At 40.3% G+C, this 57,258-nt stretch carries 61 protein-coding genes and 1 other annotated feature (2 of these 62 cut by a window edge); of the genes, 17 read left to right on the top strand and 44 right to left on the bottom strand.

Annotated elements, in window-relative coordinates; translation table 11 throughout:
• Window positions 1-303 carry the start of a TAXI family TRAP transporter solute-binding subunit gene (locus tag ACQCT8_RS12420; protein ID WP_426871551.1) on the bottom strand. It extends 678 nt beyond the left edge of the window, so 303 of the gene's 981 nt are visible here — the first part of the coding sequence; it begins with the start codon at window positions 301-303; the stop codon falls past the left edge of the window.
• Window positions 304-526: 223 nt separating this feature from the next.
• Window positions 527-1,072 carry a phosphatidylglycerophosphatase A family protein gene (locus ACQCT8_RS12415; protein ID WP_426871549.1) on the bottom strand — a complete coding sequence of 182 codons (546 nt, stop codon included), beginning with the start codon at window positions 1,070-1,072 and terminating at the stop codon, window positions 527-529.
• Between the two features lie 127 nt (window positions 1,073-1,199).
• Between ACQCT8_RS12415 and ACQCT8_RS12410 the strand changes: the two genes are divergently transcribed.
• The 3 genes from ACQCT8_RS12410 to ACQCT8_RS12400 all read left to right on the top strand — a co-directional run bounded on the left by ACQCT8_RS12410 (window position 1,200) and on the right by ACQCT8_RS12400 (window position 2,962).
• A complete protein-coding gene (locus tag ACQCT8_RS12410; RefSeq protein WP_426871547.1) occupies window positions 1,200-1,925 on the top strand; it encodes an alpha/beta hydrolase in 726 nt (241 codons plus the stop codon).
• An 82-nt stretch (window positions 1,926-2,007) separates the two neighbouring features.
• Window positions 2,008-2,526, top strand: a complete 519-nt coding sequence (locus ACQCT8_RS12405) for a YjcG family protein (protein WP_426871545.1) — start codon at window positions 2,008-2,010, stop codon at window positions 2,524-2,526.
• A gap of 1 nt (window position 2,527) precedes the next feature.
• Window positions 2,528-2,962 (top strand): GNAT family N-acetyltransferase, encoded by a 435-nt coding sequence (locus ACQCT8_RS12400; protein ID WP_426871543.1) that lies wholly within the window; start codon window positions 2,528-2,530, stop codon window positions 2,960-2,962.
• 25 nt (window positions 2,963-2,987) lie between these two features.
• Here ACQCT8_RS12400 and ACQCT8_RS12395 read toward each other — a convergent pair whose 3' ends face one another.
• From ACQCT8_RS12395 to ACQCT8_RS12365, 7 genes are all read right to left on the bottom strand, one after another.
• The gene (locus ACQCT8_RS12395; protein WP_426871541.1) at window positions 2,988-3,278 is read right to left on the bottom strand and encodes a hypothetical protein; all 291 of its coding nucleotides are present in this window, start codon (window positions 3,276-3,278) and stop codon (window positions 2,988-2,990) included.
• A 91-nt stretch (window positions 3,279-3,369) separates the two neighbouring features.
• Window positions 3,370-3,633: a stage VI sporulation protein F gene (locus tag ACQCT8_RS12390; protein ID WP_426871539.1), complete on the bottom strand. Its 264-nt coding sequence runs from the start codon at window positions 3,631-3,633 to the stop codon at window positions 3,370-3,372.
• 164 nt (window positions 3,634-3,797) lie between these two features.
• Window positions 3,798-3,929, bottom strand: a complete 132-nt coding sequence (locus ACQCT8_RS12385) for a YjcZ family sporulation protein (RefSeq protein ID WP_278241707.1) — start codon at window positions 3,927-3,929, stop codon at window positions 3,798-3,800.
• Window positions 3,930-3,998: 69 nt separating this feature from the next.
• Window positions 3,999-4,355 carry a stage V sporulation protein AE gene (gene spoVAE / locus ACQCT8_RS12380; RefSeq protein WP_426871536.1) on the bottom strand — a complete coding sequence of 119 codons (357 nt, stop codon included), beginning with the start codon at window positions 4,353-4,355 and terminating at the stop codon, window positions 3,999-4,001.
• A 15-nt stretch (window positions 4,356-4,370) separates the two neighbouring features.
• Window positions 4,371-5,399, bottom strand: coding sequence for a stage V sporulation protein AD (gene spoVAD, locus ACQCT8_RS12375; protein WP_426871534.1), 1,029 nt, complete (start codon window positions 5,397-5,399; stop codon window positions 4,371-4,373).
• The gene (spoVAC, locus tag ACQCT8_RS12370; protein ID WP_426871532.1) at window positions 5,399-5,866 is read right to left on the bottom strand and encodes a stage V sporulation protein AC; all 468 of its coding nucleotides are present in this window, start codon (window positions 5,864-5,866) and stop codon (window positions 5,399-5,401) included. Before spoVAC ends, spoVAD begins: the two co-directional genes overlap by 1 nt.
• Window positions 5,867-5,881: 15 nt before the next feature.
• Window positions 5,882-6,307, bottom strand: coding sequence for a sporulation protein (locus ACQCT8_RS12365; RefSeq protein WP_426871531.1), 426 nt, complete (start codon window positions 6,305-6,307; stop codon window positions 5,882-5,884).
• 158 nt (window positions 6,308-6,465) lie between these two features.
• Here ACQCT8_RS12365 and ACQCT8_RS12360 point away from each other — a divergent pair, with 158 nt between their 5' ends.
• Complete coding sequence (locus ACQCT8_RS12360; RefSeq protein ID WP_426871529.1) at window positions 6,466-6,978, top strand: CotY/CotZ family spore coat protein; 513 nt, start codon at window positions 6,466-6,468, stop codon at window positions 6,976-6,978.
• Window positions 6,979-7,214: 236 nt separating this feature from the next.
• Here the strand turns inward: ACQCT8_RS12360 and ACQCT8_RS12355 are convergent, their stop codons facing one another.
• The 3 genes from ACQCT8_RS12355 to mgtE form a co-directional block, all read right to left on the bottom strand.
• Window positions 7,215-7,739 (bottom strand): CotO family spore coat protein, encoded by a 525-nt coding sequence (locus ACQCT8_RS12355; RefSeq protein ID WP_426871527.1) that lies wholly within the window; start codon window positions 7,737-7,739, stop codon window positions 7,215-7,217.
• 162 nt (window positions 7,740-7,901) lie between these two features.
• A complete protein-coding gene (gene fabI, locus ACQCT8_RS12350) occupies window positions 7,902-8,675 on the bottom strand; it encodes an enoyl-ACP reductase FabI (RefSeq protein WP_426871525.1) in 774 nt (257 codons plus the stop codon).
• Window positions 8,676-8,795: 120 nt separating this feature from the next.
• Entirely contained in the window at window positions 8,796-10,172 is a 1,377-nt protein-coding gene (mgtE, locus tag ACQCT8_RS12345) for a magnesium transporter (RefSeq protein ID WP_426871523.1), read from the bottom strand.
• 114 nt (window positions 10,173-10,286) lie between these two features.
• Between mgtE and prpE the strand changes: the two genes are divergently transcribed.
• Window positions 10,287-11,030 carry a bis(5'-nucleosyl)-tetraphosphatase PrpE gene (gene prpE, locus ACQCT8_RS12340; RefSeq protein ID WP_426871521.1) on the top strand — a complete coding sequence of 248 codons (744 nt, stop codon included), beginning with the start codon at window positions 10,287-10,289 and terminating at the stop codon, window positions 11,028-11,030.
• A gap of 212 nt (window positions 11,031-11,242) precedes the next feature.
• Here prpE and ACQCT8_RS12335 read toward each other — a convergent pair whose 3' ends face one another.
• The 4 genes from ACQCT8_RS12335 to ACQCT8_RS12320 are packed head-to-tail and all read right to left on the bottom strand — an operon-like array spanning window position 11,243 to window position 14,099.
• Window positions 11,243-12,166: an RluA family pseudouridine synthase gene (locus tag ACQCT8_RS12335; protein ID WP_426871519.1), complete on the bottom strand. Its 924-nt coding sequence runs from the start codon at window positions 12,164-12,166 to the stop codon at window positions 11,243-11,245.
• Between the two features lie 14 nt (window positions 12,167-12,180).
• Window positions 12,181-12,975: an NAD kinase gene (locus ACQCT8_RS12330; RefSeq protein WP_041056941.1), complete on the bottom strand. Its 795-nt coding sequence runs from the start codon at window positions 12,973-12,975 to the stop codon at window positions 12,181-12,183.
• A 16-nt stretch (window positions 12,976-12,991) separates the two neighbouring features.
• A complete protein-coding gene (locus ACQCT8_RS12325) occupies window positions 12,992-13,672 on the bottom strand; it encodes a GTP pyrophosphokinase (protein WP_426871517.1) in 681 nt (226 codons plus the stop codon).
• Window positions 13,673-13,721: 49 nt separating this feature from the next.
• Window positions 13,722-14,099, bottom strand: a complete 378-nt coding sequence (locus ACQCT8_RS12320; protein ID WP_426871515.1) for a hypothetical protein — start codon at window positions 14,097-14,099, stop codon at window positions 13,722-13,724.
• Between the two features lie 132 nt (window positions 14,100-14,231).
• On the opposite strand from ACQCT8_RS12320, the gene ACQCT8_RS12315 reads away from it, so the two are divergent.
• From ACQCT8_RS12315 to ACQCT8_RS12295, 5 genes are all read left to right on the top strand, one after another.
• Complete coding sequence (locus tag ACQCT8_RS12315; protein WP_426871513.1) at window positions 14,232-14,819, top strand: CYTH domain-containing protein; 588 nt, start codon at window positions 14,232-14,234, stop codon at window positions 14,817-14,819.
• A gap of 67 nt (window positions 14,820-14,886) precedes the next feature.
• Window positions 14,887-15,546 (top strand): lytic transglycosylase domain-containing protein, encoded by a 660-nt coding sequence (locus ACQCT8_RS12310; protein WP_426871511.1) that lies wholly within the window; start codon window positions 14,887-14,889, stop codon window positions 15,544-15,546.
• Between the two features lie 427 nt (window positions 15,547-15,973).
• Window positions 15,974-16,375: a globin gene (locus ACQCT8_RS12305; RefSeq protein ID WP_426871509.1), complete on the top strand. Its 402-nt coding sequence runs from the start codon at window positions 15,974-15,976 to the stop codon at window positions 16,373-16,375.
• A complete protein-coding gene (locus ACQCT8_RS12300; protein ID WP_426871507.1) occupies window positions 16,372-17,229 on the top strand; it encodes a ClpXP adapter SpxH family protein in 858 nt (285 codons plus the stop codon). The genes ACQCT8_RS12305 and ACQCT8_RS12300 overlap by 4 nt, the downstream gene beginning before the upstream one ends.
• Window positions 17,230-17,442: 213 nt before the next feature.
• Window positions 17,443-17,649, top strand: a complete 207-nt coding sequence (locus tag ACQCT8_RS12295; RefSeq protein ID WP_426871505.1) for a hypothetical protein — start codon at window positions 17,443-17,445, stop codon at window positions 17,647-17,649.
• Between the two features lie 190 nt (window positions 17,650-17,839).
• Here ACQCT8_RS12295 and pepF read toward each other — a convergent pair whose 3' ends face one another.
• From pepF to ACQCT8_RS12265, 6 genes are all read right to left on the bottom strand, one after another.
• Window positions 17,840-19,663: an oligoendopeptidase F gene (gene pepF / locus ACQCT8_RS12290; RefSeq protein WP_426871503.1), complete on the bottom strand. Its 1,824-nt coding sequence runs from the start codon at window positions 19,661-19,663 to the stop codon at window positions 17,840-17,842.
• A 74-nt stretch (window positions 19,664-19,737) separates the two neighbouring features.
• Complete coding sequence (locus tag ACQCT8_RS12285; protein WP_426871638.1) at window positions 19,738-20,949, bottom strand: competence protein CoiA; 1,212 nt, start codon at window positions 20,947-20,949, stop codon at window positions 19,738-19,740.
• An 84-nt stretch (window positions 20,950-21,033) separates the two neighbouring features.
• A complete protein-coding gene (gene mecA, locus ACQCT8_RS12280) occupies window positions 21,034-21,687 on the bottom strand; it encodes an adaptor protein MecA (protein WP_426871636.1) in 654 nt (217 codons plus the stop codon).
• 365 nt (window positions 21,688-22,052) lie between these two features.
• Window positions 22,053-22,448 carry a transcriptional regulator SpxA gene (spxA, locus tag ACQCT8_RS12275; RefSeq protein ID WP_041056911.1) on the bottom strand — a complete coding sequence of 132 codons (396 nt, stop codon included), beginning with the start codon at window positions 22,446-22,448 and terminating at the stop codon, window positions 22,053-22,055.
• 280 nt (window positions 22,449-22,728) lie between these two features.
• Window positions 22,729-23,301 (bottom strand): GNAT family N-acetyltransferase, encoded by a 573-nt coding sequence (locus tag ACQCT8_RS12270; RefSeq protein ID WP_426871500.1) that lies wholly within the window; start codon window positions 23,299-23,301, stop codon window positions 22,729-22,731.
• Between the two features lie 458 nt (window positions 23,302-23,759).
• Window positions 23,760-24,962 carry a putative glycoside hydrolase gene (locus ACQCT8_RS12265; RefSeq protein WP_426871498.1) on the bottom strand — a complete coding sequence of 401 codons (1,203 nt, stop codon included), beginning with the start codon at window positions 24,960-24,962 and terminating at the stop codon, window positions 23,760-23,762.
• 205 nt (window positions 24,963-25,167) lie between these two features.
• Window positions 25,168-25,406: a binding site (T-box leader), on the top strand.
• Between the two features lie 57 nt (window positions 25,407-25,463).
• On the opposite strand from ACQCT8_RS12265, the gene trpS reads away from it, so the two are divergent.
• On the top strand, window positions 25,464-26,450 hold the full coding sequence (gene trpS, locus ACQCT8_RS12260; protein WP_426871496.1) for a tryptophan--tRNA ligase: 987 nt from the start codon (window positions 25,464-25,466) through the stop codon (window positions 26,448-26,450).
• A gap of 59 nt (window positions 26,451-26,509) precedes the next feature.
• On the opposite strand, the gene ACQCT8_RS12255 is transcribed toward trpS, so the two are convergent.
• The 6 genes from ACQCT8_RS12255 to ACQCT8_RS12230 form a co-directional block, all read right to left on the bottom strand.
• A complete protein-coding gene (locus tag ACQCT8_RS12255) occupies window positions 26,510-26,716 on the bottom strand; it encodes a hypothetical protein (RefSeq protein ID WP_426871494.1) in 207 nt (68 codons plus the stop codon).
• Between the two features lie 297 nt (window positions 26,717-27,013).
• Complete coding sequence (locus ACQCT8_RS12250; RefSeq protein WP_426871492.1) at window positions 27,014-27,961, bottom strand: ABC transporter ATP-binding protein; 948 nt, start codon at window positions 27,959-27,961, stop codon at window positions 27,014-27,016.
• Window positions 27,958-29,019 (bottom strand): ABC transporter ATP-binding protein, encoded by a 1,062-nt coding sequence (locus tag ACQCT8_RS12245; RefSeq protein ID WP_426871490.1) that lies wholly within the window; start codon window positions 29,017-29,019, stop codon window positions 27,958-27,960. The genes ACQCT8_RS12250 and ACQCT8_RS12245 overlap by 4 nt, the downstream gene beginning before the upstream one ends.
• Window positions 29,020-29,035: 16 nt before the next feature.
• Window positions 29,036-30,064, bottom strand: coding sequence for an oligopeptide ABC transporter permease (opp3C, locus tag ACQCT8_RS12240; protein ID WP_426871488.1), 1,029 nt, complete (start codon window positions 30,062-30,064; stop codon window positions 29,036-29,038).
• Complete coding sequence (gene opp3b / locus ACQCT8_RS12235) at window positions 30,064-30,993, bottom strand: oligopeptide ABC transporter permease (protein WP_426871486.1); 930 nt, start codon at window positions 30,991-30,993, stop codon at window positions 30,064-30,066. The genes opp3C and opp3b overlap by 1 nt, the downstream gene beginning before the upstream one ends.
• A 135-nt stretch (window positions 30,994-31,128) precedes the next feature.
• Window positions 31,129-32,820, bottom strand: a complete 1,692-nt coding sequence (locus tag ACQCT8_RS12230) for a peptide ABC transporter substrate-binding protein (protein WP_426871484.1) — start codon at window positions 32,818-32,820, stop codon at window positions 31,129-31,131.
• A 270-nt stretch (window positions 32,821-33,090) separates the two neighbouring features.
• On the opposite strand from ACQCT8_RS12230, the gene ACQCT8_RS12225 reads away from it, so the two are divergent.
• Complete coding sequence (locus ACQCT8_RS12225) at window positions 33,091-33,447, top strand: DUF3899 domain-containing protein (RefSeq protein WP_426871482.1); 357 nt, start codon at window positions 33,091-33,093, stop codon at window positions 33,445-33,447.
• A gap of 267 nt (window positions 33,448-33,714) precedes the next feature.
• Here ACQCT8_RS12225 and opp4C read toward each other — a convergent pair whose 3' ends face one another.
• The 8 genes from opp4C to ACQCT8_RS12185 all read right to left on the bottom strand — a co-directional run bounded on the left by opp4C (window position 33,715) and on the right by ACQCT8_RS12185 (window position 42,820).
• A complete protein-coding gene (opp4C, locus tag ACQCT8_RS12220; RefSeq protein ID WP_426871480.1) occupies window positions 33,715-34,620 on the bottom strand; it encodes an oligopeptide ABC transporter permease in 906 nt (301 codons plus the stop codon).
• Window positions 34,621-34,636: 16 nt separating this feature from the next.
• Window positions 34,637-35,602, bottom strand: a complete 966-nt coding sequence (opp4B, locus tag ACQCT8_RS12215; protein WP_426871478.1) for an oligopeptide ABC transporter permease — start codon at window positions 35,600-35,602, stop codon at window positions 34,637-34,639.
• Window positions 35,603-35,635: 33 nt separating this feature from the next.
• Entirely contained in the window at window positions 35,636-37,363 is a 1,728-nt protein-coding gene (gene opp4A, locus ACQCT8_RS12210) for an oligopeptide ABC transporter substrate-binding protein (RefSeq protein WP_426871476.1), read from the bottom strand.
• A gap of 27 nt (window positions 37,364-37,390) precedes the next feature.
• Window positions 37,391-38,404 carry an ABC transporter ATP-binding protein gene (locus ACQCT8_RS12205; protein WP_426871474.1) on the bottom strand — a complete coding sequence of 338 codons (1,014 nt, stop codon included), beginning with the start codon at window positions 38,402-38,404 and terminating at the stop codon, window positions 37,391-37,393.
• Complete coding sequence (locus ACQCT8_RS12200; protein WP_426871472.1) at window positions 38,401-39,429, bottom strand: ABC transporter ATP-binding protein; 1,029 nt, start codon at window positions 39,427-39,429, stop codon at window positions 38,401-38,403. Before ACQCT8_RS12200 ends, ACQCT8_RS12205 begins: the two co-directional genes overlap by 4 nt.
• Window positions 39,430-40,179: 750 nt before the next feature.
• Complete coding sequence (gene fabF / locus ACQCT8_RS12195; protein ID WP_426871470.1) at window positions 40,180-41,418, bottom strand: beta-ketoacyl-ACP synthase II; 1,239 nt, start codon at window positions 41,416-41,418, stop codon at window positions 40,180-40,182.
• 50 nt (window positions 41,419-41,468) lie between these two features.
• A complete protein-coding gene (locus ACQCT8_RS12190) occupies window positions 41,469-42,404 on the bottom strand; it encodes a beta-ketoacyl-ACP synthase III (RefSeq protein ID WP_426871468.1) in 936 nt (311 codons plus the stop codon).
• A gap of 227 nt (window positions 42,405-42,631) precedes the next feature.
• Window positions 42,632-42,820, bottom strand: a complete 189-nt coding sequence (locus ACQCT8_RS12185) for a ComZ family protein (protein ID WP_426871466.1) — start codon at window positions 42,818-42,820, stop codon at window positions 42,632-42,634.
• Between the two features lie 206 nt (window positions 42,821-43,026).
• On the opposite strand from ACQCT8_RS12185, the gene ACQCT8_RS12180 reads away from it, so the two are divergent.
• Complete coding sequence (locus ACQCT8_RS12180) at window positions 43,027-43,209, top strand: YjzD family protein (RefSeq protein WP_426871464.1); 183 nt, start codon at window positions 43,027-43,029, stop codon at window positions 43,207-43,209.
• Between the two features lie 172 nt (window positions 43,210-43,381).
• Here the strand turns inward: ACQCT8_RS12180 and clpB are convergent, their stop codons facing one another.
• Window positions 43,382-45,967 (bottom strand): ATP-dependent chaperone ClpB, encoded by a 2,586-nt coding sequence (gene clpB, locus ACQCT8_RS12175; protein WP_426871462.1) that lies wholly within the window; start codon window positions 45,965-45,967, stop codon window positions 43,382-43,384.
• A gap of 149 nt (window positions 45,968-46,116) precedes the next feature.
• On the opposite strand from clpB, the gene ACQCT8_RS12170 reads away from it, so the two are divergent.
• A complete protein-coding gene (locus ACQCT8_RS12170; RefSeq protein WP_426871460.1) occupies window positions 46,117-46,953 on the top strand; it encodes an undecaprenyl-diphosphate phosphatase in 837 nt (278 codons plus the stop codon).
• A gap of 50 nt (window positions 46,954-47,003) precedes the next feature.
• On the opposite strand, the gene ACQCT8_RS12165 is transcribed toward ACQCT8_RS12170, so the two are convergent.
• Window positions 47,004-47,312, bottom strand: a complete 309-nt coding sequence (locus tag ACQCT8_RS12165; RefSeq protein WP_426871459.1) for a metal-sulfur cluster assembly factor — start codon at window positions 47,310-47,312, stop codon at window positions 47,004-47,006.
• Between the two features lie 72 nt (window positions 47,313-47,384).
• Window positions 47,385-48,152, bottom strand: coding sequence for an alpha/beta fold hydrolase (locus tag ACQCT8_RS12160; RefSeq protein ID WP_426871457.1), 768 nt, complete (start codon window positions 48,150-48,152; stop codon window positions 47,385-47,387).
• Between the two features lie 179 nt (window positions 48,153-48,331).
• Between ACQCT8_RS12160 and ACQCT8_RS12155 the strand changes: the two genes are divergently transcribed.
• On the top strand, window positions 48,332-49,141 hold the full coding sequence (locus ACQCT8_RS12155; protein ID WP_426871455.1) for a Cof-type HAD-IIB family hydrolase: 810 nt from the start codon (window positions 48,332-48,334) through the stop codon (window positions 49,139-49,141).
• Between the two features lie 370 nt (window positions 49,142-49,511).
• On the opposite strand, the gene ACQCT8_RS12150 is transcribed toward ACQCT8_RS12155, so the two are convergent.
• Complete coding sequence (locus tag ACQCT8_RS12150; RefSeq protein WP_426871453.1) at window positions 49,512-50,405, bottom strand: YitT family protein; 894 nt, start codon at window positions 50,403-50,405, stop codon at window positions 49,512-49,514.
• A 125-nt stretch (window positions 50,406-50,530) separates the two neighbouring features.
• On the opposite strand from ACQCT8_RS12150, the gene ACQCT8_RS12145 reads away from it, so the two are divergent.
• Complete coding sequence (locus ACQCT8_RS12145; protein WP_426871451.1) at window positions 50,531-51,406, top strand: DegV family protein; 876 nt, start codon at window positions 50,531-50,533, stop codon at window positions 51,404-51,406.
• 11 nt (window positions 51,407-51,417) lie between these two features.
• On the top strand, window positions 51,418-52,785 hold the full coding sequence (locus tag ACQCT8_RS12140; RefSeq protein WP_426871449.1) for a CoA-disulfide reductase: 1,368 nt from the start codon (window positions 51,418-51,420) through the stop codon (window positions 52,783-52,785).
• 140 nt (window positions 52,786-52,925) lie between these two features.
• Here the strand turns inward: ACQCT8_RS12140 and ACQCT8_RS12135 are convergent, their stop codons facing one another.
• The 4 genes from ACQCT8_RS12135 to ACQCT8_RS12120 all read right to left on the bottom strand — a co-directional run.
• A complete protein-coding gene (locus ACQCT8_RS12135; RefSeq protein WP_426871447.1) occupies window positions 52,926-53,963 on the bottom strand; it encodes a LacI family DNA-binding transcriptional regulator in 1,038 nt (345 codons plus the stop codon).
• Between the two features lie 85 nt (window positions 53,964-54,048).
• Complete coding sequence (locus tag ACQCT8_RS12130; RefSeq protein ID WP_426871446.1) at window positions 54,049-55,593, bottom strand: alpha-amylase family glycosyl hydrolase; 1,545 nt, start codon at window positions 55,591-55,593, stop codon at window positions 54,049-54,051.
• Window positions 55,594-55,721: 128 nt separating this feature from the next.
• The gene (locus ACQCT8_RS12125) at window positions 55,722-56,564 is read right to left on the bottom strand and encodes a sugar ABC transporter permease (RefSeq protein ID WP_426871444.1); all 843 of its coding nucleotides are present in this window, start codon (window positions 56,562-56,564) and stop codon (window positions 55,722-55,724) included.
• Window positions 56,564-57,258: the 3' portion of an ABC transporter permease subunit gene (locus ACQCT8_RS12120; protein WP_426871442.1), read on the bottom strand. It continues 616 nt past the right edge of the window; only the last 695 of its 1,311 coding nucleotides appear in the window; its start codon lies off the right edge, out of view; it ends in the stop codon at window positions 56,564-56,566. Before ACQCT8_RS12120 ends, ACQCT8_RS12125 begins: the two co-directional genes overlap by 1 nt.

Here is a 57,258-nt window from a genome sequence, read left to right as displayed (position 1 = left end):
AGCAATATCCGTCTGCACAAACGCAATCTCGGCTTGATCATTGTCAATCATAGCCATGTTCTCAGCAGACGCGTTTGACGTTACAGCATCAGTATCAATGCCCGTTTCTTCATTAATCAGGTTTGCAAAAGTTCCGCCAAGCGGATAATATGTACCGCCAGTTCCGCCCGTAGCCAGTCCAAGGAAATCGGGTTCTTCACTCTCTCCTCCGCCGTCGCCGCTGTCATCTCCGCCGCAAGCAGCCAAAATCATGGATACTGCAAGCAGCATGACCATAAACAAATAATATTTACTTTTTTTCAAAATGGTGCCCCCCTTATAAAATTACATTACTACGTATACTATTTTATCATGAAATGTTACATTCTTGTCAAATTGATTAAAGGGCGACCTCCAGGATCCCCCTTTAAACGTAATAATATCAGGCTTTTTACTGCATGAAGGCTGAACGTAATATAATTAACATTGCTGGAATCGGGATTAAGCTGCAGCGGTTGTCTGCATAGAATGTGCATGACAGTTTGTTTTATTCGTCCTCAATCACTCTCCGCTCCTCCGGCGGAAGGTTTTCTTCCATATCCCTTAATCGATGAGCTAGCCGTGAAGATGCATTTGCTGCTATGCTGGCAATCATGTCGTCGAGAAACGTATGCACACCCCCGCCTACTTTTGTATCAAGTTTGGCGATTATGCCGATTTTATTTTTATCTAAGTGGCCAAATGTAGTGACAGCTATACTCCCATAGCCTAGTGAAGCGCCTAGGGCAATCGTTTCGTCCACTCCAAATAACCCTTCATCTGCTTCTACTATAGATTGAAGAGGCTCTGATAGTTTTTTTTGTTCAGCGAGCTTATCCAATTCGACCCCAACCAGCAACGCATGCTGGATCTCTCTTTTTAAGAGGACTTTTTCTACACTGTCTACACATTCTTCAATTGTCAATTTACTATTATATGGTCCCTGCATCTGCATGACAATTTCAGCAATATCAGAAATCGTGACGCCGCGCTCTGTTAAGCAGTTTTTTGCAGCCTCTGTTACCACGTGGGAATGAACTCTTTCAACTGACATCGGTCTTCCTCCTTAAACTTTTATCAAACTAGGTTAAAGTATTTCACAATTAAAAATGCAAAATGATATGATACAATTTATCTGCAAACGCTTCAAAACTTACTGATCTTGAAACGGAGGAACAAACATGGGATCTATAAATGAGCATACACTCTACAGTGAAGCTCTTAAAGAAGAGATGACACTGCTGGTTTATTTACCTTCAAACTATTCTCCCCTTTATAAGTATACGGTATTAATTGCACAAGATGGCAAGGATTATTTTCAGCTGGGAAGACTCCCCAGACTCACTGATGCATTATTGGAACAGGGAGAAATTGAGAACCTTATTATCGTGGGGGTGCCATACAAAGATGTACAGGATCGGTCAAGGAAGTACCACCCCGGCGGAGACCAGCATGAAGCTTATATTCGCTTTTTAGCCAGAGAGCTTGTGCCGTATCTGGATAGCGAATTTCCAACCTACCAAATGGGAATGGGGAGAGCTCTTATTGGGGATTCTCTCGCTGGAACTGTATCATTTAAGGCTGCATTACAGTATCCTCATACCTTCGGACGGGTAATTATGCAGTCTCCTCTCGTCAATCAACAGGTGTTGAAAGCTGCTAAGTCATTTGAAGATGTGCATTTATTAAATGTTTATCATACTATAGGCAAGGAAGAGACCATTGTAAAAACGACACGCGGTTCAGAGGAAGATTTTTTAACCCCGAACAGAGAGCTTCATTCGGAGATGGAAAAACAGGGATTTACGGTTTTCTATGATGAATTTGATGGAGGTCACACGTGGAAATTTTGGCAGCCAGACTTAAACCGGGTCCTGACAACAATGTTTAAGAAGACTGCTTATTAATTTATAGGCTTCTTTTACATCTTTTTGATATAATTAAATTGTATACATGTATCAGCAGAATAGATCAGAGGAGGCATGAGTGATGACGAAATTTGGTATCGCAATTTTCCCATCAAAAAAACTGCAGGATTTAGCGAATTCGTATCGAAAAAGATATGATCCGCACTATTCATTAATTCCACCGCATATTACAATTAAAAATGCGTTCGAAGCAACAGATGAAGAAATCGCAGCTATATCCGCAAAGCTGATTGAAGTCGGGCAAAATACAAAACCCTTTACACTTCGCGCATACAAAATCAGCTCTTTCCAGCCTGTCAATAATGTCATCTACATGAAAGTGGATAGCACACCCGAACTCCTTGCACTTCATGAAGCTCTTCATACAGAAGACCTTGGAGGAGCTCCGGAATTTTCATTTGTGCCTCATATTACAGTTGCGCAAAAGCTGTCCGATGATGAACATTCTGATGTCTACGGTTCTCTGCGCATGGCAGGAATAAACTTTGAAGAGACGGTGGACCGCTTCCATCTTTTATATCAGCTCGAAAATGGCTCCTGGACAGTATATGAAACGTTTCGCCTCGGGAGTGAAAAATAATATGCTTCAAATCGTTCATGTGTCCACTGAAAAAGAGAAGGAAGATGCAATGTCTGTTAGAAAGCAGGTCTTTGTAACAGAGCAGCAGGTTCCTGTTGAAGAGGAAATAGACCAATATGACCCTTCGAGCGATCATTTTGTATTATATGACCAAAGCAGCCCTATAGGTGCCGGTAGATTCAGAATGATTGAAGAGGCAGGCAAGATTGAGAGAATCTGTGTCCTTGCCAGTCATCGCGGAACTGGTGCAGGAGCATTGATCATGCAAGGAATCGAAGCCTTCGCTGAAAAAAAAGGAATAGGCAAGCTAAAACTGAATGCGCAAAGCCATGCATTGTTATTTTATGAAAAGCTCGGTTACCATATAACCTCTGACGAATTTTTAGATGCAGGAATTCCTCACAAATCCATGGAAAAAACCATAAAAGAAACCTGACATTTCTGTCAGGTTTCTTTTATGGTTAAACAGAGGCGTTAAACAGTCTGCCTTTGCCTGTATATTTCGGAATCACATGCATGGATAAGAACTTTTTGTCTGACGCGCTGAAGGTTTCTCCTCCAGTTTTATTTAAGGTCCTGTTTTCGTGCAGTTCCTTATCTTTTGTTTGCGGGCTTTCTGATTCCTCGGCTGATGACCGGTATGGACTGACTCTTTGTACGGGGGTTAAATAAAATGGGTCATAGTCTTTTATTACATCTCGTTCAGCGTATTGCTGGTACTGGTAGTTGTTTACAGGAGCTATATATCCCATAGCGTTTTCCCCCTTTAGAATTTATCATTTTTACTTTATACCCAGATTTTCAAAATGATAAACGCTGCAGTACTCTCTCCTTAATCAGCTCTTATTTTCCATCCTTTTTATTCATCATGTCTGAAATTGTATTAAAATCAATTGACTTTCCTTTAGCAGTAATGGTTTCCACGATTTTGTCCTCAAGATCTTTTGTAATTGGTTTATTGGCTACCGAAGACACTTGCTTAATTAAGTTTCGAACGGTTTTTTCATCTTTAAAATCTGCACTTTGAAAAGATTGGGCCAATGAAAAGACGTTATCCATACTGACACCTGTCTTTTGTTCGATACGTTTAAAAAATGCATCGTTCAATGTATTCCCCTCCTCTATCATCTTTAACATCATATGTAGAGTGAACCAAAATGGTTCGTGAGTTCAACATGAAACAAACAAAAAAAGAACTGAAAGAAATCAGGTTTAACCTGATGCTCTTACAGCTCTTTTGATCCATTCTCAATGATAAACTAATTTATCATTTAGCAAAAACTTGCACCAACAATAATTAACAGGATGAAGAGGACTACAATTAAAACGAATGTAGAGTAGCCGCCTCCGTGACCATATCCACAGCCACCGTAGCCACCGCCATAACCGCCGTAACCAAACATGAACTTCACCTCCCCTTTTCCTTCTTTCATATACTATGAAAAAAAATCCTTCAGGGAGTGGGCACTCGATTATCCTTTCGGTTTAAATAATAATGCTCCAATAAATCCAAATATAATTGCGGCAGAAATCCCGGCTGAAGTTACCTGAAACATCCCCGTCAAAACTCCGACAATTCCATGTTTTTCTGCTTCCTGCATCGCACCATGCATGAGCGCGTTTCCAAACGATGTGATGGGAATGGTTGCACCGGCACCGGCAAAATCGATCAATGGCTCATATAATCCAAACGCATCCAATACAGCACCGCTCACAACCAGTGTACTTAACGTATGAGCTGGGGTAAGCTTGCCTACGTCCATTAGCAGCTGTCCAATGACGCAGATTGAACCGCCAACCACAAAAGCCCAAAAAAAGAATGGCCACATTATATTTTCTCTCCTTTAGTTAACGTGATAAGTACCTGGACTCCTTAACTCAACCGCATGAGCGATACACGGAATAGACTCTCCCTGTTGAAACGTAAGTGGTGACAGAAGAGCACCTGTTGCTACTGCCAGCATTTTTTTTATCGATCCTTTTTGAAGTTCATTTAAAAAATGGCTGTAAAGAAGCATTGCTGAGCAAGCCGGTCCGCTTGCTCCCGCTTGAACCCCCGGATTTTCCACATAAAAAAGTTTTCCGCAATCCAAAAATTGCCCCTCTTTAAACGTCCATCCTTTTTCTTTTAATAAATCTTCTGTGATGGAGTGGCCAATCCATGCCAGATCTCCCGTCACGATGAGATCAAAGTCTTCAGGCGTTTGATTGGTCTGGGTCAGATGGCGATGAATCACATCTGCTGCAGCTGGAGCCATTGCAGCACCCATATTGAAAGGGTCTTTAATTCCTTCATCCACCACTTTTCCTATTGTCGCTTTATCGATGAAGGCATATGGTGAGGATTGAGTTGAATACTTTTCTATTAGTGCAACGCCTGCTCCTGTGACAGTCCATTGAGCGGTTGGCGGTTTTTGACCTCCATATTCTGTCGGATAGCGAAATTGTTTTTCAACAGCTGCGTTATGGCTCGATGCCCCTGTGACAATCTTGCTGCTGTAGCCACCATCAACCAGAACAGCCGAAAGGGCCAGCCCCTCCATTGACGTAGCACAGGCACTGAATAATCCAAGGTACGGTACTGATAGAGTTCTTGCAGCAAGATTGGTTGGTGTTAGTTGATTAATTAAATCTCCCATCAAAAGCGCATCGATCTCCGAATGGTCAATCCCCGCCTTTTTTATAAGAGTTCCAATAGCTTCTTCTATCAAAAGCCGGTTTGCTTTTTCAAAACTTTCCTGTTCCATCCATAAACTATCCATACAGGAATCAAATTCTGAGGAATAGGGGCTTTTCTTCTCGAATGGCCCCCCCACTACCCCGGAAAACATAATGGCAGGTTTGTTTTTAAAGATCCAGGTCTTCGTATCCATTAATTAACCACCCCGAAATAACTCAGGAGCGTTTTTATTGTAGCAAGTAAAAAAGCTGCAAATACGCCGAAAACAATTACAGACCCGGCAAGCTTAAAAATATTGCCCCCAACACCCAAAACATACCCCTCTGTCTTATGTTCAATTGCAGCACTGATGACCGCATTTCCAAACCCTGTTACAGGCACTGCACTTCCTGCACCCGCAAACTGGCCAAGACGGTCATAGACTCCAAAACCTGTCAAAAACATCGCAAAAAAGATCATAGTCGCAACAGAAGGGTTGCCGGCTGTTTGTTCAGTAAAGGAGAAAAATGTAATATAAAAGACCGTGACCGCTTGTCCAATTATACAAATTAATCCTCCAACCAAAAAAGCCTTAATACAGTTGATAAGCACAGGCCGCTTGCGATCATGTGCTTCTACAAGACTTTGATAGGATTTTTCACTAGCTGTTTGTTTTGCCATATATACCCCGCCCTTTTACGTTAATTCATTTTTCAGCTTAATAATTTTATCTAATTTTTTTTGAGCTTCTTCTATAGAAAGAGAACCATCTTCCCATGATTGAAAAAGATTATACGATTCCAGAAATATTTTATAATCACTTGAAACGTCTACTTCCTGATTTGGAAATTCTTCTTCTGTCCACTTTTTAATTTTTTTCTCAATGGCTTTCATATGAAACCGGTTCATATGGTGAACTTTATAACTGACAAGAATTTTATCTTCTCCTGCAATGATAATGGTGTCGTACAATTCTTCTGACTTCTGAAGCTTTTCATTTATAATGTGCACTTTTTCTTCGTGGGTGTCATGAATAATCAATTCACTTGGTCCTACTTGTTCAAACATTGCACAGCCGCCTAACAGCATCATCAGCGGAAATGTATAGATCCATTTTTTCATTATGCGATCCCTCATTTACTTTCAGATGTACATCTTCTGCTATAGTTTGCAACAGTTTTTATTTTTCATGCCTTTTTTTATAAAACAGGCGAATGACTAAACCACCAAGAGAAGGTTTGAATACCTTATAGAGAATCCAATGTAAAGGAGGAGAAATAATGAGCTGTTGTGGAAAGAAAGATAATGTGAGTGGGTTTGAAGGCTGCGTATGCGAGGTGGTACGCGCAATAAAGGATATTCAAGACAACGCTGTTGAAGAAGAATGTCAGCCGTGTCTAACAAGCTGCTTCCTTGAGCCGCTTGGAGATCTAACAAGTCCGTCACGCAGAAGACCTGCAGATACACGGGTATTTATTCTAAAAACGAAGGACGGTTCTCCGTTCCACGCTTTTTACCGTGATGGAGACAGATACGATCACGACTGTATTTCAATTTACTTCCGTGTTGAAAGCATTTTTGATAATTGCTGTGCCACACTTCGTGTCCTTGAACCAAAAGACAAAGAAGGCGATGAAGTGGATCTGCTATCAGATTGCGGATCAAAGATTAATCTTAAAAAGCTTTGCAAAGTGTACGACTTTGAATCAACGGATAGCTGTATTACAGTAGACCTAAACTGCTTCTGTGCTGTTCAATGTATTAAAGATGTATTTCTTGGAATTTGCGACTAAGGATGAAGTGGTCCCCCTGATTAACCAGCTTATGACTGTAGGGAATGAACAAAGCATACATGCAGTTTAGCAGCTAGCTTCTAAAGAAGTGACATGGTGATTCTGCCTGAAATGTTAATCGTCCTTAGATCTTTCTCCTAAAGAAATAACACAACCGCTCTGCTAAATCGCAGAGCGGCTTTTTTTGCATATCATCACCAGTTTTTAGTGCTCATTCGCCATTACTTGAAATGGAGCTAATTAATATAAATATTTTTCAGCTCTTCTTTCTTCCTTTTCACAAGTTCACCGTCTTTAGCTGCAATTGTTACTTCTTCTTCTCCACATTCATTCAAAACGCCTTTTACTCGGGTCTTATCTTCAAATTCAAATAAACAAATGAATGGTGCTCTTTTTCCTATAAAGGGCTTCAGATAATCCAGCCTCTCTGACACATCCATTTCCTTAAATGGTTTTAATGGCTTAAAGCGTTCTTTCACTGAATGTCTGGAAGCATCTTCTTTTACTTGTTCTACCTCGGTTTCAGTTTGATTATTTAAGGACAATTTCTCACTTTGCTCTTCTTCATATACATAACCAAGCGGCTTTGCTTTTATTTTCTTTTTGTGGGATGAATCTTGACTCAAAGCTTTTTTATCATCCTTCTCTTTTGTGCGGCTGGTTTGGTACACTTGCTGCATGACAGGTTTTGAGCATTCAAACGATGGCTGATCAATGTATAGTAAGGGGTTGTGTGCTTTTTTTTCTTCTTTATTACTCATAGAAATCCCCTTTCTTAAACTTAGTCTCATTCATTATATGGGAAAGTAAGGGATTCATGATTTTTAATTTTAAAAAAGAGCATGGGACAAAAGTGTCTCATGCTCTACGACCAATTTACTTTTTTTCATTATGCCTTACTCTTTTTAATTCTTCAGTTTCGTTTATCCTACGATGTGGTAACCGGAGTCGACATGAAGATTTTCTCCCGTGATTCCTCTAGAATAATCACTAAACAAAAAGGCCGCTGTGTCTCCGACTTCCTCCGGTGTGGTGTTTCTTCGAAGAGGTGCCTTTTCTTCAATTTCTTTTAATATGGAATTAAAATCTCCAATTCCTTTAGCTGATAGGGTACGGATGGGACCAGCAGAAATTGAGTTGACTCGAATTCCGTCTTTTCCAAGGTCTCCTGCTAAGTATCTTACACTTGCTTCTAATGAAGCTTTTGCTACACCCATTACATTATAATTTTGCAGAATGCGTTCTCCTCCAAGGTAGGTGAGGGTTACAATGCTGCCTCCCTCTGTCATAAGCTTACGCGCTTCTTTAGCTACTGCAGTTAATGAGTAGGAACTGATATTGTGCGCCAGCAGAAAGTTATCTCTCGTAGTAGATAAATATTCCCCTTGGAGATCTTCTTTTTCTGCAAAAGCTATGCAGTGTGCTACTCCATGAATCGTGCCTGCTTTTTGCTGAATGGTCTCAAAGCAGCTTCTAATTTCTTCATCGTTTGTCACATCACATGGAAGAACATGCGGGTGTTCGCCTTCTAATGATTCTGCCAGTTCTCTTACCGTTTTTTCAAAGCGTTCTCCTGCATATGTAAAAATAATCTGTGCTCCAGCTAAATCCAATGAACGTGCAATTCCCCAGGCAATACTGCGCTTGTTTGCTACGCCCATAACGACGAATGTTTTTCCTTTTAAAGAAAGTGACATATAAGATTCCTCCAATTTTAGAACAAGTATTAGTACCTGATACTAATTTATCATGTTTCTCTTCAACAAGCAATGCAAAAAAAGCCGGCACTGTCACTTAGAGAAACAGGCGGCTATTCATTAAATTAAGTAGCCCATAAAGGCTGTAGCAATGCCAAAGTAAATTAGGATAGAGAAAATATCGTTAATTGTCGTAATAAAAGGACCTGAAGCTACTGCCGGGTCAATATTAAATTTGTCCATAATCAGCGGAACAAGTGAGCCCGCAAGTGTCGCTACAATGAGAGAGGCAAATATAGAAATACCGACCAGCAAACCTAAGTAAATCGAATCCTGCCATACATAGACAATTCCAATGACTAAAATGCCACAGGTTGTACCTGTAATCAAACCTGTTCCAGCTTCCCTGAGTATCAATTTCCATTTACTCTCATCCCGAATATCACCGGTCGCGATGCTTCTTATTGCAACTGCAAGAGCCTGTGTTCCGGTATTGCCCGCCATTCCGGCAATAAGCGGTATAAACACCGCCAAAATAGCCACCTGATCAAGTGTGGCTTCAAACCGGCCAATTAAATTGGCCGTCAGCATTCCAAGAAATAATAAAGCGATCAGCCAGGGGAGTCGTTTTTTGGCTGCACGAAAAGGCGTGCGGTCTCTTGAATCCATATCGGATACCCCTGCCAGTTTTGAATAATCATCTGACGCTTCTTCATCAAGAACATCAATAATGTCATCCACCGTAATAATTCCTAGCAAATGGTTTTGAAAATCTACAACGGGCAGAGCCAGAAAATCATAATCCTTCATCATTTTTGCTGCCGCTTCCTGATCTTCTCCTACAGAGACTGAAACCACTCTGTCAGACATGATCTCTTTAATTAACGTATCTTCTTCAGCAGTAATCAGGTCCCTGAGTGAAACAACTCCGGACAACTGTTTTTCTTCATTAATGACAAATGTATAATAAATGGTTTCCGCACTTGGCGCCTTGGTTCTCAGTATAGCCATTGCAGAACGTACAGTTGAATGCTCAGGTATAGAAACAAATTCAGTGGTCATAATAGACCCTGCAGTATATTCTTCATAATGCAATAAATCTTTAATTTCCTGGGCGGACTCATTGTTCATTATGGTTAAGTAACTTGCTACTTGTTCTTTGTTTAATTCATTCAGCACATCCACTGCATCATCGGTATACATATTCGCCAGCATGTCTGCAGCATATTGGGGAACCATTTCTGATAAAATAGGCTCATAGTCTTCATCGTCAGCATCGAGGTTTTCAAAAATATCGGCCATTTCCTCCGGCGATAAACATTGATAAATCCTCTCGCGAAGTTCCACATTCAGACGAAGATAAAACCTGGCTTGATCATAGGGATGCAGTTTAAAATATTCTTCCCTGAACAATTCGAGCTCGTGGTTAATGAGAGTTCGAACGAGCAGCTCTTCATTATATTTAGCCTGATCTTTTTCCTGGAGGTTTTCAGCCATTGCGCTCACACTCCCTTTCCGGAGAATTAAATCAACATTATACTAGCAGATTCTTTGATATCTGTCTCTATTCAGCCTTACAAGCATATGTCAAAAACAAACAGGAGGTCCAGCATGAATTTAGATATTATCGGCGATATCCACGGGTGCCGTATGGAGTGGTTTAATCTGACAAAAAAACTTGGCTACAGCTGGGAATCCGGAATGCCTATCCATCCTGAAGGAAGAAAGATCGGATTGGTAGGAGATTTAACCGATCGAGGGAAGGATTCAATAGGTGTGATCAAGGACGTCTATGCCCTTGTTAAAGAAGAAAAAGCCTATTATGTTCCAGGCAATCACTGCAACAAACTCTACCGCTACTTGAAAGGGAACAACGTAAAGATTATACACGGTCTTGAGACAACAGCGGCCGAAATAAACGATTTGCCGCCGCAAGAAAAACGTTTGATTACAGCACAGTTTAAAGAACTGTATGAAGGCTCTCCCCTTTATCATGTATTGGATAACGGCAGACTGGTAATCGCTCATGCTGGAATCAAACAAGATGACATAGGCAAAATAAACAAACGAATCGAATCATTCGTTTTTTATGGGGATGTAACGGGCGAAACAACTGAAAAGGGACTTCCTGTTCGGAGGGATTGGGCTAAGGAATATGAAGGAAATGCACTGATCGTGTACGGACACACACCAGTCCATGAAGCAAGATTTAAAAACAACACGGTCAATATTGATACAGGGGCAGTTTTTGGCAACTGTCTGACAGCGCTCCGCTATCCTGAAATGGAAGTGGTTTCCGTACCGTCTTCCATGCCCTACAATAAAGAAAAATTCAGAGATCAGGATTTCCACTAACACCTAATATGAACTATTCAATGTTTTTTAGAATACGGCTCAGACTGTCTAAAATTTCTGAATGACAGCTTCTATTAACGATATGCTGGTAAAAAAAGAGCTTGGGACAAAATGTCTCAAGCTCTTTGACCGGTTTGCTGCGCATAACCCCTTGCAAATAAAATGATCTTCCTTATTTTTTACCTTTTTATAGTAAGGGACCAACCTCTTTTTTATACTTTCTGGTCTATAACGAATGATTTGTCAGTCCAGCCTTTCATAAGAGAAAGAATATCTTCAGGGGGTTCTGCTTTAAAACGCATTTCTTTTTGAGTGAAGGGGTGAAGAAAAGTTAGTTCTCTCGAATGGAGGGCCTGCCGCTGGATGACATCTCTTTTTCCCCCATAGAGATCGTCACCTACTATCGGATGGCCAAGATAGTGCAAGTGCACCCGAATCTGATGGGTTCTGCCCGTCTGTAAGGACAATTCAACTGAACTGTAAAGACTATTTTGATCGAGAAGCCGGTAGTTCGTTACAGCATGCTGCCCATCCTCTCTCACTTCTCTTTCAATAATACTCGTGCTTTTCCTGCCAATCGGAGCAGATATTGTTCCTGATGACGTGCTGATTACGCCATGTATTACAGCTAAATAGGACCTTTTCACCTTGTGCTCTTTTTGAAGCTTTCCGATCAAATGATGCGCATGGGCATGTTTGGCAATCAGCATAAGACCTGAGGTATCACGATCAAGTCTTGTAGCGATATGAACGGCTCCATGATACTTTCTTCTCTCGTACAAGCCGGCAATTGCATTCGCAATACTTCGGGACGTGTGCTCTCTTGAAGGTATGCTGTTCATATAAGGTGGTTTATTAATGACGAGAACATCGTCGTCTTCGTACAGGATGTCTAGTTCAATCATTTCAGGCAAAAGTGCAGGACTCCTATTTTCCAGAGGAAACGCAACCTCTACTTTGTCCCCGCGATGAATATAATTTCGTACGGTAGTCTCTAAGCCATTTACTTTGATCTCTCCGCCATCATATTTTATATGAGTTAATGACCTTTTGGATATTTCGTTATTTTTCAGAAAGTCTCTAAGCAGGATTGACTCCTCATTGACAATCCACTTTAATCTAACCCGTTTATCCATTTTTCCCCCAGCCCTTAACCATCGATAAAAGAATCGTGCACTCTTTTCCAGAAAGGAAACGGTCTGAAACGTGCAAATCGTATTTTTTCATCCGCTACTCGGTACTGTATGGATTTTACATCCTTATGAACCAATGTAAGATGGTCAATGGTTATAAGGAAATCAGATCGATTAACCGGTTTAAGCATACAAGTATGATGGGCAGGCATGATCAAGGGAGATCCGACTGTGCGGAAAACCCGATTATTGATTGAAGCCATTTCCGCCAGCTGAATGGATGGAAGAGAAGGGTGAATAATTGCTCCTCCCAGTGCTTTGTTATAAGCGGTACTTCCCGATGGAGTGGACAAACAAAGACCATCTCCCCTGAAAATCTCAAAGTGCTGTCCGCGGATTTCAACATCCATCACAAGTGTGCCGTCCACACTTTTAACCGTTGACTCATTTAAAGCCAGATATCTTGTTTCCCTTCCGCCGCTTTTATAACGGATAATGGCTTCTATTAAAGGATATTCAATAATCTGGTATGGCGTTTTTGCGATTGCAATGACCAGTTTTTCAATTTCATCCGGCACCCAGTCGGCATAAAAACCTAAATGACCCGTATGTACACCCACAAATGCCGTTTTTGATAAGCGTGAACTGTAGCGGTGAAAGGCATAAAGGAGTGTCCCGTCGCCGCCGACTGATATCACGATTTCCGGCTCTTCCTCATCCCATTCCATATTAAAGTCTTTTAAATATGATTTCATCTTGTGCATTAATGCATTCGATTTCGCATCGCCTTTCGAGGTTATTGCAAATTTCACTCAGCTCGCCTCCCTGTCAGTGACTGTCACCAAAATTTTTTCTTCGGCTTGACCGCTCTTTTCTTTTATCTTTCATTTGATCTTCTTTTTTTTCTTGAAAGAAAGCCTGTGCCTCCTGGATTTCTTCCCGGATTTCCGACATTTCCTCATCAAGCCTGAAAGCTGCTTCAGCAGCCCGCTGGAGGCGATTTTGAATTTCTTTTGGAAACTGTCCCTGATACTTATAGTTTAAGGAGTGTTCTACTGTTGCCCAGAAGTTCATAGCAAGCGTTCTGATTTGTATTTCTGCAAGAATTCTCTTTTCTCCGTTAATCGTTTCAACCGGATATTCGATGATCACATGATACGAACGGTAGCCGCTCTGTTTCTTATGTGAAATATAATCTTTTTCTTCTACGATTACAAAGTCTTTGCGCTGTCTTAGTAATTCCACTACTTTTTCAATATCATCCACAAACTGGCACATCATCCGCAAGCCAGCGATATCCTGCATGTCGGATGCCAGTTTCTCCAGCGGAACAGACTTTTCACTTGCCTTATCCAAAATACTCGCTATCGGTTTGACCCTGCCGGTAACAAATTCAATGGGCGAGTGAGTATGCTGTAATTGAAACTGGTTTCTCATGCCTTTTAGTTTAATTTTCAATTCGTCCACTGCTTGTTTATATGGCTCTAAAAAAGACTCCCAATGATTCATCCACATCACCCCATGCTTTCATAACATCCGGCATTTGATTAGTTGAAGCTTATTTTTTTATAAAAGCGGATTCCACTTTTTCAACAAAAGCATCTCCATAATTGCTGTTTCCTTCAATATTCATCACCAGATCATTTAACTCGTCTTCGAGCTGCTTTAATTCCATTTCATTTTCGCCGATATGAACTTTAACGGTCTGTTTTTTGTTTAATGCGTCTATAATTTCAGGCCATATAAAATCAGGCAGATACAAATATGTATATTCACTTTCTTCTTCTGCTAAATAAACAAAAGCCAGCTCTTCAGAATCAACAATGACTTGACCTGTTGGTTCGAGTCTGCCGATCTTATCTGTTTGTTCTCCCTTTAAAATCAATTCGTTGTTTATTTCAGCTGCTTGATTCAGCCACACTTTCTTTCTGCTCAACTTTATTTCCCCTTCCTGCCGATTTTCTATTTCCATCTTATCATATTCAGGTTAAATCTTGCATATTGCCATTGCAGATCCAGCCCAAAGAAAGGATAATAAAAGGCATAAGAGGTAAAGGAGCGAATGGTCTTGTCTCAGGAATTAGAAATTGAGTTTAAAAACTTACTGACGAAAGAAGAATATTATCATTTATGCAGTCATTTTCAGGTATCGAACCAAGAGAGCGTATGCCAAAAAAATCATTATTTCGACACACCTGATTTCCACTTAAAAGAAATCAAGTCGGCTTTGAGAATTCGCGAGAAATCAAAAGGCTATCAATTAACACTAAAACAGCCTGTTGAAAAAGGAATTCTTGAACATCACCAGCGGATTGATTCACAGGAGGCAAGTCAGATGCTCGAAGAAGGCGGCTTAATTCAAGGAGAGATAGCACGGCTGCTCGAAGAACTGAAAATACCTGTGGAGAAAATTACGTATTTTGGGACACTTGCAACAGAGCGCATAGAGTTTCCTTATAAAAACGGCTTACTGGTATTAGACCACAGTACGTATTTGAATAAAGAGGATTATGAACTGGAGTATGAAGCTGCTTCCTACGATGAAGGTCAGGCCATATTCAAACAATTACTTTCGACCTGTAAAATTTCTGCAAAAAAAACCGATAATAAAATTGAGCGTTTTTATAAAGAAAAAATACGCCGGACACTCCTCTAATTCATCTACAGCCAATTAGGGAAAACGGAACTTATTTTACCCTTTTTAATAAATAGGAGGCTTTAATTTGAATATTAATGCGGTTAAAATGCTGATCGATGCACAGGCGCTTAATACGTTGGGAACCTTCAATGCTGACCATATAGCTGAAGCGGATCAGACGCACTCTCTCTTCTCCCAGATAATCCAGGAATCAATGGCGTCCATATCTTCGACCAAGCTTGGTTCTGTTTCAAATTTTTTGGAGAATAATCCAACACCTTCAATGAGTAATTCTTTTATAAATGAAATTCAGCAATATCAAGTTTCCCAAAACAAACCGGCGGCAAGTAAGGCTGCTTCTTCTTCCCCTTCTTCACTCGATGGGATTATTTCAGACGCCGCTGCTAAGAATAATGTTCCGGAAAAACTGATCCGATCTGTCATACAGCATGAATCTAATTTTAACCCTGAAGCCGTCAGTCACGCAGGCGCTTCGGGACTAATGCAGCTCATGCCGGGTACAGCCAAATGGCTTGGGGTAAAAAATATATTTGATCCAAAGGAAAATGTGGATGCGGGAGCACGCTATTTACGGGATATGCTTGACCGCTATAATCAAAATCCTACACTTGCTCTTGCTGCATACAATGCTGGACCAGGAAATGTGGATAAGTATAACGGCATTCCCCCTTTTAAAGAAACGACTCAATATGTTCAAAGAGTGATGAGCACATACAACGCATAATACATTGCATTCCTTCTTCTTTCATATTTCGATTTGTTCAGCAGATGGAGCCTCGGCCATCTCGAGGCGGAAGATCAGGCAAGGGAAAAGCAGGCTGTGACGAAACGGGAAGAAATTAAAAAAGAGGAAAATAAAATAGTATGAGGTTTACGGTTAAGAAGGCGGCAACTCCTGCAGGACATGACGGATAATCGAGACTTTACGGGCAAAGCCTTGAAAAGACTCATGCCCCTGTCCCTGCAATAAGCGTTCGCTTGAATCGCAATGAACCCGTCAAAGAGCCTGAGACACTTTTGTCCCAGGCTTCTTTTGTTGGTTAGAGGAATGGTTCAAGGCGATATATTTGAGAAAAAAGGAAGGCGTTGCTACAATAATGTTACATTAAAAATTCAACAGGAAAAAATAAAGGATAAAGGAGTTATTTTTTATGGTGGATCGAACTCTAACACCTTATGACGTAATCGGTGAAGAAAAACTATCTGAACTTGTTCATGCGTTCTATCATCAGGTTGCGCGTCATCCTGACTTAAAAAGTATATTTCCTGATGACTTTACTGAAACGATTCGGAAGCAGCACCAATTTTTAACACAATACCTTGGAGGTCCTTCACTCTACACAGAAGAGCATGGCCACCCTATGTTAAGAGCCCGTCACATTCCCCATCCCGTTACGCCGGGCAGAGCACAGGCATGGCTGGCTTGCATGGAAACAGCAATGGACGAAGTTGAATTAAACGAGGAAATCAGAGACGGTCTTTTTCACCGCCTTACACTAACTGCCCATCATATGATTAATACTCCCGAAAAAGCAGAGGGTGATACAGATTGACTGCAAAACATTGGTCTGATGCCAACTGGCAAGAGCTAGAAAAAAAACCGCTTGAAATTTATATGTTTGTTGACCCCATTTGTCCGGACTGCTGGGCTCTGGAACCAATAATAAAAAAAATGATTATGGAGTATGGGACGTATATACGAATTAAATACGTTTTAAAGGGAGGCCTAATCGGCCTGAATAAAAAAGTATGTTTACATCCATCCTCTTTAACATCTCAAACTGAGACGAAATTGATGGACGGAGAAGCTGCACTTCTCGACCGGGAGCGGAAAAACAGCTCAATGACTTCTCCCTTTATTGCTTCAATCGCAATTAAAGCTGCTGAACTGCAGGGAAAAAAGGCAGGCAGCCGTTTCCTTCGCACATTGCAGGAAAGATTATTTCTTAAAGAGCAGGATATATCGGAGTATGAAATTCTTCAAATATGCGCAGATGAAGCTAAGCTAGATCTTGATGAATTTTGTCAGGACATCCACTCCGCTTCTGCCTCGAAGGCTTTTCAATGTGATTTGAAAATCTCCTCCGAAATGGAGGTTGAAAGTACACCTACTCTCGTCTTTTTCAATGAAAATATTGAAGACGAAGGCATAAAAATTGAAGGGGTTTACCCCTATGAAGTTTATGAACAGATCATTGAGGAAATGGTTGGTGACCCAAAAAAAGACCAGCTGCCAACAATTGATGAATTTATTGAGCAATTTAAAATCATCGCTTCGCCTGAGTTAGCCCTAATTTATAATATAAGTATTCAGCAGGCAGAAAAAGAGCTTAAAAAGAGAATGTTCCAGCAAAAAGTAGAGCAGATTACGATGAAAAACGGAACATTTTGGCGTATACTAACGTAATAAGGCTAAACGAAAAGCCCTCATCATATGATGAGGGCTTTTCTTACGAACAAAGGGGATGGGAGAAATTTTTCACGGTCAAACAAAGGGGTATATGTTTGCTTGTGATCAACTTCACACGAGTAGTTTATCATGTATTTACAAGTATGACAAGTAAAATGATGGTCTAATGTTCAGGATACGTGAATATAGCAATACAAAGGGGGGAAATAGATGAGAAGATGGATCGGTCTGTTGTTAGTTATCTTAATTATTGGGGCCTTTATGCTTCATTTATTTGCAATGCTTGAGATCTTTCCCCTCTTCCTGTCTTCAATCATTTTATTTATTGTCTTATTTTTAACGATCATCTGGGCAACATCAAAAAATCGTTTTCGCGGCTTTTCGTCATCAAAAACGTTTCCAAAACGCGGCCGGTAAATGTTCCCTCCACTTTACCAGCAAGCAGAATTTCTGCAGGTCATAGCCCTAAAAGCATCAAGTCCTTGTCCATGCGGAAAACTCCCTTAAAAGTGTATCAAAAGGACCTGAGACACTTTTGTCCCAGGCCCTTTCTCTTTTAATGCGGCAATGGAAATCCTGTTCTTTCAGATTTCCCCTTCTTTTTTAATTAAAGTTGAGCCAATAGCTCTTCCATTTCATTCAGTTTTTCTTCAAACACTTTGCATGCTTCTTCAATAGGAGCTGAAGTTGTCATATCTACTCCTGCTTTTTTCAATACCTCTATTGGATAATCAGAGCTGCCTGCTTTTAAAAATTTATTAATGTATTCATCAACTGCCGGCTGGCCTTTCTCCAATATAAGCTTGCTTAGTGCAGTCGCAGCGCTGTAGCCGGTCGCATATTGATAAACATAATAATTATAATAGAAATGAGGAATTCTGGCCCACTCCAGCCCAATTTCCTCGTCTACTATGATCTCCTCGCCAAAATATTTTTTGTTCAGGGCATAGTATTCTTCGGTCAAACTGTCGGCTGTTAGTGCTTCACCATTTTGCGCCTTCTGATGAATCAGATGCTCAAACTCGGCAAACATAGTTTGACGGAAAACCGTTCCCCTGAATCCTTCGAGAAAATGATTAAGAATATACAAACGTTTCTTATTATCTTCAATTGTGTTCATTAAATAATCATTGAGAAGTGCTTCATTACAGGTAGAAGCTACTTCAGCAACAAAGATGGAGTAACCGCTATACGGATATGGCTGATTTTTACGTGAATAGTAGCTGTGAACACTGTGGCCAAATTCATGAGCAAGTGTAAATAAATTATTCACATTATCCTGCCAGTTCATAAGAATATAAGGGTTTGTGCCATATGCGCCGGAAGAATAAGCACCGCTGCGTTTTCCTTTATTTTCTTCCACATCCACCCAGCGATTCTCAAACCCTTCTTCCACAACTTTACGATATTCTTCTCCCAGAGGAGCAAGCCCTTTAATCATTAAGTCTTTTGCTTCTTCGTAGGATACCTTCATTTTTACATCTTTCACTAAAGGTGTGAACAGATCATACATATGAAGCTCGTCAAGACCTAATACTTTTTTCCGCAGCTCAACGTAGCGGTGAAGAAGCGGTAGGTATTTATTTACCGTATTGACCAGGTTTTCATAGACTTCTTCAGGTATGCTGTTCGTTGAAAGTGCTGCATGCCTTGCCGAATCATAATGTCTTACGCGGGCAGAAAAATTATCTTTTTTAATCTGTCCGCTTAATGTAGTGGAAAATGTATTGCGGAATTTTCCATATGTGCTGTAAACCGCTTTAAATGCGTCTCTTCTAACACGCGGGTCCTCACTTTCAAGGAAATTAATGTATCTGCCGTGTGTTACTTGTACTTCTTCCCCGTTCTCATCCTTAATCACAGGAAATTCAAGGTCCGCATTGTTAAGCATGCTGAAGGTATTGCTTGCATTCCCTAAAACCTCTGATGCCTGGGCAAGGATCTCTTCCTGGCCTTCAGAAAGGACATGAGGACGCTGCGTATTGATTTCTTCTAGCGCATGTTTATATACTTGCAATTCTTTTTTTTCTTCTAAGAAAAATGTAATCTTTTCCTCTTCAATTGAAAGAATTTCGGGCAGCATGAAAGAAAATAAACTGCTGATCTGAGAAGCAAGGTTCTTTGCTCTGTCGTCTAGGCCCTGGTAAAAGGAGTTGGTTGTATCCTGGTCGTATCGCATATGTGAATATGTATAAAGCCTGCCTAGCCTCTCCATGATCTTATCCTGCAGCTGAAGGGCATTAAACAGATGATCTGCGCTTTCACCAAGTGTCCCTTGTACTTCTTTCGCCTGTTTACTCTCTTCCTGCAGTGATTTGTATTCCTGATCCCATTCCTGATCTGAGGCAAAGATATCTTCCAATCTCCAGGTCATTTCTTCTTTCACCTGAGTTCGATCCTGCAACTTCTTCACTGAAGCACTGTTCGCCATTGTATACTTCCTCCTCTAATCATTCTTTCTTTCCTATTTTCTCTTTTTTATCCTGTTCTTGCAACTATTGCTGACTATTTATTTAGGGTCTCTAATAGTAAATCCTGATATTGCATCCAGAATCGTTCTTTTTTACTTTCACTATCCCAAACCTGATCAATCATTATATAAGGGTGCTCCATACATAGTCTGTACCCTTTTTGACCTTTTACAACTATGCCTAATTTTTGCAAAGTATCTAAATAATCTGTAACAGCCCTCAAAAGCGTATCTGGTGGTTGAAACTGTATCTGACGCAAAGTTAAATAGCCAAGATCTATATAATCATTCATCCTTATTAACATATATTTCAAAGATAATGGCTTTTCATACGATTTGCATTCATTCAACAGCAAGTATAGGAAACACTGCCATTCAGCATCAGGCTCTTTAATAAATAGAGAATGCCTCACAGGAATTCCTACCCATGCAGGAAGCAGCTGCAGGTTTGTTCTTTGCTCATACAGTAGACTTAACAGGCCGTCAAGGCAGCCCTTGCCCTGAACCAGCCGGCTCTGGAGCCATCTCTTTCTTTGCTCTCTGATGATGTGCAATTCTTGCTCTGAATAATACAATGACTGCAAAGAAAAATGAGGAAATTTAACCTGTTTTAACGGAAAAGAGGACTTTGAAGTAAGAAATACAGAGCTTGAAAGAGGGATCAAGTAATGAAGTGTGCTGAAAGATTGGTGTACATGGTCATAGGAAACCAGGAAGAATTGTTTAAGAGAAGAGGAGTAACGTATAAATTGCTGATGAAATGATGACAACGAAATTTTATTTTCTACAGGTTTTTTAAGTACATCGTGGGATAACAGCCATACCGGCACCACATCATGTGAAGTATATTCCTTTGTTCTTTTGATAAAATCCCGGTACGGTATCCTGGAACGCTGAAATTCAATAGCATATTCCTGACCCTGTATGCGGACGCCGACATCTGCCCGCTGATTAAAACCGGAATAGATTTTTTCCACTTCCGCCTCTTCAGCTGAATGTATCAACCAGTTATAAAGCTGTAATTTTGCCTCTAAGTGCGCGAGAGACTCCGGTTCGCTGAATCCTGTGCAGGTATGGGAAGCTTTGTGAGAAAAATGAGGTATTTTAAATTCTCCTACTTTTAGTATGACTTTCGTTAAGCACTGTGGGCAAAAATATGCATTTTTTTGCAACTTTCTCAATTCATCTCTCGTCTTGCTGCCATCTAAAAATAGTAAAAGTCCTGATTGGTTTTTAGCAACTAAAATGAGATCACCTCCTGATCGACTGCCACCATTATACTAAAAATATCAAAAAAAACCCTTTAAGACAATGTCTTAAAGGGCTTACACCTATAGAAAATATTTTCGAACATTTGAAAAGACTTTTTCATTCATTACAGCTTTGCCATACTCTTCAAGACGGTGAACAGTGATTTGTGTTTCTACTCCGTACTCCAGCAGGAGACTGAGTATATTTTCAATATCGTTTTCTTCAAAGAGATCTTCTTCAAATTCAACGAATAAATAATATACATTTTCAAACGTATATAATTTTGTGATTAACTGCTCATGGTCAAAGCGCTTTGATAGTGAGATAAGATCTTCAAAATCTTTGAATTTCATTGTAAAATCCAAGATATCATCTTCTTCATTATCATCCATGTCGAAATGCTCTTCTAGATATTCTTCAATTTGATCGCTTACTGAACCATCTTTTTGTTTATCTTCTGGAATAGGCAATTCAAAACGTTGTCCATCTTTTGTTACCTGCGCTTTTGTGACAAGAATCTCCAAACCTTTTTCAAGCGCCTGAACTTGTATCCATAAAGGGCCTTCAATTGCAAAATCTTCCTCTTGATGCACTTCATCCATCATTTCCCAGAAGAGTTCTTCACTTTTATCTCGATTGTACCAGATTTCTTCGCGGTCAAATCCTCTATCTTCAATATCGCCATAAGAAATGTAAAACTTTACGGTGTGATCGTTAATGCGTTCTATTTCCATCATTTAACTCTCCCTTCCTGTATGTTGGATGAAGGGAATCCCCCCTTAATCTAGGTCTGATTCGCAACTTTTTTAACGATAGGGTGATCTTTCTATATTATTGTATGATAAATAGACCGTAAAGGGAAATCATATTCAGTCCATTTATTTAAACATGATGTAAGAACCTATTGTTCCTAGAGTGTAGACTATTCAGTGACTAAATTCAAGCAATGCGATTGTCTATCTCTACTTTTATACAAATGTGCTTTCTGCTCGCATAATGAAGCCTTTATTCAGCTGATAGGCGTTTTTCCTTAATGAAAAAAGACGTAAAAAAGACTTATCCCTGTGTAATTGGGGGACAAGTCTTGTGGTCTTTATAATTAGTTAACCATTTTTTGAGCTTCAAGAAGCTGGTACGTACGAACTTTCCGTGGTAAAAAACGACGAATCTCGTCTTCATTATAGCCGACCTGAAGTCTTTTTTCATCCATAATAATCGGTCGTCTTAATAAACCCGGATTTTCCTGGATTAACTCAAATAAATCTTGAAGAGGTAAAGAATCTAGATCCACATCGAGTTTTTGAAAAATCTTAGATCTGGTTGAAATGATTTCATCAGTGCCATCTTCAGTCATTCGAAGAACTTCTTTAATTTCTTCTATGCTTAGAGGCTCAGAAAAAATATTTCTTTCCGTATATGGAATATCATGCTCTTCTAACCAAGCCTTGGCTTTTCTACAAGATGTGCAGCTAGGTGACGTGAACAAAGTTACCATGAACCATTCACACTCCCTTATATAGTAAAAGATTGTTTACGTAACATCTTTAGTTAAAACATCTAAATTAAAATTGTTTTAAAAAGATATTATATGTTTATTATACAGTATTCTAATTCAAATGGATAGAGTTTTAACGAAATTGTCATATTCTAAGGATTTTAGGTTTTAAAACATTGCTTCTTGTCCTATTTATACTATTCCCTTTTTTGTCAAGGATAAACCGAATTTCTTAAATTAAACCCGATTCATTCTCATTTAGAGATTCTGATTGAAAATATTATAGACCTTCTAAGACATTCCGGTCATTTTTTTCATCCAATTTAAGCACATTGTCTACCGGTTCATAAGTTTCGCCGTAAAACGTATTATCTTTATAGGTGTGAATCATCTCGTAGGTTTTTTTCATCGCATTAAAAATCACTTCTTCACTTTCATTTCCTGGCGACCAATACAAAATTTCCATCGGGTTGATTTCCTTCGTTGCGAGGGATCTTCTTTTATATCCTATTGAGGTTGCATGATCGAAGCCTTCTCTTTTATAAAAGCGAAGTCTCTTTTCCGTGTCGGTGTCCTCATAGTCTACAGGCTCAACTTCCAGAATAATTGGTTTATTTTTAGCTTTTAATTTTTGGATCAGCTTATGGCCTAACCCTTCTCCCCTGGCATCTTTGGAAACAAATAAATAATCTATAAATGTGAAAGAATCCGTTTCCACATACATGAGTACATGCTTGGGTCCTTCATCCTTATTATAGATATCACTCCGTTCTTTTAGGAGCGCCTCCATATGTTCTTTTGATTTCATTTCCTGAACCGGAAAATATTCATTTAATTTTTCATACCAATGCATAATCATTCTCCTTTTACTTTATTTTTGCGGCAGTTCAGATGGTATAGTGTGTGAGGTTTTTCAGGGGATTATGTAGATGTATTTACGCATCTTGTTTTAATTACCCTAATTAGAAATATGTAAACTAGAATAAACTGACAAAGTTGTTCTGACTCTTTTTTAATTAGACCTAACTGGGCCTGTTAGCCTGTTATGTTTATATGGAAAAAAAGAGCCTGGGACCAAAGTGTCTCAAGCTCTACGACCGGTTCACTCCGCTTTTAGGCGGACGCTTTCCACAGGGACGGCAAGGTGAGACTTTTCAAGGCCTTGCCCTGTAAAGTCTCACCTTGCCGTCATTTCCTGCAGGGAGTCGCTGCCTTCCGCTGCGCTCACCTCATATTATTAAATCTATTTTGCCTCATTTTTGGACTTTTTTGTTATGTCCCAATTTCTTTTCTCTGTTTATCAGGCAGGTTTTATTCAGGCAGATAATCTACCCCTTCAGTGTAGGTATTGCCGGCGTTCCATAGTAGAAATTCATTGATATCGTTGTCATAAAGAGCTTGAATTTGGGCCTGTACTTCAGCTGCACCATATTCCATGTAATTTCCTGCTCCAAGATACGAAGCAGTAAAGTCCTGCAGCCATGGTCTTGAAATAGGACGCTCATCCAATTCAGCTAACTTTTCATTCTCTACTTTTGAGTATTCATTGACAAGATTATAGGGCTCGAGATCTGGCTTATCAATGCCGAAGTATGGTGTCCAGTGACTTGGATAGATCATAGAAGAAATAACATCTACATGCTCGGAGATACGGTTAAAATTCTGACCGATACCCGGTGCTTCTTCCAGCGTTGCTGAATACCCGAAGATATCAACAGATACATCAACGTCATAGTCTTTAAGCTGCTCTGAAGCATACTCAACAAAATCAGTTACAGCATCGACACGATAATTAATTCCATCTTCAGAATTTTTAGCATATTCACCAAGATCATACTCTAAAGAATCATCACGTGTTTCAAACCCTTCTGGAAAGCGTACATAGTCAAATTGAATTTCCTTAAATCCCATTTTCGCTGCATCAATTGCAATCTGTACATTATAATCCCATACTTCTTTCAAAAATGGGTTCACAAAGGATTCATCTCTGCCATTTTTCCAAACCTGTCCATTTTCTTTAAAGGAAAGTTCAGGTCTCTTTTCAGCCAGGACGGTATCTTTGAAAACTACGACTCTGGCAATCGGGTAAATCTCGTTTTCTTCTAGCACTTCCAGCATTGCACGGGGATCTTTAATGTACGTATTTCCAATATCTGAAAATGGCGAACCTTCCTCCGGCTTGTACGTTAAATTTCCAAAATCATCTTTAACATCAATTACCATAGCGTTTAAATCTGTTGTATTCATCAATTCTACAAGCGAATTAAAACGTTCGCCACCTGCAGAATGGCCGGTTACATAAATACCCCTTACTGCATCCGGGTACTCAAATGTTAGGCCTGAATCATAAACAAATCTCGGCATGGAGTCAGGGAATTCCTTAATGGTCTGCGCTAATTCCCGATGATGATGCTCGAATCCTTTAGCAGCTTCCTCTGCTTGAACTGAGTTTATAAACGCCGGAGTTAATAAAACTGCTATACCAACTGATGCTGCTACATGTTTCAGTGTCACTATGTATCTCTCCCACTACCTTATTTCCGTACAGATTATGTACTACTATATTCTAACAAGTTATGGAAGCAATTGAAATGCAGATTGACCTATTTATTGAAATTTCTTGTCAGAAGACACATTTCAGCCAAGTAGCAATGATTAACCTTCTAATTTTCTCTTGCTTCTAAATGAAATCATGCTATATAATTATGTTTAACTGAACATACTGGCAATGAAGAAGAGTAGTAAAAGCGCATCGTGCCTTAGAGAGCCTGGCAGTGGTGGAAGCAGGTGCACATAACGCTTTGAATGGACTTCTGAGCTCCTCGGTGAACATGATAAGTAGCTTATGGCGTCAGCTCTGCGTTAAAGAGCGGTTTAATAACCATAAAGCGGCCGGTCTGTGCCATTACAGACGGCAATTAAGGGTGGCACCGCGGAAACGTCCCATTCGTCCCTTCACAAATAGGAATGAATGGTTTTTTTGTGTTTATTTTTAGTATATAAAGGAGGAGTTTTATGAAGACAATATTTTCAGGTATTCAGCCAAGCGGCACCATTACTTTAGGAAATTATATAGGAGCGATGATGCAATTTGTTGAATTGCAGCATGAATATACTTGTTATTTTTGCATCGTAGATCAACATGCTATAACATCGCCCCAGGATCGTCTGGCCCTGCGAAAAAATACGAAGAGTCTGGCAGCTATGTACGCTGCAGTGGGAATTGACCCTGCTCATTCAACTTTATTCATACAATCAGAAGTCCCAGCGCACGCTCAGGCAGGCTGGATGCTTCAATGTGTCTCTTATATCGGTGAGCTTGAAAGAATGACTCAATTCAAAGATAAATCTGCCGGGAAGGAAGGCGTTTCTGCCGGTCTGCTTACTTATCCCCCATTAATGGCAGCGGATATTCTTCTTTATCAAACGGACCTCGTTCCTGTCGGCGAAGATCAGAAGCAGCACTTGGAGCTGACACGTGATCTTGCTGAACGATTTAATAAACGTTTCAATAATATATTTACCATTCCTGAGGTAAGAATTCCAAAAACCGGCGCACGCATTATGTCTCTTCAGGATCCCCTTAAAAAAATGAGCAAATCAGACCCTAATCAAAAATCATATATTTCAATGTTGGATGAACCTGGTCAGATAACCAAAAAAATTAAAAGTGCAGTCACAGATTCTGAAGGTATTGTCCGTTATGACAAAGTAAACAAACCAGGCGTTTCAAATCTGCTTTCTATTTATTCTATTTTGTCAGGGAAAACGGTAGATGAAATTGAAACGATTTACACGGACAGAGGCTATGGAGATTTTAAAAGTGACCTTGCCGATGTGGTAGTTAATCATATTAAGCCAATTCAAGATAAATACTACGAATTGATGGACTCAAAGGAGTTGGATTTACTATTAGATGAAGGAGCGGCCAAAGCAAATAAGGCTGCTGTAAAAATGGTGAATAAAATGGAAAAAGCAATGGGGCTGGGCAGAAAAAAGTAACTCGTTTTAACTGCCGGGTTCAGAGGATTACCATTGCTGGATATGAAGGCCGGTTTGTTTTATTCAGCCGGTCTTTTTGCTGTGGCAGATAATTGTATTAACAATGCTCCCAGTGGAATTCCATACGTCTCAGTATGTTTAAGCATAAATAAGATGTATTCTTCAACAGTAAACCCGGAAGGTATTAAATTCAGGTAGACCGCACCATGAATAGTTCCTAAGCATAATAGAAATAAACCGGTTATGTAAACAGAAAACCTGATCATCTTGTCACCTCTGCTCTCCCTATTTCTACTGTATGTATCTTTTCTAAAAAATTTACCCATAAAAAAGAGGCTGAGACAAAAGTGTCTCAGCCTTTTTGACCGGTTCGCTGCGCTTCAGGCGGACGCTTTCCGCAGGGACGGCGCTGAGCCTTCTCAGGGCTCCGCCCTGTAAAGTCTCAGCTTGCCGTCATATCATGCAGTCGCCACCTTCCGCTCCGCTCACCTCATACTTCCCAGTAGATACTTGGTCATTTTGTAAAATTTTTTAAAGTTATGTCTCATCCTCATTTTGTTGCATCAAACATTCTTAGTAGTTGCAGAATGGTTAGCCATTTCATTAAACTCTTTTTCAGAGCATAAAACATAATGTCCTGGAGTCACTTCCCGCATTTTTACATCCTCATTTTCCCCATAATCATGGTCTTCAGGATGATAGGAAACTCTTACCCGGTTCCGTTCATGCTCAGGGTCTGGAAACGGAATAGAGGAAAGCAGTGATTTTGTATAAGGATGAAGAGGATTTCGGTAAAGCTCTTCACTAGTTGTAAGTTCAACCAGTTTTCCATAATACATAACACCAATCCGGTCACTAATATATTTAACCATGGAAAGGTCATGTGCAATAAAAAGGAATGTTAATCCTTTTTCGCGCTGAAGCTTTTTCAGTAAGTTTACTACTTGTGCCTGAATAGATACATCCAGGGCAGAAATAGGTTCATCCGCAATAATGAACTCAGGGTCTACCGCGAGCGCCCGGGCAATCCCAATCCGCTGACGCTGACCTCCTGAAAATTCATGCGGATATCGTCCCGCATGGTCTCTATTTAACCCTACAGTTTCTAATAGATCAAATACCATTTTAGAACGCTCTTCCTTTGTTTTGGCCAAACCATGAAGATCTATTCCTTCAGCAATGATATCATTGACTTTCATTCGAGGGTTAAGAGATGCGTATGGATCCTGAAAAATCATTTGCATTGTTCGATTAAATTCCAGCGTTTTTGATTTGCTTTTTGAATCGTGTACATTTTCGCCCTTATAAAGAACCTCGCCATCCGTGGCGTTATAAAGCCGGATAATCGTTCTCCCTGTAGTTGATTTACCACATCCGGACTCTCCTACCAAACCAAGTGTTTCCCCTTTGTATATATCAAAGCTGATATCGTTTACTGCACGAACCTCATTTTTCTTGCCCTTATTAAAAAATAATTTTAAGTTTTTGATTTCAAGCAATTTTTCACTCATTGGAACACTTCCCCTTCCGTATGATTGCCCCCAGGGAATTTATGCTGACGTTTTTTCACAGCTTCCGGCGGCTCAACCTTCGGCGCATCCGGATGCAGCAGCCAGGTAGCTGCATAATGTGTATCAGAAACCTTGAACATTGGCGGTTCTTCTTCAAGGTCGATCGCCATTGCATACCGGTTACGCAATGCAAATGCATCGCCTTTTGGAGGATTCAGCAAATCTGGCGGTGAGCCCGGGATTACAAATAATTCATCGTCATCTGCATCCAAACTCGGCATTGAGCTGATTAACCCCCATGTGTACGGGTGCTGTGGATTATAGAAAATTTCATCCACTGTGCCCACCTCAACTATTTTACCGCCATACATGACTGCTACACGATCCGCAACATTTGCTACTACTCCCAGATCATGTGTAATAAAAATAATAGATGTATCAATTTTTTTCTGCAGATTTTTCATCAAGTCTAAAATCTGAGCCTGAATCGTCACATCAAGTGCTGTAGTAGGTTCATCTGCAATAAGCACTTTAGGGTTGCAGGCTAGGGCAACAGCAATAACGATCCGCTGTCTCTGTCCACCTGAAAACTGGTGGGGATATTGGTGAATTCTCGTTTCAGGCTGTGGAAGACCTACAAGCTTCAGAAGCTCAAGTGCACGGTCCATTGCCTGTTTTTTTGAAAATTTCTGATGCTTAATCAAAGGCTCTGCAATTTGCTTTCCAATCTTCATTGTTGGATTTAAAGAGGTCATAGGATCCTGGAAGATCATCGAAATATCTTTTCCTCTGACTTTTTCCATCTCTTTATCTGACAACTCTACTAAATTCCTTCCATCAAAAAGAATTTCGCTGCCTTGTTTAATTTCAGAGTTTGATTTGGGAAGGAGCTGCATAATCGACTTCGTTGTAACGGACTTACCAGAACCGGACTCACCAACGATTGCAAGTGTTTCCCCTTTTTTCAAGTCGAAATTCACGCCACGTATGGCTTTTACTTCACCCGCATACGTATTAAATGAAATATTCAGGTTTTTAACTTGTAAAATACTCTCCATTGTTTTCACCAGCCTTTTAGTCTCTCATTTTTGGATCGAATGCATCTCGTAATCCATCTGCGAGCAGATTAAATGTAATCATTAATAAACTTATTACCACTGCAGGAACAATCAGCATATATGGATAAAGCAGAATCACTTTAAAGCCTTCTTCAATTAATGTACCAAGGGATGCATCAGGCGGCTGAAGCCCCAAACCAATAAAGCTTAGAAATGCTTCAAAGAAAATAGCACTTGGAATTGTAAACATCGTATTAATGATGATAACCCCAACAAGGTTTGGCATAAGATGTTTGTAAATGATCCTAAAATCAGTAGCGCCAAGTGTTTTCGATGCAAGAGCAAATTCCTGATTTTTCAACTTCAGAACCTGACCCCTGACTACCCTGGCCATGGTGACCCATCCGGTTATCGCCAATGCGATGGTAATTGATAGAATCCCAGGTTCCAGAATTAAGATTAGCAGAATTACAATAACTAAGTTTGGTATTCCTGACAGGATTTCAATAATACGCTGCATGATATTATCTACGCGTCCGCCGAAATACCCGGAAATTGCACCATACGATACACCGATTACCATATCAATTGCAGTTGCAAGAAAAGCAATTAATAAAGAAATCCGTACACCCTCCCATAAACGGGTAAACAGGTCGCGTCCTAAACTGTCTGTCCCAAACCAGTATGACTCTTCTATTTGACGATCCTCATACGGTGTAAGAGTTTCACCATTTCGATTTGTAAGTGTTCCGTCAAATGGCAGCCAGCTGATATCTGAAATAGCTTCTATTTTAGGCGGAAGATTGGAGTGAGCAACATTTTGTCCGGTAGGATGACCACTTAAGTAAGGACCGATCAAGGCCATTATAAACAGCAAAGTGAGAATAACCATGCTCACAATAGCTGCTTTATTTTTTCTTACTCGAATCCACGCATCCTGCCAGAAACTCAGGCTGGGTTTTTCAATTCTTTCAGCCAATGATTCGTCATATTCTGCTTTTTGAAACATTTCTTTAGGAAACTTTTTATCTGAATGATTCACCATCAGTTTTCACCTCCTGATAGTCTGATACGCGGATCAATAATACTGTAAAGAACATCTACTACCAGCACGACAAAAATAAAGAGCGCTGCGAATAAAATTGTTGTGCCCATGATGACCGGATAATCGAGCACGTTAATCGAAGTAACAAACTGCTCACCCAGACCCGGAACTGCAAAAATCTTTTCAACTACAAGCGAGCCTGTCATTAAACTTACTGCAAGCGGTCCAAGAACTGTCACGACTGGTATCAGGGCATTTCTTAAAGCATGCTTAAAAGCAACTTCAAATGAATTAGCTCCCTTAGCTCTTGCAAGAACAATATAATCAGAGCCTAAAACTTCGATCATCTCAGTTCTCATAAACCTTGCAGCAATGGAAATAGGGAAGATTGAGAGTGCAATTGTTGGCAATATGGAATATTCCCATCCTCTCCAAAACGCTACAGGCAGCCATCCGAGCTTTACAGCGATAAAATATTGCAATAGAGCTGCAAATACGAATGAAGGAATGGATTTACCGACAACTGCAATAAGCGTTGAGCCTGTGTCAATCCAAGTATTTTGTCTTAGGGCTCCAATTGCTCCAAGGAATATACCGAAAATGGTTCCAAAAATCATGGCCTGAAGACCTAATACTGCTGATGGACCGATTCTTCCGGCAATTAGATCAGTAACAGGGGTATTGCTGAATTGAAAAGAAACGCCTAAATCACCTTGTATAACATTTGCCACGTATCTGAAATACTGGACCGGCAAAGGCTGATCCAGCCCGTACTTTGCTTCCATTATCGCTCGCTGAGATTCAGTCAGCTTAGCAGCTGCTGCAAAAGGCGATCCTGGAATCAGCTTCATAAGGAAAAACGTAACTGAAATAATAATGAACAGAGTAAGCAGCATAAACAGGATACGCTGTAAAAGATATTTCCCCACTAGGGACACCTCCATTTAAGAATTTAAACAATTCGACATCTTCTGACATCTCTTGTACAGAGTAAAAGAGAGTATATGGAATATACTCTCTTTTACCTCTTTAAAGTTAGCAAAATCTAAAACTATTCAGTTTTCTTATTCACTAATTGAGATTGGGAAAAAGCTGTACTCAGGTCCTACAAAGTGGTAAGTGAAATCACTTACTTTATCACTCACAAGAATATTAGCTTGACGCTGATAAATCGGGATGATAGCCGCTTCATCTTCAAGAAGTACTCTTTCTGCTTCTTGCAATGCTTCAAAACGCTGAGCTGGATCGTTAGCGTATGTTGATTCGGCATCTTTTAACAGCTTGTCATATTCTTCGCTTGAGAATGCCATGTTATTGTTTCCACCATCTGTGATCCATAGATCAGAGAATGAAATCGGGTCAAGATAGTCAGGACCCCATCCTGCAAATTGAAGGTCATAATCAAGAGTTTCATCACGCTCAAGACGTACGCTGAAAGGTACACTTTCAAGGTTGATTGTTAATCCTTCAAGATTAGTTTCAAGCTGTTCTGCAATATACTCATCTGTAAGTTTCGCTGTATCAGTGTCTCCACCAAGGTAGCGAAGTTCTACAGTGTCCGTACCAAGTTCTTCTAGACCAGTTGCCCAGAATTCCTTCGCAGCTTCAAGATCATACTCAAGCATGTCGCCATTCGCTTCGCGGAAATCTTCATCTGTATCAGGGTTTGTAACAAATTCTTTAGGTACAGCGTAATTAGCCGGGATTGATCCGTTATTTAAGATATTATCAGTTAAAGCCTGCTTGTCTATTGACATTGCAAGTGCTTTACGGATATTTACATTTTGAAGTGCTTCATTTGTCTGGTTCATTTTCACCCAGAAGATTGTAGGCTCTAACCATGTTACAAGGTTAGGATCTCCTTCATATTGTGGAACTAGAGCGGATGAAAGTTTACTTGTAATATCAACTTCACCTGACTCATAAGAGTTTACAGCTGTTTGAGGATCTTTTACTTCATTAAATGTAACTTTTTCTAGAGATACATTTTCAGCATCCCAGTACTCTTCGTTTTTCGCGTATGTCCATTCTCCGTCTGTGCTTCCATCCCAGTTATCCAGAACGAAAGGACCGTTGTAAAGAATTGTGGCTGCATTAGTAGCAAAGTCTTCACCCTGCTCTTCAACAAACGCTTGGTTTTGCGGGTAGAATGTTGGGAATGCCATTAATGATGTGAAATAAGAAATTGGCTTTTCAAGAGTAACTTCCAATGTTTTTTCATCTACTGCAACTGCTCCAAGCTCACTTGGGTCAGCTCCGTCGTTGAATACTTCAGAAGCGCCTGAAATTTTGCCTTCCATTAAGTAAGGGCCGTAGCTTGAACCGCCATCCGGGTCAAGTGCGCGCTGCCAAGCAAATACGAAATCATCTGCTGTTACAGGCTCTCCATTTGACCAGACTGCATCTTCTTTAATAGTGAAAGTATAAACAGTACCATCTTCGTTTACTTCAGGTTCGCCATCAGCAAGTGCAGGAACAGCTTCCTGATCTGCATTTAAGCGGAATAGACCTTCCATAACATTATTCATTGTTGTGAAACTGATTGTATCTGATGCCAGCATCGTGTCCATTGAAGGAATTGCAGATGTTTCAATTACACGAAGCTCCTGTGGTGCATCTGATTCAGTTTCTTCTGCTGCATTGTCGTCGCCAGAAGCGTCGTCAGAGCCCTCATCAGCGTTATCTCCCCCATAACATGCTGTCAAGAACACGCTGAGTGCAAGCATAAGTACTAAAAGCAGTGAATACTTTTTCATTCTTTCGTGACCTCCCTTAAATTATCAGAAAATAGTTACAAGGTTAATTATACTTTTTTTTTTATATTTGTACATATGTTTTGTAAAAAAAGTTAAGAATTTTTTAATTTTAATACTGTTTTACTATATTAATAGGGCGTATTAATCGTTTTGTAAAGATTTTAATGTTTAATTTGATATTGGTGAAGATTCAGTAATTAATTTTATTTGTATACTCCGTTCATACCGATTAGAATAAACAGGAGCAAGATGTTAAAGGAGTGTTGGAAATTGAAGAAGATATTACCTGTATCCCTGTTAATCGGCTACGCGATCAGCCTGTTGATTATCCTGCTATATTATAGAGAATTAAATCTGGAATCCTTCATAAATGCAACATTTTTTGTAGGCGGGATGTATTTATTTGTTTCATTAAGTGTCTATGTATTAAGCTCTGGACTGTTTGACATTGTATCAAACAGCTTTAGAAGAATTTTTTCTCTTTCAAAACCCATGTCTAAAGAGGAAGCAGAAGAAATGAGAAGCCTTTCGGATGCTATTTCGATCGTTCCGGTGAGGCCTATATTACAAAGTGGTTTAATTTTAATCGGGAGCATGGGTATAGGTTTAGTAATTTATTATCTTTAAATAGTAAACCCGAGCCAGAATTAGCATATCTTATAAATAAGACATAATTTATATGTTTACAAATACTTACATTTTAACCCGTTAAAGCGGCGCAGTTATGCATGGATGAGGTACTATATCAAACAATCTAATTGAAATTATGAAATTATTTTCAAATTTATGTAAATGAATAACTTTAAAAAAAGAGCTTGGGACTAAAATGCCTCAAGCTCTTTTAATACTTCCTTATCTATTTAACTTTTCTAAGTTTTGTTCCAGCCTCTTTAATTATCGGATTGATTTAGGATTGAATGCATCTTTTAATCCTTCACCAATGAAATTAATGGACAAAGTGGTGATTGTCAGAATAATAGCCGGCGGCATCCAGATCCAAGGTTTATCTCTTAAGACATCCGCTTCCTGTGATGCTGATAACATATTGCCCCAGCTCGGAATGGATTGCGGTACTCCGAAACCAAGAAAGCCTAGAGCAGCTTCTGCAACAATTAATGTGGCAAATGTAACAGTAGCTTGTACGATAATGGTAGATAGGACATTGGGCAGCAAATGTTTAATAATTACTTTTGAAGGTTTACACCCAATCGAAATGGCAGCCAGGATATATTCGTTTTCTTTTTCGGCAAGAATTTTACTTCTCACAATCCTGGCAACTCCACCCCAGCTGAGCAGACTGATCACTCCAATTAAAACCCAAAGTCCATTTACGATACCAAAAAGAATAGTGTTTAATACAATAACAAAAACTAAGAATGGAAAGTTAAGGACAAAATCAGTAAACCTCATTAACAGACCGTCTACAAATCCCCCATAAAAGCCTGCAATCGATCCTACTACAGTGCCAAAAAGGATAACCAGGAATGTACATGTTACACCTACAAGCAAAGAGATTCTGCCTCCATACAGCAAGCGGGTAAAAACATCCCGTCCTGATTTATCTGTTCCTAATACATGCTCCCCGCCTGGTTCAAGGGACATGAGTCCAATATTTACTTTTGTTATATCATGAGTCGTGATATATGGAGCTAAAACCGATATAATCACGACTGTCAACAAGAAAAAACTGCTTACCATCGCTAGCTTATTGCGAAGAAACTTTCGTCTGGCTATCGCAAAAGGAGACATATTAATGGATTTTTCCTGTCGGTTCACTGCATTAGTTGTTACGTTCACCATTGGTACTCCTCCTTCATTAATCTAGACGAATTCTTGGATCAACAACACCATACAAAATGTCGGCAACTAAATTCCCGACCAATGTCAGTAAGGATAACAGCATCGTGATCGCCATCATTGTAGGGTAATCTTTTGAAGTTACAGAGTTAAGGAACAGCTGCCCAATCCCTGGATAGGTAAAGATCGTCTCTGTAATGATCGCTCCACTAATAATGGTAGCTATATCAAAGCCAAGAAATGTGATTAATGGGATGATCGAGTTTCGCAAAATATGAACGTTATAGATCTTAGAAGTCGCAGTTCCTTTTGCACGTGCAGTCCGTACAAAATCCTTGCGGCTGTTTTCTATAATATCATTACGCAAAAATTGCGTATAGCTTGCAGTAGCCAGCGCCCCAAGAACAATTGCAGGCATAATCACATGATGAATTCTGCTCAACCAATAATCAAGTGTCCCTTCTTGTACTCCAACTTCAACCGAACCTGCATAAGGCGTCCACCCCAAGTTAAAGGAGAAAATATAGATTGCAAATACACCCGCAATAAAGGATGGAATTGCTAAACCGAGGTAGTTTAATCCCCCAATTAAATGATCTCCTACTGTATAAGGCTTCCGGCCGGCAAAAATCCCCATTGAAAAAGCTAGAATATACGTTATTAAAAGAGATGATACCCCTAAGAAAACCGTATTTGGTATTCTTTCCATAATTAATTCAGATACTGGCATTTTATATCGTGTTGATTGCCCAAAATCACCTTGTACGAACCCTTTGATCCAATCAAAGTACTGAACAGGCAGCGGATCATTGTAGCCAAGTCTTTCTCGCATCTCTTCTATGTACTCTGGGTTTGTATTATTTGGATCAATTTCTCCAGAGAGAGAATCTCCCGGCATCGCTTTCGCCAGGAGAAACACTACAATGGAGATAAGGAGAAGCATTGGAATCATACCGATGATACGGCGAATTGTATACTTTAGCATAATTATTCTCCTTATCTAACATATACTGCTTAATTATTCTGTTACAGACCACTCGTAAGGAAGGTTTGGTCCTGATACATCGTACGTTACATTTTCTACGCGGCTGCTTAGTGCTGCAATTTCCTGAAGTTCAGCAATGAAGATCATTGGAAGATCTTCAGAGATAAGCTGCTGCCACTCTTTATAGATTTCCGCACGAGCTTCTTCATCGTCACCGACAACTTCTATATTTAAAGCATCTGCAAGAAGCTTGTCTGATTCTTCATTTTTGTAACGAGGGTAGTTCCAGATCTGATCAGATCCCCAAAGTCCTGTTGGATCCGGGTCAGCCCCAGTAGACCATCCGCCAAAGAATGTTTCAATTGCAGGATCATCTTTTTCTACCATATCGTAATAAAGATTTACTTCAGTCATTTCAACTTCTGCCTGGATACCAACTTCCTGCCAGTACTGAACGATAGCTTGAGCACGAGTTTCGAAAGTCGGATTTGTTGTTTGATAGTGTGAGAACTTCGCAATAAACTCATCGCCATTTGGATCCTCTACAAAACCGTCTCCATTTACATCTTCATAGCCTGCTTCAGCAAGAAGTTCTTTTGCTTTTTCAGGATCATATTCATAAGTAGAAAGGTCTGCTGAATCAGCAGCAATCCAGTGACTAGATGGCACTGGTCCATCTACAGGCGAGCCATATCCGAAGAAGAATGCATCAATCCATTCTTGACGGTTAATAGCATGGGCCATTGCTTTACGAAGGTTTGGATCAGCGTATTTCTCTTTGTCTTCTGTAATTTCATTAGTTTCAGAATTGAATGTTCCTAATTTGAATCCAACATAGTAATAAGATAGACCAGGATATGTAATAACTTCTACATTATCCAATGCTTCCACTTCTTCACCATTAACAGGTGCAAGTGAAATCATGTCGATGTCTCCTTGTCCTAGAGCACCAACAACAGTGGAGCTGTCAAGAACCCGGATATTAATGCCGTCAAGCTTAGGTTCGCCTCTCCAGTAATCTTCAAATTTCACAAGTTCAATTGATTCACCTGGTACAATGTTTTCAACCTTGAAAGCACCAAGTCCTACCGGATTTTGACGCACTTGCTCTGAAGCTGACATATCCGCTACTTCAATTCCTTCGAACTGAGCACGTGACATTGGATAAGACCATACGTTTACAAGGTTATTGACACGCGCTTCGTCAAATGTGATTTCAAGCGTGTATTCATCTACAACATTAAGACCTGAAATACTGTCTGCTTCGCCTTCGCGGAATGCAGGTGCGCCTTCAATTGTCTGAACGTTGGCATAGCGTGATCCGTCGTAGTCAGGGTGAGCGATCGTTTCAAGTGCGAATACCCAGTCTTCAACTGTGAGTTCAACACCATCGTGCCACATAACTCCCTGCTCAAATGTAAACGTGAATACTTTGTTATCTTCCGTTTCCCATGAAGCAATCCCAGGCTCTGGCTGAAGATTTTCATCGTATGTGAATAAAGCTTCGTCAAACAGGTCGATAACATCTGCATCTGTTGCAATTCCGTAGAACCCAGGGTTGAATAATCCCTCAGGAGCAGATTCAAATCCGTATGTTAACGTACCGCCAGATGCACCTTCCTCAGACCCTTCTTCACCGTCAGTTGATTCCCCGCCTGTATCATTTTCGTTTTCTGATGAGCTGTCAGAGCTGCACGCTGCTAGAAAAGCAGATAGGATTAAGAGCATAATCATCAATAATTGTAATGACTTCTTTTTCATTCTGTTCCCCCCAAATTGTTTTCAAGTTTAATAGAGAATACACGCTACGTGGTGACCAGGTTTCACCTCCTTTAAAGCAGGCTTGATTTTCGAGCACTCTTCTTTCGCCATAGGACATCTGGTGTGAAAAGGACAGCCGCTCGGCGGATTTTGAGGACTTGGCACATCCCCTTGAAGAACAATTCGATTCTTTCTTTTCTTTGGATCTGTTTCAGGAATAGCAGAAATCAACGCTTGAGTGTATGGATGCAATGGTTCTGCATAGAGACTTTCGTTCGTTGCTATTTCAACCAGGTTCCCGAGATACATTACGCCGATTCTGTCACTCATATGTTTAACAACACTTAAATCATGGGCAATAAATAAGTAGGTAAGATCAAATTCGCCCTGCAGTTCCTTTAGAAGATTTAATACTTGGGACTGCACCGATACATCAAGGGCAGAAACCGGTTCATCTGCGATAATAAGCTTCGGTTTAAGAGCAAGTGCCCTTGCAATGCCGATCCTCTGCCTTTGACCTCCAGAGAACTCATGGCCGTATTTATGGTAGGCTTCCGGTGGAAGACCTACTCTTGATAGAAGGTCGAGTACTTCCTCTTTTAATTCATCTTTGCTCATTTTTTTATAGTTTCTGAGTGGTTCAGAAACAATGTCGCCAACGCTTTGTGTTGGATTCAGGGACGCATATGGGTCCTGGAAAACCATCTGGAAATCCTTTCTAGCTTTACGCAGCTGAGAGCCGCTTATATTCGTAATATCTTTACCTTCAAATAAAATTTTTCCGTCAGTAGGCTTTAATAGACGAAGAATAGTTCTTCCTGTAGTAGATTTACCGCACCCGGACTCACCAACTAAACCAAGTGTTTCACCCTTTTTGATCTGAAAGGACAAATCATCTACAGCTTTTACATGTGCAATCGTTCGCTTTAGAAATCCTCCCTTTACCGGGTAATAGGTTTTCAGGTTTTGAATATCAAGTAATGTTTCTTTTTCGAGCCCTTTTTTTTGAATGGATCCTGTTTTAGTTTCTACCTTGTTCATCTTCCACCGACCCTTTCCAAAGGCTTGCTGTTTTCATAAAGCAAGCATGCTACCTCATGATCAACATCGTCTTCGAGAAGCTGCGGCGTTACAGTAACGCATTCCGGCATGGCTTTAGGGCATCGATTGGCAAACCGGCAGCCTACCTGAGGCATATCTTTTATAGATGGGACCAGTCCTTCGATTGTGTCAAGCACATCTTTTTTCTCATCCATTTTCGGAATGGCTCCCATTAAAAGCTGGGTGTATGGGTGTTTAGGTTCTTCAAACAATTTTACAACATCTGTTCGTTCCACAATTTTCCCTGCGTACATAACAATAACCTCGTCACAAATTTCTGAGACGACCCCGAGATCATGAGTAATCATGACGATTGACATATTGTTAACTTTTTGTATGTCTTTTAAAAGTTCAAGTATTTGTGCTTGAACGGTTACATCGAGTGCCGTTGTAGGTTCATCTGCTATCAATAGTTTAGGCTGGCAGGCAATCGCCATGGAGATCATAACTCTTTGCCGCATTCCGCCGGACAACTGGTGAGGATACTCATCAACTATTTTTTCGGGACGTGGAATCCCGACACTCTTAAGGAGGGCAATACTTTTTTGTCTGGCTTCTTTTTTATTTATATTTTCGTGATTTAACAAAACTTCGTTTAATTGATATCCGATTGTAAAAACCGGGTTTAGAGCGGTCATTGGCTCCTGGAAAATCATTGATATATCTTTCCCACGGATTTTATTCATTTCCCGTTCTGAAAGCTTTTCGATATTTCTGCCTTCAAATTTTATTTCGCCGCCTCGGACTTTTCCAATTCCCTGAGGCAAAAGCTGCATTATGGACAAGGACATGACACTTTTACCACAGCCTGACTCACCGACTATTCCGACAATTTTGCTTTTGTCGACTTTGAAAGAAACCTTTTCAACAGCATTGTAATAATCTTTGCCGATTTTAAATCCCGTTTGAAGGTCCTTTACTTCAAGAAGTGGTGTTTCCTTTTGTCCTGATAATTGTCTAGCCATCTGAACACCTCTAATATTTCTTATTTTCAATCAATTTATATTATTTGTATAAAATACTATTACAAATAGATTACATTTTCAACTTATTTTTTCAAATTTTCTAAAAATGGATTTCTAATTTTCCCAAATTCCCTTGATATTACTGAATTTCTCCCTGTAAAAAATTTATAAAAAAAAAATTAAACGACTGATCGTTAAGTTTTAGTAAGGTATATTACTAAATTATCAAGCATATATTAGTTAGATTGTATTATATTACGATAGAATGAATGAATATACAACTACAAGTTGGGAAATATCAAAATAATAATTGAAAATAAACATGGTGAAGAGTAATGTTCGCAGATGCCATATACCTAAATGCATATTTATGGAAGAATGATAAATCTGCAAAAAAACCCTGAGACAACTTTTGTCTCAGGGTAATTGAGCGGTTCATGTTGAGGGTTTCCAAAGGCTTGTTTAAACCTTTATGGGCCTTGTCCTGAAAAGGCTCAAGCAACTTTCATATCCAGCTGGAGTTGCCGCCTTCCACTCCGCTCACCTCTTACTATTGATGCTTTTCAACATCTATTTTTAGAACAAACTTTTATCGCCTGACACCTGGGCTTTATAAAGGTATTTACTTTAAAGGGCTGCTAATTTGAGTAAGATGCCTGGCGCATTTTTCCAATCCTGTATCCATTGCTTACTTGGCGTCTTCTGCGTGTCATTTAAATCATTTCTAGCGTCATACCCAGATTATTTAACCTACTCGTACGATTTAAAAACGATTGTGGCATTATGTCCGCCAAAGCCCAGTGAATTACTGATTGCAGCCGTAATATCTGCTTTGCGGGAAGCATTAGCTACATAATCCAGATCGCATTCAGGATCGGGATTTTCTAAATTAATGGTAGGTGGAAGTATTTTGTCTTTAAGCGCAAGAACGGTAAAAATAGCTTCTACGCCCCCGGCTGCTCCAAGTAAATGGCCCGTCATGGATTTAGTAGAGCTGACGGCAAGTTTTTTTGCATGATCAGAAAACACTTCTTTGATGGCCATGGTTTCATATTTGTCGTTGTATGGGGTGCTTGTACCATGCGCATTAATATAGCCAATTTCACCTGGCTGAAGCGATGCATCATCCAGAGCCTGCTGCATCGCTCGGACACCGCCTTCTCCTCCTGGTGATGGAGCTGTAATATGATAAGCATCTCCTGTAGAGCCGTAGCCGACAATTTCTGCATAAATAGGAGCGTTGCGGGCAAGGGCATGCTCTAATTCTTCAAGCACTAAAATTCCTGCGCCTTCACCCATTACAAACCCATCCCGTTCTTTATCAAAGGGACGGCTTGCTTTCGTTACGTCTTTATTTAAGGTCAGAGCTGTATTAGCGACAAATCCGGCCATCGCCATCTGAGAGATCGGTGCCTCAGCTCCTCCCGTAATCATTGCATCTGCATCGCCGCGCTGGATTACTTTAAACGCATCTCCAATGGAGTTTGTGCCGCTTGCGCAGGCAGTAACCGTGCATGAGTTCATCCCCTTTGCTCCAAGTGCAATGGAAACCTGTCCCGCTGCCATATCAGGAATCATCATAGGAACAAAGAATGGACTTACTCTCCTGTATCCTCTGTTTAAAAATGTTTCAAATTGCTTTTCGAAGGTTTCCATTCCGCCAATTCCTGACCCGATCCATACACCTATACGGTTTGCATTTGATTCATTAATCTCCAGATTTGCATCCTTTACAGCCATCTGCGAAGACACGACTGCATAATGAGTAAAACGATCCATTTTCCGGGCTTCTTTTTTCTCCATATAGTCTTCAATATTAAAATCCTTTAATTCTCCAACAGCTGTAGCAGGAAAATCGTCTTTGTTTAATCTTGTCAATTCTCCTATGCCTGATTGACCATTTTTAATATTATTCCATGATGTTTCAACGTTGTTCCCAACAGGTGAAACCATCCCCAATCCAGTGACTACCACTCGACGCTTAGACATATATTGTCAACTCCTCAATCAATCTTTTATGTTTATATATTCTGATTGTATTATTTTCCCCAGCGCATCGCAATTGCTCCCCAGGTTAGACCGCCTCCGAATCCTACCATAACAAGAAGATCATTATCTTTGATCTTCCCGTTCTCAAGATCCTCAACAAGAGAAATTGGAATCGATGCTGCAGATGTATTTCCATATTTATTAACCGTTTTAGACATTTTTTCAACAGGCAGTTCCAGTCGCTGTCGGGCAGCTTCCATAATGCGGATATTCGCCTGATGAGGAATTAAATAATCTACGTCTTCCTTAGAAAGACCTGCTTTATCCAATACATTTATAGAAGACTCGCCCATTTGACGAACAGCAAATTTAAATACTTCCCGGCCGTTCATAACAAGACCATCCGCACCCTGATACAAGTGATCTGCACCGGAACCGTCTGCACCGAGTTCAAAGGAGAGAATTCCCTTGTCCTGTTCAACAGGACCCAGCACCATAGCACCGGCGCCATCTCCAAATAAAACAGCTGTGTTGCGGTCATCCCAGTTCGTGATTTTAGTTAACTTTTCAACTCCCACGACCAGGACATGCTTATACCCGCCATTTTCAATAAATTGCTTGGCGGTAATCATTCCATACATAAATCCTGCGCAAGCAGCTGAAAGGTCCATGGCTGCTGCTTTTTTTGCGCCCAGTTGTTCCTGAAGCATGCATGCTACTGATGGAAATGGCTGATCAGGTGTTACCGTGGCAACTAAAATCATATCCAGGTCCTCAGCTTTAACATTTGCATTTTCCAACGCTTTAACCGCTGCCAGGTATGCCATATGAGAAGTATCTACATCATCATCTGCAAACCGTCTTTCCTCAATCCCGGTTCTTGTGCGTATCCATTCATCTGATGTATCCATCTGTTTTTCAAGATCAAAATTGGTAACTACACGATCTGGTACGTATCTGCCTACTCCCCAAGCACCTGCACGCATTTTCATTCCTTCTTTCTATTGGATTCACTCAATTATTTCATGTATATTATCTATTATTATGACTTGGTCCTAATAATATATCACTTTCCGAATTTTTTCAAGAACCCGGTTTCATCAATTTGATTTTAAGTAAAATTAAAAACTCCTGTACCAAACAAAAAGCCAGCTGCACATGAAGAGATCCTTTGCCGATCACACAGGACTTCAATTTGCAGCTGGCTTCTCAATTATTTATTCTGATTGCCTTCGTTTCTTCCAAGTTCATAAGCATCATTCATTGCTTTTGCGAATAATCCCATGAAAGGCTGTAAAGATTCAACTGACACTTCGATACCGGCCTGTTCCATTCTTTCTTTTGCTTCAGGAAGATACTTCATTGCAATCTGCATAAATTCCATCGTTTTATCATTCGACATGTTCTCCACTCCTTCATGATCATTGTAATCCATGCTCCATCGATTCAAGTTTATTTTATCGCAAAAAGAAGGATTATTCCATCGATGTATTTATATCCTGCTTATTCACGAGATTGTCATTTATTTTACTGTGTATTATGGTACTATTAAGAGAAAGCTGATATTTAAATGAAAGCGATACATATTGACGAAATGAGGTGACGTTTATGTCATATCTATGGACCTTTATCTGGACATTTCTTTTAATCCACATGGCAACGTATGTAGTAAGTTCAATGAATGGCGCCGAGTATGAATTCATGACTGCGACTATTCTGGCTGTTATTACAACAGCTGCACTTTTTGTGATTGGAACGATTATTCCGAAGCCTCATACTGAACAGCATTAAAAAAGATCCCTGTTGAGGGATCTTTTTTTATCTATTTTTGAGTTTGAGACAGAATTTTAAAAATGATGAGAAAAGTGGAGTGGCGGCACCAGCCCCCGTCCATGCGGAAAACGTCCTCCTGAAGCGCAGCGAGCCGGCTAACGAGGCTTAGACACTTGTGTTTCAGCCTCGTTTACCCTATTTTTATCCTGCTGCCTTCGAGCTCAAGACTAACTTTTTGATGCGGCTTGATTGTTCCCTTAATTAATTCTTTGGCAAGCAATGTTTCAATTTCTTTTTGGATATACCGCTTTAACGGACGAGCCCCGAATTGAGGATCGTAGGCGGTATCTGCAATAAACGAAGCTACTTTTTCCGAAACAGCCAGGTCGATATGCTGCTGGGACAGACGGGTGCTAACTTCCTGCACCATCTTTTTAACGATGCTGATCATCTGGCTCTGACCTAAAGGATTGAAAAGGACAATATCATCAATTCGATTGAGCAGCTCCGGCCTGAAATGCTTTCTTAATTCATTCAGCACTTTATTTTTCACATCTTCATTCTCATTTGGTGATTGATTGATCATATGAGATGACCCTATATTTGAAGTCATAATGATGATCGTGTTTCTAAAATCAACCGTTCTTCCCTTAGAGTCTGTGATTCGTCCATCATCAAGCATTTGAAGTAATATATTGAAAACTTCTGGATGAGCTTTTTCAATTTCATCCAGCAAAATGACCGAGTAAGGTTTTCTTCTCACGGCTTCAGTCAGCTGACCGCCTTCTTCATATCCCACATATCCTGGAGGAGCACCGATCAAACGGGCTACTGCATGTTTTTCCATGTACTCAGACATATCAATTCGAATCATTTGGTTTTCACTGTCAAACAGGGTTTGTGCCAGCGTTTTAGCAAGCTCTGTTTTTCCGACTCCTGTTGGACCCATAAAGATAAATGATCCAATTGGTCTATTTGGGTCCTTTATCCCTGCTCTTGCCCGAAGCACTGCTTCACTCACAGCCAATACAGCCTCATTTTGACCGACCACCCGCTCACTCAAAATCTCTTCAAGCCTTAGAAGCTTTTGTCTTTCTCCTTCCATTAAGCGGTCTACTGGAATACCAGTCCATCTCGCTACAATATCAGCAATTTCTTCTTCTGTTACTTCTTCTCTTAACAATCTATCCTCTTCTTCATGGTTCGACACTTCCTGCTCTAAGTCCAAAAGCTCTTTTTCCACCATAGGAATTTTTCCATGTTTTAGTTCAGCTGCAAGCGACAGATTGTATTCACCTTCCGCCTCATCAAGTTCTCTGCGAAGCTTATCAAGCTCTTCACGCTTCTGCTGAATGGTGAGCAAGGATTGCTTTTCAGTCTCCCATTTAGAGCGCATCGCGTCACTTTGCTCTTTTAAGTTAGCAAGCTCTTCTCTCAGGATTTCAAGCCTATGATTGCTCACTTTGTCATTTTCTTTTGACAAAGCCGCTTCTTCAATTTCAAGCTGCATGACACGCCTTGTTGCTTCATCAAGCTCTGAAGGCATCGAATCAATTTCTGTGCGAATCATGGCACACGCTTCGTCCATCAAGTCGATGGCTTTGTCAGGCAGAAAACGGTCAGTAATATACCTGTTGGACAAGGTAACTGCTGAGACAAGTGCCCGATCGTGAATATTTACTCCATGGTGTATCTCAAACCTTTCCTTCAATCCCCTCAATATAGAGATGGTATCTTCTTCATTTGGTTCCTGAACGAGCACTTGCTGAAAACGCCGTTCTAGAGCAGGGTCTTTTTCTATATAAAGGCGATGTTCATTCAAAGTCGTCGCTCCTATACAGTGGATTTCCCCTCTTGCAAGCATAGGCTTTAAAATATTGCCGGCGTCCATAGCTCCCTCTGTTTTTCCTGCTCCGACAATCGTATGAAGTTCATCTATAAATAGAAGGATTCTTCCTTCACTTTTTTTCACTTCAGCTAAAACGGCTTTTAGCCTTTCCTCAAATTCTCCTCTGAATTTAGCCCCTGCTACAAGTGAGCTCATATCAAGCTCAAATACGGTTTTGTCTTTCAGCCCTTCAGGTACATCTTTTCTCACAATTCTTTGAGCGAGTCCTTCCACAATGGCTGTTTTACCTACACCCGGCTCTCCAATAAGCACAGGATTGTTTTTAGTTTTACGGGACAATATCCTGATCACGTGGCGGATTTCAGCATCTCGGCCTATCACTGGATCCATTTTTCCTTTACGAACTTCTTCAACAAGATCTCTTCCATATTTTTTTAGAGCATCGTAAGTTGTTTCAGGATTTTGCGACGTCACTCTTCGTCCTCCTCTAATGGCATCTACTGCTTGTTTTATATGTTTATACGTGATGTTTTGAGATAGTAACAAGTTTACGGATGAATTAGTGTTAAGTTTCATAAAAGACAAGATTAGATGCTCAACCGCTAAAAAATCATCCTGATAAGCAGTTTGTTCTTTTTCAGCCAAATCGAACCAGTAGGCAGTTTCTTTGGACAAATGTCTTCCTAATTGATTAGGGTCTCCTTGTAAAGTTGGAAAAGATTGCAGCTTTTCGTCTATGCTTTTTATAATGGGGCCATTTGCTGCTCCTGCTTTTGACAATATGTGTTCTGCAAGACCTTCTGGATCACTTAACATTGCTTTTAAAATATGCTCAGGTTCTATAGTGGAATGGCGGAATTCTGCTGCTTTTTCCTTGGCTTGAATAAGAGCATCCTGAACTTTATACGTTAATTTTTCACTTTTCATCTTTTCACCTCTTTGACCTTTTTTGACCTTTTACTATATCGTAGCATTCTATTCATTAAATTGTAAAGAAAATTGCCTTTACATGGAATTGTTTAGATGGTTAAATGAACAAGAGTGTTTTGAAGGAACAAACATCATTGGAGGTCACTATGGAATTAGAACAGGTTTATTTACTTTTAAAATATTTATTTTTAGGGTTGTTTCAAGGTTTTACTGAGCCTATTCCTATATCTTCAAGCGGCCATTTATTGCTTGCTCAGCATTTTTTAGGCGTTGAATTAGAGGGAGGGGAAGGCGGCGCATTTACATTCGAACTGCTTGTTAACTCCGCTTCATTAATTGCAGTCCTCCTGATTTATAAAGACGATATCATGCGGCTGGCTATAAGAGGCCTTGGTTACATAAAAACGAAAAATCCTGCAGATAAAAAAGAGTTTGATTTTATTATCTATCTGCTTATTGGAACAATTCCGGCTGGTGTTATCGGCGTTCTTCTCGGCGACTATATCGCAGAAGCAAGTGTGGCAATTGTTGCCGGAACACTAATGATAACTGGTATTGCTCTCTTTATGATCCGTAACCTTAGAGGAAACCGTGGAGAAGGCGGCATGACGATAAAGGATGCGATTATTATCGGTCTTGCTCAGGCAGTGGCTTTAATACCCGGCATCAGCCGAAGCGGTGCAACAATCGTAGCAGCTATGGCAAGAGGCATTCATCAGGAAACCGCATTGCGCTATTCCTTCCTGCTGTTTATTCCTGTAAGTGTCGGCGGTATGATTTTAAGTATCTCTGATCTAGTAAGCAATGATGCCTTTGCTGACCTTTGGATCCCTTATTTGCTGGCATTTGCAGGTTCCTTTGTCGCTTCTTATTTTTCTTTAAAGTGGTTTATGAATATTATGGCTAAAGGAAATCTGATTTATTTTGCCGCTTATTGTGTAGTGGTTGGACCGATTATTTTTCTTGTCCTTTATTTGCAATAAAAAAGGATGGTGCGCATCTTATTGCGCACCATCCTTTTACTTTGAGATCCTCATGTAATGCCTAATGCGATTTTCGCATAGCGTGACATATTGTCTTTGCTCCAAGCAGGACTCCAGACGATATTAACATCTACTTCCCCTACTTCCGGAATGTCAGCCAGTGCAGCCTTCACCTGGTCCACAATAACTGGCGCCAAAGGGCAACCCATTGAGGTAAGTGTCATTTTAACCTCAATTTTCCCCTCTTCTTCCTGTGATACATCGTAAACTAAGCCCAGGTTGACAATATCAATACCAAGCTCCGGGTCAATTACTTCTTCCAAAGCTCCCATAATGCTGTCTTTAAGATCCTGATCCATTTCTCTCACTCCTCATACCATATAATCTACCCTTATCATAGCAGACTCTTGCACACAGTAAAAATATTTCGTTTAAAGATGGCGCTGGAACCATTTTGTTGTTTCAAGAAGTGCTTTTCTCGAAACTTTATGACCTGCCTCTTCTTCCGATATAAATCGAAGATCGTCAGGGTTGTCTTTATAGGCTGGATAGATGGTTTTAAAAAACGTATAGGTGGGTTCATAAGGGACTACCGTATCCTGCTTTCCATGCCAAAACATTAACGGACGACTATTTACTTTATCAGGATGAAGACTTAAATCATAGCGCGTCAGTACATTTAACTGTTCTTCTATTTCTTCATCCGTCATTGGCAGCGTCAGTCCTTTTCTTCTAAATTGATTAATCTGGGCATTTGCAAAACCAACATAGGTTGGTGAACCCATAAGGCTGACTGCTGTCGTGATCCAGTTATATTGCGTTAAAGCACCAAGCGTGATAATTCCGCCCATAGAAGAGCCGGTCAGCCCAATTCTGCCATCTGCTATGAATCCATTAGTTGAATAATACTCTTTAAGGTCCTGAATTTCTTCTATTGTGTGAATCACCATATGCCAAAAACGGGTGCTCAACACCATTTCATCAAGTCCTTCATGACGCTCGCCGTGCAGCATAACATCCGGCAGAAGGACCCTGAATCCTTTTTCTGCGAGTAAATAAGCAAAATGCAGATTATGTTCTTTTGCACTTGTAAAACCATGAATAAAAATTATAGTAGGCAGCGGCTGTGAGAATTCCGATTGCTTTGCAACGTGCAGCAATGGAATATCATTCACCCAATCTTTTTGTATGGTAATCATAAAATAAAAATCCTCCTGCAATTCAATCTTCTCAAGCTATCCTACCATGAGAGCCAATATATGACATGTATTTTGCTCAAGTGTATGGAATGATTCGAAATTCGGCCAATACATGGTACACTATTTTGGGCAAGCTATGTTCAGGATTACCACTTTTTTGATAAAGGAGCACAACCGCGATGGAAAAACATTTAATCGTATTAGACCTTGACGGAACACTGCTTACGGATGACAAGATCATTTCAGAAAAAACGAAACAAACGTTGTTTAAAGCTAAAGAACAGGGTCATGAAATCATGATTGCCACCGGCAGGCCCTACAGAGCAAGTGAATCCTATTATAAAGAGCTTGAACTTAGTTCACCAATTGTAAATTTTAATGGTGCGTTCGTTCACCATCCATTAAATGAAAAATGGGGATTTCACCATGATCCGATGGATTTGGACGTCGTCAAAAATATCGTCGAAGCATGTCAGGATTTTTCCTTTCACAATATTGTTGCAGAAATCCTGGATGATGTTTACCTTCATTATCATGATGAAAAACTGCTTGATATCTTTGGTTTTGGCAACCCGTCTATTCAAACAGGCGATTTAAGAACCTATCTCCCTGCCAGTCCCACAAGCCTTCTCATCCATGCTGAAGAAAAGGACGTGCAGGATATTCGCAGCCATTTGAGTAACGTCCACGCTGAAGTGATTGACCACCGCAGATGGGGAGCACCATGGCATGTAATTGAAATTGTGAAAAAAGGGTTAAATAAAGCAGTTGGAATAAAGAAGGTATCCGACTCCCTGCACATTCCAAGAAGCAGAATTATTGCGTTTGGCGATGAAGATAATGACCTGGAGATGCTTGAATACGCAGGTACGGGAGTCGCAATGGATAATGGCATTACTTCCATTCAAACCATTGCAAACGAAGTAACCGCTTCGAATAACGATGACGGCATCGCGTTATTTTTAGAGCAAAAGCTCAAACTGGCATGAAGACAAACCACCTTTGGATGTGACAGTTCGGTTAAAAGCTTCAGCTAACCTTATTCACTGATATGCAGGAGACTCTAAACTTTCAGCTCCCTGCTGAATTTCACATTATATATATGAATGGAGAGAAAGCTGGGACAAAATTCAAAAAAGTTTAAAAAATGAGGATATATTTATTACTAGTAATAGGTGAACGGAGCGGAAGGTGGCGACTCCTGCAGGATTTGACGGCAAGCTGAGACCCCGCAAGGCAGAGCCTGAGGAGGGCTCAGCGCCGTCCCTGCAGAAAGCGTCCGCGTGAAGCGCAGTGAACCGGTCGTAGAGCTTGAGACACTTTTGTCCCAGGCTCCTCTATAAGAATTTTTTCTATTTCCTATTCTTCTTTTCTGAAAAAACCAAAAACCCCTGTAGTTTGCATAACGTTGGTAAATGCGTGCGGATCCACCGAATGAATAATTCGCTCCAGTTCAAAAAGTTCATACCGTGTAATAACGATTATCAGCATTTCTTTTTGCTCATCTGTAAATGCACCTCTTGCAGGTAGAATGGTAATCCCTCTCACCAGATTTTCATGAATTGCCTGCTTCACTTCACTGGTTTTCTTAGTCACAATCATAACGGTCAGTTTTTCATGCCTAGTATGAATCGCGTCAATCATACGTGTAGATACGTAGAGAGTAACCAGTGTGTAAAGCCCTTCTTCCAAACCGAATATTGTACTGGCAGCCAAAATTATAACTGCATTCATTGTAAAAAAGTAAATGCCGACCGGTTTATCATTTAAACGGGAAAGAATCATAGCAATGATATCCATCCCCCCTGTCGATGCTCCCCATTTAAGAGTAAAGCCTACGCCAATCCCTGCAATGACTCCCCCAAATACCGCATTTAATAAAATATCGGTTGAAACTTCCACCACCGGTATGATTGCGAGAAAAATGGTTGTAAATCCAACTGAAACCAAACTGTAAATTGTAAACATTTTGCCGACTCTGAGCCACCCCAGTATTATGGCCGGAATGTTTAATAGTAAAAGTAAAATTCCTGTTGAGATAAAAATAGGTGTAAAGTCGGCTAATATATTGGAAATGAGCTGGGCAAGTCCTGTAAAGCCGCTTGCAAAAACATTAGCAGGTATAAGAAAGAGGTTTAAAGCTGCAGCATTTAATGCTGCACCTATAATTACAACGATTATTTTTCTTATTTCAAGCCAAAGTGTTTCATGTGGTACTTTTGACAATTGAAAGGATTCCTTTGAATTCTTCAATTTGCTCCCTCCTTTTTTTATTCCTTTATACTCATAACCTATTTTACATCATCCTACACCTATCATTGTAAAATGAGGACGGTATAGATAAACTAAAGCTATAAAAGAAAAAAAGGATGATGAATATGAGTTTACAATTATTCGCTGATAGTGCATCGGATCTTCCTATGGAATATTTCAAGGACCATCATGTAACATTGCTTCCACTTCGTGTGCATATTGGAGATGAGGAATATGATGACCTTGTAACCATAAACTCTAAACAGGTGTTTGATGAAATACGAAATGGCAAACAACCTAAAACCTCACAGGCAAGTCCAAAGTATATGGAAGAAGTTTTTACTGAACTGGCTCAGTCAGGTAATCAAGGGCTTTACGTAGCCTTTTCTTCAGAATTGTCCGGTACATATCAGACTGCGGTAATGGTAAGAGACCAAATTAAAGAAGAATACCCCTCACTTGATTTGGTTATTATAGACTCTAAGTCTGCCTCTCTTGGGTACGGTTTATGCGTACAGCGGGCAGTTGAACTTGCTGACCAGGGGCTTCACCGGGATGAAATTGTCAAATTCACAGAATTTCATTGTGAACATATGGAGCATCTCTTTACAGTTGAAGATCTGGACTATTTAGCAAAAGGCGGACGTGTTACTAAAGCATCAGCATTTATAGGCGGGCTGCTTAATATTAAACCTTTGCTTCATGTGGAGGGTGGAAAACTCGTGCCTCTTGAAAAATTAAGAGGACGAAAGAAATTATTAAAGCGAATTGTTGAGGTAATGAAAGAGCGTGGAGAAGGATTGGATCAGCAAGTGATCGGAATCAGTCACGGGGATGATGAGGCGCTTGCAGATGAAATGAAATCCATGATTACAGAAGAGTTTGGTTCAAGCTCTTTTTATACCGGTTTGATTGGATCAGCTGTCGGAGCACATGCAGGACCCGGCACACTTGCCATCTTCTTTTTGAATAAATTGCCGGAATCTCCTGCCCAGCAGTAAGGAGGAACATGATGAAAAAAATTATGGTCATTGGCGGAGTTGCAGGAGGCGCGACATTTGCCTCCCAGCTTCGTATGCTTGATGAAGAAGTGGAAATTATCGTACTCGAAAAGTCCGGAACTATGTCATTTGCGAATTGCGGCATGCCTTATTATCTTGGAGGCTACGTGCAGGATCGGGAACAATTGATTGCTGCCACACCGGAATCCTTTAAAAAGGAGCGGAATATTGAAGTTAGAGTAAGGCATGAAGCCGTCCGGATAGACTCCAGTAAAAAAGAAGTCGTGATCCTTGATCATATCGGTAATACTCAGTATTCCGAATCCTATGATTCTCTTGTTTTATCTCCTGGTGCTATTCCTGTTATCCCCAAAATTGAAGGACTCTCTCATGCCAACTGCTATACACTGCGTGCGTTTGAAGATATGCTGAAAATACATGAGCAGATTGAAGCAAACCAATTTAAGAGTGTCTGCATTGTTGGCGGCGGATTCATTGGACTCGAAATGGCAGATAACTTAAAAAAACGGGGCATGACTGTGCATCTGATTCAACGCTCAGAACATGTGCTCAGTGTCCTGGACAGGGATATGTCAGAATTAATTGAAGCTGAGCTAATCAAGCAGGGAATCGATTTATATACGGATTTAACGATTCAAACTATTGAAGAAGACGGATGTACCCTTCATTTAACAGACGGTCAAATCATTACAGCTGATTTTTTAATTCTTTCAGTCGGGGTTAAACCTAACCACCAGCTTGCAAAACATGCAGGGCTTGAAATTGGAACAACAGGCGGGGTGAAGGTAAACGAATTTATGCAGACAAGTGATCCATCTATTTATGCGGTAGGGGATGTTATTGAAACCTTTGATTTTATTACAAAACAGCCGAAAAGGGTCCCACTCGCATGGCCCACTCATAGACAGGCCTATTTGGCAGCGCGTCATGTTACAGGAAATCCTGTTCCTTATAAAGGATCACTTGGAACAGCAATCTGCAAGGTGTTTACCCTTCATGCTGCCTCACTTGGATTAAATGAAGAACATTTGCATGAAAGCGGATTATCATTTGAAACGGTGACTCAGGATTCCAAACAGCACGCAGGCTATTTCCCAGGCGCAGCTCCCTTAAGGCTGAAGGTGCATTTTTCACCTGAGAATGGAACGATATACGGGGCTCAAGCCGTCGGAAAGGATGGAGTGGATAAACGAATCGATGTGATCGCTGCTGCAATCGCCGGAGGCCTCACAGTAACAGATCTGCAGGATATTGAGATAGCCTACGCCCCTCCATTTTCCTCTCCTAAGGACCCGGTTAATATGATTGGCTATAAAGCGATAAAAAAAATGAACTTAGATAAAAGTAAGTATAAATGACACTTTTTCCTTTTGTTTATTTAATGTTCTAATTTTCAAGACAGCAAAGAGACCTTGCCTCCTCTCTGGATTCCTCAATCTAAAAATGAAGGAGTTCAGTTGAGCAGACAAGGTCTGTTTAGTTGCTCTTGTTCCTTTAATCAAACGGTCTGACTGGGTGGTTCAGTTGAGAAGCGTTTCACAATCTCATGCTCGATAATGACGCGCTTGACAGGTTCCTCCGGGTTAGTCAGACGCTTAATCAAATGTTTGGAAGCATGGTATCCTAAATTGAAAATATTTATATCAACTGAAGATAATGGCGGTCTAGCCATTTCAGAGGTCAAAACATTATTAAAGCTTAAAATAGAAATATCTTCAGGTACAGAAATCCCCATCTCATTTAATGTGTTTAAAACACCAAGGGCCATTAAGTCATCCGCAACTACAAGAGCGGTAGGCCTTTCTCTCAAAGGAAGCTCCATCAGCTCGCATACGGCATCCTGACCGCCTTCTAACAAAAAGCTCTGATGAAGTACATAATCCTCTCTATACGCCAGTTCTGCCAAATTCAGCGCATCTTTATATCCCATCAGCCGTTCGACCGTGACAACTAAATTTTCATCCCCGCCTATAAAGGATATGCGTTCATGTCCCAATTCAATGAGAAAATCTGCAGCATCTTTAGCAGCCTGAAAATTATCGTTATCCACATGGGTAATTTCTTCAACATAGTTAAAAGGCTTTCCAATCATCACAAATGGAAAATCTCTTTCTCTCAAGTACATTAAAATTCGGTCCTCTACTTTAGAATACAGGAGGACAACCCCGTCCACTCTTCCCCCCTGCACCATTTGAACGACCCCGTTGTAGATCTCCTCTTCGTTTTGACCCGTTACCAGCTGAAGAGCATACTGCTTTTCATGTGCTCCCTCACTAAGTCCTCGCAAAACAGTTGGAAAAAAAGGATTTTGAAAAAACACATCAGAGGATCCTGGAGTTACCAGCCCTATAACCTGTGTGGACTGATTCGCAAGGCTGCGGGCAATGAAATTCGGATGATACCCCAGTTCCTTCATCGCTGCTCTGACTTTTTCTTTTGTTTTATCACTAATTCTCGGATTGTTTGCAATTACTCTTGACACCGTAGAGGGTGCGACGTTAGCGTGCTTGGCAACATCTTTTATTGTTATCGACATAGAACCACCCCTAATCTGATTACGCTTACAATTATTCACCAGGAAAAGCTGGTACAACTTTTATGCACCAGCTTCTTTAACCCCATTAAGCTGTACGCTTTTTGACGCGTTTAGCCATATAAATAAAAATCCCGATAAAGAATACCCAAACGGCTGCGACGGCTGCCAACAACCCGTAATTAAAACCGGCTTTCTCAGTCAGTACATAAATTTCTGCCTCTTCTCGATCTAACACCACCACATATTCCCCATCGCTTTCAAGAACAAGATCGCCATTCAGCAATCCCCGCAATTCACCATTCTCTTCAAGCTGATCGGAATTTAGCGTTACAGATTGAGTGCTGCTTGTATTGTTTATGGCAATAATGGCAGTTTCATCTTCGTACTTTCTTTCGTACAAAAGCATCCCATCTTCATTGTGAAGAACTTCAAGTGTTCCCCGTGTCAATGAAGGCAGCTCTTGACGGAGTCTTCCGACCTCTCCAATATAATCCTTCAGTTCCTCATCCAAATTAAAGTTCATTAATTTGCGATTATCCGGATCTTCTCCACCGTCCAGCGCGATCTCGGATCCATAATACATAATCGGGATACCAGGCACTGTAAACATAAAGACCGTCGCGAGTTCCCACCTTGTTACAGGATGCATATTATTATCAACTGCAAGCCGGGTAAATCTGGACATATCATGATTATCTATAAATGTTCCCATTAAATAAGGGTTAGGGAAAAACTCCTGGTTATAATCCCAGAAATTAAAAAGACGCGAGGTATTTGTGTCGACATCCTGAAAAACAGATCTCATCTGCTCAGCAAGCGGGAAATCGACAAACCCGTCGATGCCGGTATCTGAATACTCGGCTATTTTCCTGATGTCAGTATCATATACTTCACCAATCAGATAAAAATCGTCCTTTACGGATTTTACTTCCTGCGAAAATTCTCCCCAGAATTCTTCCGGTACATGCTTGACCGTATCAAGCCTGTAGCCGTCAATGTCCGTTTCTTCGATCCACCATTTTGCTGCTTCAAATAAGTATTCCTTCACTTCTGGGTTTTCAGTGTTTAAATCCGGCAAACCATAAATCCAGCCATTTTGAACTTGCTCAGTATCATTATTATCTATAATGGCTGATTCCTCATGATACCAATCTTCTTTTTCAGGATCTTCTGTCCATGGATGATTGGGTCCGGTATGGTTCACGACAAAATCCAAAATAATTTTGATGTCCCGATCATGCGCAGCATCCACGAGACTTTTAAATTCATCGATCGTTCCAAAATGTTCATCTGTTTCATAAAAATCTTCGATCCAATAGCCGTGATAACCGCCCTCTTCATTTTGAAAAACAGGCGTCAGCCAGATGGCCGTGAAACCCATTTCTTCAATATGATCCAGCTGATCTTCAATCCCCTGAAAATCACCGCCATGATACGCTTTAGGATCCTGCGTGTTGACGGACGCATCGTTAGAAGTATCTCCATTCGAAAAGCGGTCCACCATTAGAAAATAAATTGATTCATCCTGCCATTTTCTCTCTTCCTTTTCAACAGCGCCTGCAGAAGGAGTCAAAACGCTATTAAAAAGGAGGATAGTGATGAGAAAAAGAGCTGTGTTCACTCTTCTCATCCCTGCCCCTCCTCCTTTTGTTTATAAAGCTGCTGCCTGATAAACATATAATAGTTGCTGCTTCAGCCGTTGTGCAGGTTCTGTCTCACCGGAGCGATCATGCAATATTGCTCATCTTCTATGAAATATTATCCTTTTGTTCCTCCAGCTGTGAGACCGGAGATAAGGAAACGCTGAGACAGAAGGTAAACAATCGCGATAGGCACAGCGATCAGAATTGAACCTGCAGCAAATCGGGTGAAGTTATTATCGAACTGGTTGCTGATGAAATTAAACAGCCCAAGTGCAAGTGTGAAATTTTCAGGATTTCTAAGAATAATTCGCGGCAGCAGAAAGTCTACAAATGGCGCCATGAAGTTAAACAATGCCACTACACCTAAAATCGGTTTTGCCAGCGGAAGCATAATTCTGAAAAACACACCCAGGTGGCCTGCACCGTCTATGCGGGCCGCTTCATCAAGTTCTTTAGGTATTGTATCAAAATAACCTTTTACTAGCCAAGCGTTAAAAGGAATTTGACCTCCAATATAGATCAAAGTAAGTCCAATTAGTGAATCAAGCAAGCCAACCATGTTGAGCATAACGTAAATTGCGACCATAGCCATCATAGCAGGGAACATTTGCAGCAGTAAAAATGCATACAAACCATATTTTCTTCCTACGAAACGATAGCGTGAAAATGCATATGCAACAAAAGACGTTAATACAACTGAGAAAAATGCATTGGCAATTGCTACAATGACACTATTCTTATACCAGATTAAATAGTCACTTGACGGATCTGTAAATAACCACTTGTAATGCACTAAGGACCAATTATCCGGGATTAATTGAGCTGAATAAAGACTAGTACCAGGATTTAAAGACATCCCTACTGTCCAAAGCAGAGGATATCCTATAATAACGGCCATAAAAGCCAGGAATAAGTAGATTAACGTGACTTCTAATGTGGATTTTGCTTTTCGGCTCATTATAAATTCCCCTCCTCTTTAAACGAGCGTGTTTTTCTGAATTGGAAAAACGCAAATCCCGTTACGATAAGTCCCAGTATGATCGTTATCGCTGCGGCCATACTGTATTGATTTAATGTAAAGGTCAGATCATATACCCAGGAAATTAAGATATCTGTGCCGCCGGCATTTTGCCCCCGGACGGCTGGCCCGCCTTCATTAAATAGATAGATAATATTGAAGTTATTAAAATTTCCTGCATATTGCATGATTAATAGAGGGGCTGTTGCATATAAAACATGCGGAAGCGTAATGCTTTTGAATTTCTGCATACGGTTTGCACCGTCCACTTCGGCTGCTTCATACCACTCTTTTGAAATACTTTGCAGGATTCCCGTAAATAAAGCGAAAACAAACGGAAAGCCTAGCCAGGTCTGTATCATAATTAATGCAATTCTCGTATAAAACGGATCCTGTAACCATGGGATCGACAAATCGAAAACTGCCAGAATATCCGTATTAATGGCACCGAACCGATCGTTAAACATAGCTGCGAACACCAGAATAGTAACGAAAGCCGGTACTGCCCAAGGCAAAATTAAGATAGTGCGAATTAAACGTTTAAATTTAATCCGGGGATCATTTACGATCAGCGCCAAAAATAAACCAAGCGCAATTTGAAGCGTTGTAGCCACAACCGTCCATACAATGGTCC

The sequence above is a fragment of the Jeotgalibacillus proteolyticus genome, assembly GCF_050107735.1.
Taxonomy (GTDB): Bacteria; Bacillota; Bacilli; order Bacillales; family Jeotgalibacillaceae; genus Jeotgalibacillus; species Jeotgalibacillus proteolyticus_A.
The sequence above is the reverse complement of the archived record's forward strand: the minus strand, read 5'-3'. Positions and strand labels throughout refer to the sequence as shown.

Bases quoted from the DNA above. Each gene is read 5' to 3' on its own strand.
- ACQCT8_RS12415 (WP_426871549.1), bottom strand. From the start codon at position 1,072: ATGTCAGTTGAAAGAGTTCATTCCCACGTGGTAACAGAGGCTGCAAAA.
- ACQCT8_RS12410 (WP_426871547.1), top strand. From the start codon at position 1,200: ATGGGATCTATAAATGAGCATACACTCTACAGTGAAGCTCTTAAAGAA.
- ACQCT8_RS12405 (WP_426871545.1), top strand. From the start codon at position 2,008: ATGACGAAATTTGGTATCGCAATTTTCCCATCAAAAAAACTGCAGGAT.
- ACQCT8_RS12400 (WP_426871543.1), top strand. From the start codon at position 2,528: ATGCTTCAAATCGTTCATGTGTCCACTGAAAAAGAGAAGGAAGATGCA.
- ACQCT8_RS12395 (WP_426871541.1), bottom strand. From the start codon at position 3,278: ATGGGATATATAGCTCCTGTAAACAACTACCAGTACCAGCAATACGCT.
- ACQCT8_RS12385 (WP_278241707.1), bottom strand. From the start codon at position 3,929: ATGTTTGGTTACGGCGGTTATGGCGGTGGCTACGGTGGCTGTGGATAT.
- spoVAE (WP_426871536.1), bottom strand. From the start codon at position 4,355: ATGTGGCCATTCTTTTTTTGGGCTTTTGTGGTTGGCGGTTCAATCTGC.
- spoVAD (WP_426871534.1), bottom strand. From the start codon at position 5,399: ATGGATACGAAGACCTGGATCTTTAAAAACAAACCTGCCATTATGTTT.
- spoVAC (WP_426871532.1), bottom strand. From the start codon at position 5,866: ATGGCAAAACAAACAGCTAGTGAAAAATCCTATCAAAGTCTTGTAGAA.
- ACQCT8_RS12365 (WP_426871531.1), bottom strand. From the start codon at position 6,307: ATGAAAAAATGGATCTATACATTTCCGCTGATGATGCTGTTAGGCGGC.
- ACQCT8_RS12360 (WP_426871529.1), top strand. From the start codon at position 6,466: ATGAGCTGTTGTGGAAAGAAAGATAATGTGAGTGGGTTTGAAGGCTGC.
- ACQCT8_RS12355 (WP_426871527.1), bottom strand. From the start codon at position 7,739: ATGAGTAATAAAGAAGAAAAAAAAGCACACAACCCCTTACTATACATT.
- fabI (WP_426871525.1), bottom strand. From the start codon at position 8,675: ATGTCACTTTCTTTAAAAGGAAAAACATTCGTCGTTATGGGCGTAGCA.
- mgtE (WP_426871523.1), bottom strand. From the start codon at position 10,172: ATGGCTGAAAACCTCCAGGAAAAAGATCAGGCTAAATATAATGAAGAG.
- prpE (WP_426871521.1), top strand. From the start codon at position 10,287: ATGAATTTAGATATTATCGGCGATATCCACGGGTGCCGTATGGAGTGG.
- ACQCT8_RS12335 (WP_426871519.1), bottom strand. From the start codon at position 12,166: ATGGATAAACGGGTTAGATTAAAGTGGATTGTCAATGAGGAGTCAATC.
- ACQCT8_RS12325 (WP_426871517.1), bottom strand. From the start codon at position 13,672: ATGAATCATTGGGAGTCTTTTTTAGAGCCATATAAACAAGCAGTGGAC.
- ACQCT8_RS12305 (WP_426871509.1), top strand. From the start codon at position 15,974: ATGGTGGATCGAACTCTAACACCTTATGACGTAATCGGTGAAGAAAAA.
- ACQCT8_RS12295 (WP_426871505.1), top strand. From the start codon at position 17,443: ATGAGAAGATGGATCGGTCTGTTGTTAGTTATCTTAATTATTGGGGCC.
- pepF (WP_426871503.1), bottom strand. From the start codon at position 19,663: ATGGCGAACAGTGCTTCAGTGAAGAAGTTGCAGGATCGAACTCAGGTG.
- mecA (WP_426871636.1), bottom strand. From the start codon at position 21,687: ATGGAAATAGAACGCATTAACGATCACACCGTAAAGTTTTACATTTCT.
- spxA (WP_041056911.1), bottom strand. From the start codon at position 22,448: ATGGTAACTTTGTTCACGTCACCTAGCTGCACATCTTGTAGAAAAGCC.
- ACQCT8_RS12270 (WP_426871500.1), bottom strand. From the start codon at position 23,301: ATGCATTGGTATGAAAAATTAAATGAATATTTTCCGGTTCAGGAAATG.
- trpS (WP_426871496.1), top strand. From the start codon at position 25,464: ATGAAGACAATATTTTCAGGTATTCAGCCAAGCGGCACCATTACTTTA.
- ACQCT8_RS12255 (WP_426871494.1), bottom strand. From the start codon at position 26,716: ATGATCAGGTTTTCTGTTTACATAACCGGTTTATTTCTATTATGCTTA.
- ACQCT8_RS12250 (WP_426871492.1), bottom strand. From the start codon at position 27,961: ATGAGTGAAAAATTGCTTGAAATCAAAAACTTAAAATTATTTTTTAAT.
- ACQCT8_RS12245 (WP_426871490.1), bottom strand. From the start codon at position 29,019: ATGGAGAGTATTTTACAAGTTAAAAACCTGAATATTTCATTTAATACG.
- opp3C (WP_426871488.1), bottom strand. From the start codon at position 30,064: ATGGTGAATCATTCAGATAAAAAGTTTCCTAAAGAAATGTTTCAAAAA.
- ACQCT8_RS12230 (WP_426871484.1), bottom strand. From the start codon at position 32,820: ATGAAAAAGTATTCACTGCTTTTAGTACTTATGCTTGCACTCAGCGTG.
- opp4C (WP_426871480.1), bottom strand. From the start codon at position 34,620: ATGGTGAACGTAACAACTAATGCAGTGAACCGACAGGAAAAATCCATT.
- opp4B (WP_426871478.1), bottom strand. From the start codon at position 35,602: ATGCTAAAGTATACAATTCGCCGTATCATCGGTATGATTCCAATGCTT.
- opp4A (WP_426871476.1), bottom strand. From the start codon at position 37,363: ATGAAAAAGAAGTCATTACAATTATTGATGATTATGCTCTTAATCCTA.
- ACQCT8_RS12205 (WP_426871474.1), bottom strand. From the start codon at position 38,404: ATGAACAAGGTAGAAACTAAAACAGGATCCATTCAAAAAAAAGGGCTC.
- ACQCT8_RS12200 (WP_426871472.1), bottom strand. From the start codon at position 39,429: ATGGCTAGACAATTATCAGGACAAAAGGAAACACCACTTCTTGAAGTA.
- fabF (WP_426871470.1), bottom strand. From the start codon at position 41,418: ATGTCTAAGCGTCGAGTGGTAGTCACTGGATTGGGGATGGTTTCACCT.
- ACQCT8_RS12190 (WP_426871468.1), bottom strand. From the start codon at position 42,404: ATGCGTGCAGGTGCTTGGGGAGTAGGCAGATACGTACCAGATCGTGTA.
- ACQCT8_RS12185 (WP_426871466.1), bottom strand. From the start codon at position 42,820: ATGTCGAATGATAAAACGATGGAATTTATGCAGATTGCAATGAAGTAT.
- ACQCT8_RS12180 (WP_426871464.1), top strand. From the start codon at position 43,027: ATGTCATATCTATGGACCTTTATCTGGACATTTCTTTTAATCCACATG.
- clpB (WP_426871462.1), bottom strand. From the start codon at position 45,967: ATGAAAAGTGAAAAATTAACGTATAAAGTTCAGGATGCTCTTATTCAA.
- ACQCT8_RS12170 (WP_426871460.1), top strand. From the start codon at position 46,117: ATGGAATTAGAACAGGTTTATTTACTTTTAAAATATTTATTTTTAGGG.
- ACQCT8_RS12165 (WP_426871459.1), bottom strand. From the start codon at position 47,312: ATGGATCAGGATCTTAAAGACAGCATTATGGGAGCTTTGGAAGAAGTA.
- ACQCT8_RS12160 (WP_426871457.1), bottom strand. From the start codon at position 48,152: ATGATTACCATACAAAAAGATTGGGTGAATGATATTCCATTGCTGCAC.
- ACQCT8_RS12155 (WP_426871455.1), top strand. From the start codon at position 48,332: ATGGAAAAACATTTAATCGTATTAGACCTTGACGGAACACTGCTTACG.
- ACQCT8_RS12145 (WP_426871451.1), top strand. From the start codon at position 50,531: ATGAGTTTACAATTATTCGCTGATAGTGCATCGGATCTTCCTATGGAA.
- ACQCT8_RS12140 (WP_426871449.1), top strand. From the start codon at position 51,418: ATGAAAAAAATTATGGTCATTGGCGGAGTTGCAGGAGGCGCGACATTT.
- ACQCT8_RS12135 (WP_426871447.1), bottom strand. From the start codon at position 53,963: ATGTCGATAACAATAAAAGATGTTGCCAAGCACGCTAACGTCGCACCC.
- ACQCT8_RS12130 (WP_426871446.1), bottom strand. From the start codon at position 55,593: ATGAGAAGAGTGAACACAGCTCTTTTTCTCATCACTATCCTCCTTTTT.
- ACQCT8_RS12125 (WP_426871444.1), bottom strand. From the start codon at position 56,564: ATGAGCCGAAAAGCAAAATCCACATTAGAAGTCACGTTAATCTACTTA.